58 protein-coding genes (2 of these 58 only partly in view) are annotated in these 54,493 nt (G+C 68.5%); 26 read left to right on the top strand and 32 right to left on the bottom strand.

The features are described from left to right. Positions 1-475 carry the 5' end (the start) of a PQQ-binding-like beta-propeller repeat protein gene (locus tag EI73_RS12635; RefSeq protein ID WP_034387186.1) on the bottom strand. It extends 1,124 nt beyond the left edge of the window, so 475 of the gene's 1,599 nt are visible here — the first part of the coding sequence; the start codon lies at positions 473-475; its stop codon lies off the left edge, out of view. An 87-nt stretch (positions 476-562) separates the two neighbouring features. Here EI73_RS12635 and EI73_RS16550 point away from each other — a divergent pair, with 87 nt between their 5' ends. From EI73_RS16550 to EI73_RS12615, 4 genes are read left to right on the top strand one after another with little or no spacing between them, the layout of a single operon-like run. Then, positions 563-1,150, top strand: a complete 588-nt coding sequence (locus tag EI73_RS16550) for a hypothetical protein (RefSeq protein ID WP_231557336.1) — start codon at positions 563-565, stop codon at positions 1,148-1,150. Between the two features lie 59 nt (positions 1,151-1,209). After that, a complete protein-coding gene (locus tag EI73_RS12625; RefSeq protein ID WP_197050762.1) occupies positions 1,210-1,635 on the top strand; it encodes a metallophosphoesterase family protein in 426 nt (141 codons plus the stop codon). 31 nt (positions 1,636-1,666) lie between these two features. Continuing rightward, on the top strand, positions 1,667-2,650 hold the full coding sequence (locus tag EI73_RS12620; RefSeq protein ID WP_034387183.1) for an MBL fold metallo-hydrolase: 984 nt from the start codon (positions 1,667-1,669) through the stop codon (positions 2,648-2,650). A 58-nt stretch (positions 2,651-2,708) separates the two neighbouring features. After that, complete coding sequence (locus EI73_RS12615; protein ID WP_034387181.1) at positions 2,709-3,167, top strand: hypothetical protein; 459 nt, start codon at positions 2,709-2,711, stop codon at positions 3,165-3,167. A 67-nt stretch (positions 3,168-3,234) separates the two neighbouring features. On the opposite strand, the gene EI73_RS12610 is transcribed toward EI73_RS12615, so the two are convergent. Beyond that, positions 3,235-4,377, bottom strand: a complete 1,143-nt coding sequence (locus EI73_RS12610) for a citrate/2-methylcitrate synthase (protein ID WP_034387179.1) — start codon at positions 4,375-4,377, stop codon at positions 3,235-3,237. Positions 4,378-4,472: 95 nt separating this feature from the next. Between EI73_RS12610 and tsaB the strand changes: the two genes are divergently transcribed. After that, entirely contained in the window at positions 4,473-5,057 is a 585-nt protein-coding gene (gene tsaB, locus EI73_RS12605) for a tRNA (adenosine(37)-N6)-threonylcarbamoyltransferase complex dimerization subunit type 1 TsaB (RefSeq protein ID WP_034387177.1), read from the top strand. Positions 5,058-5,118: 61 nt separating this feature from the next. On the opposite strand, the gene EI73_RS12600 is transcribed toward tsaB, so the two are convergent. From EI73_RS12600 to EI73_RS12575, 6 genes are read right to left on the bottom strand one after another with little or no spacing between them, the layout of a single operon-like run. After that, on the bottom strand, positions 5,119-5,712 hold the full coding sequence (locus EI73_RS12600; RefSeq protein ID WP_231557335.1) for a hypothetical protein: 594 nt from the start codon (positions 5,710-5,712) through the stop codon (positions 5,119-5,121). 39 nt (positions 5,713-5,751) lie between these two features. Beyond that, positions 5,752-7,065, bottom strand: a complete 1,314-nt coding sequence (locus EI73_RS12595) for an ABC transporter permease (protein WP_081909028.1) — start codon at positions 7,063-7,065, stop codon at positions 5,752-5,754. Beyond that, positions 7,062-7,811: an ABC transporter ATP-binding protein gene (locus EI73_RS12590; RefSeq protein WP_051935528.1), complete on the bottom strand. Its 750-nt coding sequence runs from the start codon at positions 7,809-7,811 to the stop codon at positions 7,062-7,064. Before EI73_RS12590 ends, EI73_RS12595 begins: the two co-directional genes overlap by 4 nt. Next, positions 7,808-9,247, bottom strand: a complete 1,440-nt coding sequence (locus EI73_RS12585; protein ID WP_051935527.1) for an efflux RND transporter periplasmic adaptor subunit — start codon at positions 9,245-9,247, stop codon at positions 7,808-7,810. Before EI73_RS12585 ends, EI73_RS12590 begins: the two co-directional genes overlap by 4 nt. Then, the gene (locus EI73_RS12580; protein ID WP_051935526.1) at positions 9,247-10,287 is read right to left on the bottom strand and encodes a TolC family protein; all 1,041 of its coding nucleotides are present in this window, start codon (positions 10,285-10,287) and stop codon (positions 9,247-9,249) included. Before EI73_RS12580 ends, EI73_RS12585 begins: the two co-directional genes overlap by 1 nt. Beyond that, the gene (locus tag EI73_RS12575) at positions 10,284-11,687 is read right to left on the bottom strand and encodes a TolC family protein (protein WP_034387173.1); all 1,404 of its coding nucleotides are present in this window, start codon (positions 11,685-11,687) and stop codon (positions 10,284-10,286) included. Before EI73_RS12575 ends, EI73_RS12580 begins: the two co-directional genes overlap by 4 nt. Positions 11,688-11,858: 171 nt before the next feature. Here EI73_RS12575 and EI73_RS12570 point away from each other — a divergent pair, with 171 nt between their 5' ends. Further along, positions 11,859-12,542 (top strand): response regulator, encoded by a 684-nt coding sequence (locus tag EI73_RS12570; protein WP_034387170.1) that lies wholly within the window; start codon positions 11,859-11,861, stop codon positions 12,540-12,542. Then, positions 12,539-13,822 carry an ATP-binding protein gene (locus EI73_RS12565; RefSeq protein ID WP_034387167.1) on the top strand — a complete coding sequence of 428 codons (1,284 nt, stop codon included), beginning with the start codon at positions 12,539-12,541 and terminating at the stop codon, positions 13,820-13,822. The genes EI73_RS12570 and EI73_RS12565 overlap by 4 nt, the downstream gene beginning before the upstream one ends. Here the strand turns inward: EI73_RS12565 and EI73_RS12560 are convergent. Next, on the bottom strand, positions 13,782-14,129 hold the full coding sequence (locus EI73_RS12560) for an FUN14 domain-containing protein (protein ID WP_034387165.1): 348 nt from the start codon (positions 14,127-14,129) through the stop codon (positions 13,782-13,784). The genes EI73_RS12565 and EI73_RS12560 overlap by 41 nt on opposite strands. 125 nt (positions 14,130-14,254) lie before the next feature. Between EI73_RS12560 and EI73_RS12555 the strand changes: the two genes are divergently transcribed. Continuing rightward, entirely contained in the window at positions 14,255-14,830 is a 576-nt protein-coding gene (locus tag EI73_RS12555) for an RNA polymerase sigma factor (protein WP_034387162.1), read from the top strand. Between the two features lie 64 nt (positions 14,831-14,894). Next, a complete protein-coding gene (locus EI73_RS12550; protein ID WP_231557334.1) occupies positions 14,895-15,905 on the top strand; it encodes a CAP domain-containing protein in 1,011 nt (336 codons plus the stop codon). A 14-nt stretch (positions 15,906-15,919) separates the two neighbouring features. On the opposite strand, the gene EI73_RS12545 is transcribed toward EI73_RS12550, so the two are convergent. Both EI73_RS12545 and EI73_RS12540 read right to left on the bottom strand, forming a co-directional pair. Continuing rightward, the gene (locus tag EI73_RS12545; protein ID WP_231557333.1) at positions 15,920-17,155 is read right to left on the bottom strand and encodes a sensor histidine kinase KdpD; all 1,236 of its coding nucleotides are present in this window, start codon (positions 17,153-17,155) and stop codon (positions 15,920-15,922) included. After that, positions 17,152-17,703 carry a molybdopterin-dependent oxidoreductase gene (locus tag EI73_RS12540; RefSeq protein WP_231557332.1) on the bottom strand — a complete coding sequence of 184 codons (552 nt, stop codon included), beginning with the start codon at positions 17,701-17,703 and terminating at the stop codon, positions 17,152-17,154. Before EI73_RS12540 ends, EI73_RS12545 begins: the two co-directional genes overlap by 4 nt. 129 nt (positions 17,704-17,832) lie before the next feature. Here EI73_RS12540 and EI73_RS12535 point away from each other — a divergent pair, with 129 nt between their 5' ends. After that, positions 17,833-18,723, top strand: coding sequence for a DUF4384 domain-containing protein (locus EI73_RS12535; protein WP_034387159.1), 891 nt, complete (start codon positions 17,833-17,835; stop codon positions 18,721-18,723). A 52-nt stretch (positions 18,724-18,775) separates the two neighbouring features. Here EI73_RS12535 and EI73_RS12530 read toward each other — a convergent pair whose 3' ends face one another. Together EI73_RS12530 and EI73_RS15660 are read right to left on the bottom strand one after the other, a co-directional pair. Continuing rightward, positions 18,776-19,276 carry a hypothetical protein gene (locus EI73_RS12530; protein ID WP_034387156.1) on the bottom strand — a complete coding sequence of 167 codons (501 nt, stop codon included), beginning with the start codon at positions 19,274-19,276 and terminating at the stop codon, positions 18,776-18,778. A 36-nt stretch (positions 19,277-19,312) separates the two neighbouring features. Next, a complete protein-coding gene (locus EI73_RS15660) occupies positions 19,313-20,374 on the bottom strand; it encodes an EAL domain-containing protein (protein WP_051935524.1) in 1,062 nt (353 codons plus the stop codon). Positions 20,375-20,775: 401 nt separating this feature from the next. Between EI73_RS15660 and pdhA the strand changes: the two genes are divergently transcribed. From pdhA to EI73_RS12505, 4 genes are all read left to right on the top strand, one after another. After that, the gene (pdhA, locus tag EI73_RS12520; RefSeq protein ID WP_051935523.1) at positions 20,776-21,873 is read left to right on the top strand and encodes a pyruvate dehydrogenase (acetyl-transferring) E1 component subunit alpha; all 1,098 of its coding nucleotides are present in this window, start codon (positions 20,776-20,778) and stop codon (positions 21,871-21,873) included. After that, positions 21,870-22,874, top strand: coding sequence for an alpha-ketoacid dehydrogenase subunit beta (locus EI73_RS12515; RefSeq protein ID WP_034387154.1), 1,005 nt, complete (start codon positions 21,870-21,872; stop codon positions 22,872-22,874). Before pdhA ends, EI73_RS12515 begins: the two co-directional genes overlap by 4 nt. 144 nt (positions 22,875-23,018) lie before the next feature. Beyond that, the gene (locus EI73_RS12510) at positions 23,019-24,218 is read left to right on the top strand and encodes a C39 family peptidase (protein WP_034387152.1); all 1,200 of its coding nucleotides are present in this window, start codon (positions 23,019-23,021) and stop codon (positions 24,216-24,218) included. A gap of 37 nt (positions 24,219-24,255) precedes the next feature. Further along, a complete protein-coding gene (locus tag EI73_RS12505; RefSeq protein ID WP_034387149.1) occupies positions 24,256-25,200 on the top strand; it encodes a hypothetical protein in 945 nt (314 codons plus the stop codon). A gap of 75 nt (positions 25,201-25,275) precedes the next feature. Here EI73_RS12505 and EI73_RS12500 read toward each other — a convergent pair whose 3' ends face one another. The 4 genes from EI73_RS12500 to rpmH are packed head-to-tail and all read right to left on the bottom strand — an operon-like array spanning position 25,276 to position 27,768. Then, positions 25,276-26,856: a YidC/Oxa1 family membrane protein insertase gene (locus EI73_RS12500; protein ID WP_034387147.1), complete on the bottom strand. Its 1,581-nt coding sequence runs from the start codon at positions 26,854-26,856 to the stop codon at positions 25,276-25,278. Beyond that, on the bottom strand, positions 26,856-27,119 hold the full coding sequence (gene yidD / locus EI73_RS12495; protein WP_034387145.1) for a membrane protein insertion efficiency factor YidD: 264 nt from the start codon (positions 27,117-27,119) through the stop codon (positions 26,856-26,858). Before yidD ends, EI73_RS12500 begins: the two co-directional genes overlap by 1 nt. Next, a complete protein-coding gene (gene rnpA, locus EI73_RS12490) occupies positions 27,116-27,571 on the bottom strand; it encodes a ribonuclease P protein component (protein WP_051935522.1) in 456 nt (151 codons plus the stop codon). Before rnpA ends, yidD begins: the two co-directional genes overlap by 4 nt. A 53-nt stretch (positions 27,572-27,624) precedes the next feature. After that, positions 27,625-27,768, bottom strand: coding sequence for a 50S ribosomal protein L34 (rpmH, locus tag EI73_RS12485; RefSeq protein ID WP_027459398.1), 144 nt, complete (start codon positions 27,766-27,768; stop codon positions 27,625-27,627). A 205-nt stretch (positions 27,769-27,973) separates the two neighbouring features. On the opposite strand from rpmH, the gene EI73_RS12480 reads away from it, so the two are divergent. From EI73_RS12480 to EI73_RS12470, 3 genes are read left to right on the top strand one after another with little or no spacing between them, the layout of a single operon-like run. After that, positions 27,974-29,023: an Mrp/NBP35 family ATP-binding protein gene (locus EI73_RS12480; protein WP_034387142.1), complete on the top strand. Its 1,050-nt coding sequence runs from the start codon at positions 27,974-27,976 to the stop codon at positions 29,021-29,023. Continuing rightward, positions 29,024-29,692 carry a metalloregulator ArsR/SmtB family transcription factor gene (locus EI73_RS12475; protein WP_034387139.1) on the top strand — a complete coding sequence of 223 codons (669 nt, stop codon included), beginning with the start codon at positions 29,024-29,026 and terminating at the stop codon, positions 29,690-29,692. Position 29,693: 1 nt separating this feature from the next. Then, a complete protein-coding gene (locus EI73_RS12470; RefSeq protein WP_034387137.1) occupies positions 29,694-30,302 on the top strand; it encodes a 2'-5' RNA ligase family protein in 609 nt (202 codons plus the stop codon). 7 nt (positions 30,303-30,309) lie between these two features. On the opposite strand, the gene EI73_RS12465 is transcribed toward EI73_RS12470, so the two are convergent. The 3 genes from EI73_RS12465 to EI73_RS12455 all read right to left on the bottom strand — a co-directional run bounded on the left by EI73_RS12465 (position 30,310) and on the right by EI73_RS12455 (position 32,907). Beyond that, complete coding sequence (locus tag EI73_RS12465; RefSeq protein WP_034388253.1) at positions 30,310-31,404, bottom strand: bifunctional 3-deoxy-7-phosphoheptulonate synthase/chorismate mutase; 1,095 nt, start codon at positions 31,402-31,404, stop codon at positions 30,310-30,312. Between the two features lie 72 nt (positions 31,405-31,476). Next, positions 31,477-31,881 (bottom strand): globin, encoded by a 405-nt coding sequence (locus tag EI73_RS12460; RefSeq protein WP_034387135.1) that lies wholly within the window; start codon positions 31,879-31,881, stop codon positions 31,477-31,479. A gap of 60 nt (positions 31,882-31,941) precedes the next feature. After that, on the bottom strand, positions 31,942-32,907 hold the full coding sequence (locus EI73_RS12455; protein ID WP_051935521.1) for an MBL fold metallo-hydrolase: 966 nt from the start codon (positions 32,905-32,907) through the stop codon (positions 31,942-31,944). 197 nt (positions 32,908-33,104) lie between these two features. Between EI73_RS12455 and ychF the strand changes: the two genes are divergently transcribed. After that, positions 33,105-34,202, top strand: a complete 1,098-nt coding sequence (gene ychF, locus EI73_RS12450; protein WP_034387132.1) for a redox-regulated ATPase YchF — start codon at positions 33,105-33,107, stop codon at positions 34,200-34,202. A gap of 70 nt (positions 34,203-34,272) precedes the next feature. On the opposite strand, the gene EI73_RS12445 is transcribed toward ychF, so the two are convergent. The 3 genes from EI73_RS12445 to EI73_RS12435 are packed head-to-tail and all read right to left on the bottom strand — an operon-like array spanning position 34,273 to position 38,754. Then, entirely contained in the window at positions 34,273-35,385 is a 1,113-nt protein-coding gene (locus EI73_RS12445) for an FtsW/RodA/SpoVE family cell cycle protein (protein ID WP_034387130.1), read from the bottom strand. Next, positions 35,382-36,683, bottom strand: coding sequence for a UDP-N-acetylmuramoyl-L-alanine--D-glutamate ligase (gene murD, locus EI73_RS12440; protein ID WP_034387128.1), 1,302 nt, complete (start codon positions 36,681-36,683; stop codon positions 35,382-35,384). The genes EI73_RS12445 and murD overlap by 4 nt, the downstream gene beginning before the upstream one ends. Positions 36,684-36,726: 43 nt before the next feature. After that, on the bottom strand, positions 36,727-38,754 hold the full coding sequence (locus EI73_RS12435; protein ID WP_034387125.1) for an AAA family ATPase: 2,028 nt from the start codon (positions 38,752-38,754) through the stop codon (positions 36,727-36,729). 434 nt (positions 38,755-39,188) lie between these two features. Between EI73_RS12435 and EI73_RS12430 the strand changes: the two genes are divergently transcribed. Both EI73_RS12430 and EI73_RS12425 read left to right on the top strand, forming a co-directional pair. Next, positions 39,189-39,593 carry a DUF4397 domain-containing protein gene (locus EI73_RS12430; RefSeq protein ID WP_051935520.1) on the top strand — a complete coding sequence of 135 codons (405 nt, stop codon included), beginning with the start codon at positions 39,189-39,191 and terminating at the stop codon, positions 39,591-39,593. Between the two features lie 205 nt (positions 39,594-39,798). Continuing rightward, positions 39,799-39,993 carry a hypothetical protein gene (locus EI73_RS12425; protein WP_156103534.1) on the top strand — a complete coding sequence of 65 codons (195 nt, stop codon included), beginning with the start codon at positions 39,799-39,801 and terminating at the stop codon, positions 39,991-39,993. A 13-nt stretch (positions 39,994-40,006) separates the two neighbouring features. On the opposite strand, the gene trmFO is transcribed toward EI73_RS12425, so the two are convergent. Next, positions 40,007-41,392 (bottom strand): methylenetetrahydrofolate--tRNA-(uracil(54)-C(5))-methyltransferase (FADH(2)-oxidizing) TrmFO, encoded by a 1,386-nt coding sequence (gene trmFO / locus EI73_RS12420; protein ID WP_034387121.1) that lies wholly within the window; start codon positions 41,390-41,392, stop codon positions 40,007-40,009. Between the two features lie 76 nt (positions 41,393-41,468). Here trmFO and EI73_RS12415 point away from each other — a divergent pair, with 76 nt between their 5' ends. Then, entirely contained in the window at positions 41,469-42,077 is a 609-nt protein-coding gene (locus EI73_RS12415; protein ID WP_034387120.1) for a DUF305 domain-containing protein, read from the top strand. A gap of 28 nt (positions 42,078-42,105) precedes the next feature. Beyond that, complete coding sequence (locus tag EI73_RS12410) at positions 42,106-42,582, top strand: GNAT family N-acetyltransferase (protein WP_034387117.1); 477 nt, start codon at positions 42,106-42,108, stop codon at positions 42,580-42,582. Between the two features lie 228 nt (positions 42,583-42,810). On the opposite strand, the gene EI73_RS12405 is transcribed toward EI73_RS12410, so the two are convergent. Beyond that, positions 42,811-43,122 (bottom strand): hypothetical protein, encoded by a 312-nt coding sequence (locus EI73_RS12405; protein ID WP_034387115.1) that lies wholly within the window; start codon positions 43,120-43,122, stop codon positions 42,811-42,813. 64 nt (positions 43,123-43,186) lie between these two features. Then, positions 43,187-44,050 carry a GNAT family N-acetyltransferase gene (locus EI73_RS12400; protein WP_034387114.1) on the bottom strand — a complete coding sequence of 288 codons (864 nt, stop codon included), beginning with the start codon at positions 44,048-44,050 and terminating at the stop codon, positions 43,187-43,189. A gap of 266 nt (positions 44,051-44,316) precedes the next feature. On the opposite strand from EI73_RS12400, the gene EI73_RS12395 reads away from it, so the two are divergent. Together EI73_RS12395 and mnmE are read left to right on the top strand one after the other, a co-directional pair. Beyond that, positions 44,317-44,937 carry a DUF4258 domain-containing protein gene (locus EI73_RS12395; RefSeq protein WP_081909025.1) on the top strand — a complete coding sequence of 207 codons (621 nt, stop codon included), beginning with the start codon at positions 44,317-44,319 and terminating at the stop codon, positions 44,935-44,937. Between the two features lie 129 nt (positions 44,938-45,066). Beyond that, positions 45,067-46,386, top strand: coding sequence for a tRNA uridine-5-carboxymethylaminomethyl(34) synthesis GTPase MnmE (mnmE, locus tag EI73_RS12390; RefSeq protein WP_034388245.1), 1,320 nt, complete (start codon positions 45,067-45,069; stop codon positions 46,384-46,386). 25 nt (positions 46,387-46,411) lie between these two features. Here the strand turns inward: mnmE and EI73_RS12385 are convergent, their stop codons facing one another. The 6 genes from EI73_RS12385 to EI73_RS12360 all read right to left on the bottom strand — a co-directional run bounded on the left by EI73_RS12385 (position 46,412) and on the right by EI73_RS12360 (position 53,077). After that, positions 46,412-46,678 carry a hypothetical protein gene (locus EI73_RS12385; RefSeq protein ID WP_034387112.1) on the bottom strand — a complete coding sequence of 89 codons (267 nt, stop codon included), beginning with the start codon at positions 46,676-46,678 and terminating at the stop codon, positions 46,412-46,414. 63 nt (positions 46,679-46,741) lie between these two features. Then, on the bottom strand, positions 46,742-47,770 hold the full coding sequence (locus EI73_RS12380) for a DUF58 domain-containing protein (RefSeq protein ID WP_231557331.1): 1,029 nt from the start codon (positions 47,768-47,770) through the stop codon (positions 46,742-46,744). A gap of 83 nt (positions 47,771-47,853) precedes the next feature. After that, positions 47,854-48,843: a MoxR family ATPase gene (locus tag EI73_RS12375; RefSeq protein ID WP_034387106.1), complete on the bottom strand. Its 990-nt coding sequence runs from the start codon at positions 48,841-48,843 to the stop codon at positions 47,854-47,856. Further along, the gene (locus EI73_RS12370) at positions 48,840-50,306 is read right to left on the bottom strand and encodes a DUF4129 domain-containing protein (protein ID WP_034387105.1); all 1,467 of its coding nucleotides are present in this window, start codon (positions 50,304-50,306) and stop codon (positions 48,840-48,842) included. Before EI73_RS12370 ends, EI73_RS12375 begins: the two co-directional genes overlap by 4 nt. A gap of 315 nt (positions 50,307-50,621) precedes the next feature. After that, a complete protein-coding gene (gene rpoD, locus EI73_RS12365) occupies positions 50,622-52,214 on the bottom strand; it encodes an RNA polymerase sigma factor RpoD (RefSeq protein WP_034387103.1) in 1,593 nt (530 codons plus the stop codon). Positions 52,215-52,399: 185 nt separating this feature from the next. Next, a complete protein-coding gene (locus EI73_RS12360) occupies positions 52,400-53,077 on the bottom strand; it encodes an alpha/beta hydrolase (RefSeq protein ID WP_034387101.1) in 678 nt (225 codons plus the stop codon). Between the two features lie 200 nt (positions 53,078-53,277). On the opposite strand from EI73_RS12360, the gene EI73_RS12355 reads away from it, so the two are divergent. Together EI73_RS12355 and EI73_RS12350 are read left to right on the top strand one after the other, a co-directional pair. Beyond that, positions 53,278-54,093: a nucleotidyltransferase family protein gene (locus EI73_RS12355; RefSeq protein WP_034387099.1), complete on the top strand. Its 816-nt coding sequence runs from the start codon at positions 53,278-53,280 to the stop codon at positions 54,091-54,093. Further along, positions 54,090-54,493, top strand: partial view of a metallophosphoesterase gene (locus EI73_RS12350; protein WP_034387097.1) — the 5' portion only. The gene runs 349 nt beyond the window's last position; the window shows 404 of its 753 coding nt (coding positions 1-404); it begins with the start codon at positions 54,090-54,092; its stop codon lies off the right edge, out of view. The genes EI73_RS12355 and EI73_RS12350 overlap by 4 nt, the downstream gene beginning before the upstream one ends.

The raw sequence follows: 54,493 nt of genomic DNA, 5'->3' as shown, positions 1-54,493 counted from the left end.
GACTGCTGTACACCGGTGAACCCACCCGAAAGGTCCACAGCGCCTGCCCCTGCGGGGAAAGGGCTGTGACGCTCCCACCCGCCGTTCCCACGATCAGGCTGCCGTCGGGGCGTAGGGCGGGGCTGGCAAACACGTCCCCATCAAGCTTGATGTTCCACAGCAGCTTGCCCGCCGTGTCGAGCGCGTACACCTGGTCGTCATAGCTTGCCGCAATCACGGTGCCCTGCGGGGTGATCACCGGGTGCGCGCGCCCGATGTCCCCGGTGGCGTAATTCCACCTCTCGGCCCCCTGTGCGTCGGTGCGGTGAATGCGGGCGTCACTCCCCACGAACACCAGGTCACCCCCATCGGTGATGGCGACGCTGGAGAGCACCTTCAGGTCCTTAGACCAGGCGACCGTTGGAGGAGTGGACGGCTGTGCAAACGCGAGGCCGCCGGCGAGTGTCAATACAGCCAATGCGAGGGATTTCCTCATGTGAAGGTAAGCTCCTTTACAGTCCCTTTAGAGGGTGCGGGGGCGAATGGACGGCCCAAAGGGTAGCGTCCTAAGATGCATTTCGTTATGAAAAAGATTCTCATGTTGACCGCGTTTGCGCTTGCTGGCCTGGCCGCCGCGCAGGACACCACGACGCCCACCACGCCGCCCACCACCGACACGACCACCCAGGACACGACGACGACCCAAGACACAACGACGACGCAGGACGCGACCACGACCACCACCCAGGACACCACCCAGGACGTCGGCACGCCCGCCACCCTCACCGCGGAGCAGAACTTCGCGCGTGCCCAAGAATTCGCTGTGCAGGCGGACGTGGCCTATCCCGTCCCCTTCTACGACCGCACGCTGTGGAAGGCCGCCGTGGACCACGCCTACTACGCCGCGCAGCAGGAGGCGGGCAACCGCAACTATCAGTCGTACCTGGCGCAGCTCTACACCAAGACCCAGTGGTGGATCAACGCCTACAACGCCTGGAACCGCCTCGGTGACCTGAACGACACCGAACGGCAGTGGGCCGCTCTGAGCGCGGCCAAGCTCGCCTACATCGCCCTCCAGCGCGGCGACCGCACCGCCGCCCGCACCTACGTCGAGCAGGGCCTGCGCTGGGCCAACACCCCCAGCCTCCAGGCGATCCAGAGCCGCCTCTGAGGTAGGCCAGCGCTGCGGCGCGCCCTCCATCACAGGGGGCGCGTTTCTTATGGTGGCCTGTGCGCGCCCTGATGATCGCGGACACCCACGGCCTGCTGCGCCCGGAAGTCCTCACGCTGGCGCGAGAAGCAGACGCCGTCCTCCACGCGGGCGACATGGGCAGTCCGGAGGTGCTGGACGCCCTGCGCGCGGCTACTCCTGACCCGGTCTACGCGGTGCGGGGGAACGTGGACCGCACCCCGCCGCTCGCTCATTTGCCAGAAACCCTGCTGTTGACGTTGGAGGGCGTGTGGGTGTACCTGCTGCACAACCTGCAACGCCTTGACCTCTCTCCCCACGCGCCGCGGCTGGAGGAACGGGAGGGCGTCACCCGGCTGAATCCGGGGGCGGCCGGGCCGCGCCGGTTCCGGCTCCCGGTCGCCTGCGCGCAGCTGTACCTCAGCCCGAGCGAGGTGCGCGCGCAGTCACTCACGCTGTTGCCCTGAGGCGTTCGCCGCCGGTGGTAGCCTGCCGGACATGACCGCACCTGACCCCGTTCTTACCCCCGTGCACGGCACGCTGCACGCCCTCCAGGTGCCTATCCCCTACCCCATGAAGACCGTGACGGTCCTGATCGACACCGCCGGTCCCGTCACCCTGATCGACACGGCGCTGGACACGCCCGAGGCCAGAGCGGCCATCGAAGGGGGCCTTGCCGCGCTGGGACTGCACTGGCCGGACGTGGAGCGGGTTATCATCACGCACCATCATCCGGACCACTACGGGCTAGCCGGCGTGGTCGAGGAGCGCAGTGGGGCCAGCGTGCAGATGCTCGACGTGGAGATCGGGCGCGGCGAGCGCTACTGGCACCTGTGGGAGGAATGGCTCCCGGGCCACACCAAACACATGCAGGACCACGGGTTGCCGCCCCAGCTCATCGCGACGCTGGAACACGACAGCCGCCGGGGCCGTGCCCGCGTTCACCCCGCCAGCCGGGTCGCGCCCCTGCGCGAGGGCCAGATGATCACGCTGGCGGGCAGCGAGTGGGAGGTGCTGTGGCTGCCCGGGCACGCGGACGGACACCTGGGCCTCTGGAACGCGGAAGAAAGCCTGCTGATCGCCGGAGACGCGATTTTGCCCAGAATCAGCCCCAACGTGGGCCTGTACGCCTACACCCGGCCTGATCCGCTGGGGGACTACCTTCAGACGCTCGGCAAGTTGGAGGCGCTCAACCCAGCACGGGCGGTGGTCGGGCACCATGGCCCCGTGATGGAGGGGGTGCAGGCCCGCGCCCGCGAGCTGCGTGACCACCACCACGAACGGCTGGACTTTATCCGGGCGGAGGCAACCCGTGAGCCGCGCAGCGCCTACGGCCTCTCGCTCGCCATGTTTCCCCGTGACCTCAACACCGCCGGGCGGCGCTTTGCTCTGGCCGAGACCCTCGCGCACGCCGAGCACCTGCACCTGCTCGGGCAACTCGCGCGGACCTGGCAGGGCAACGAGTGGGTGTATCACGGCTGAAGCGCGAAAAGGGGCGGGCCACCGGTTGGCCCGCAGCCACCGCTCTATACTCCCTCCCATGACGGCCCCCGGAACGGAACTTCAGCGCATCATGCGCGCCCTGGAGGAAAGCGGCATGACCGTCGAGGCGGTGGAAGACGGCGCCCTGGTCCGCAATGGGGAAAGCCGCGTCGCCCTCTTCGCGGAGCCCGATCCGCAGGGCGGCGTGATTGTGAGGCTCCACCTCGACCTTGACCTCTACGTCGAGGAAGACGCTCTGCCGGACATCCTGATGGGCATGAACCTGCTCAACCAGGGCCTCGACTACGGCGCCCTGAACCTTGATCCGGTCGACGATGAGGAGGCGGGCGACGACACCCCCCTCACCTTTGCCGTGCTGGGCCGCAGCGTGCTGTGGCTGCGCGACCTCGGTTCCAGCGAACTGGAGAGGTTGCGCGAGCACCTGCGCCGCTTCGAGGCCGAAGTCACCGAGGCGGTCGAGCGCACCCTGCACGGCAGCAAGGGGATGAGCGCCTAATCCGTGCAGCCCCACGTCCAAAGAACAAGGCCGGAGCGCGTGTGCCCCGGCCCTCTTTGCCTTTCGCTTACTGCCGGTCTTGCAGCGGCACGTAGTGCTGATCCCGCGCGCCGGTGTACAGCGCGTCGGGGCGCAGCAGGCGGTTGTCACGGGTGTACTCGATCACCGAGGCACACCAGCCGCTGATGCGGGCCAGGGCGAAAATGGGCGTGAAGTATTCCTTCTTGATGCCCAGGTCGCTGTAGACGGTGCCGCTGTAGAAGTCCACATTGGGGTAGATGCCCTTGGCGCCCATGCGGTCCACCACGATCTTTTCAATCGTTTCGAGAATCTGGTAATAGTTACTTTTGCCTTCCTTGTTGGCGACGTGCTCGGCGTAGTCGCGCAGGACGCGGGAGCGGGGGTCAAAGTACTTGTAGACGCGGTGCCCGACGCCCATGATCTTTTCCTTGCGGTCGAGCTTGCCGCTGATGTATTCCGCTGCTCGGTCGGGGGTGCCGATCTCATCAAGCATGTCCATCACGGCCTCATTGGCGCCGCCGTGAAGCGGCCCCTTGAGCGCGCCGATGGCGGAGGTGATGCAGGAATACATGTCGCTGAGGGTGCTGGCCGTGGCGATCGCCGTAAAGGTGCTCGCGTTCATGCCGTGGTCGGCGTGCAGCACCAGGGCGATGTCAAAGAGCCGGGCCTGCTCGGCCGTGGGTTCCTTGCCGGTGAGCATGTACAGGAAGTTCCCCGCGTGCGTCAGGTCCAGGCGCGGCGCGATGATCTCCTGCCCCTCCTGCGCGCGGGCAATCGCCGCGATGATGGTGGCAAACTGCGCGATGAGGCGAATGGCGATGGCCCGGCGGCCCGCCTCGCTGGTGTCCTCGGCCTGGGGATCCAACAGGCCCAGGTACGAGGCGGCCGTGCGCAGCGCCTGCATGGGGTGAACGCCGCGCGGCATCGCCTGAATTACGTCCAGGAGCCCCTGCGGCACCGCTCGGTTGGCCCGGAGCTCCGCGTCGAAGCGGGCGAGTTCCTCGGCGGTGGGCAGCTTGCCGTCAAGCAGCGCCAGGGACAGTTCCTCAAAGGTGCTCTTCTCGGCCCACTCCTGAATAGGAATGCCCAGGTGCGTGAGGATGCCTTCTGCGCCGTTGATAAAGGTCAGTTTGGTCTCGGTGAAGAGAACGCCTTCCAGCCCTTTGGCGATGTTGGCGGTGTTGGTCATGGTAGGTTCACCATACCACCGGGCCGCGCTGCCCCGAATCCACCCCCAGTCACGTTCCCACGGCGGTGACAGCGCCGGCACCGAGGCACCCTAGAATGCCGCCCATGCAAGGCCCCACGCCCCGTGTGACTCTCGCCCTGGACACCGCCACCTCCTTTCTGACCCTGGCGCTGGCCTGGGACGGCGCAGAGGCCCAGCTTTCCGAGGAGGTGGGCCGCGCGCACGCCGAACGCCTCCCGGATGCCGCCAAGGCCCTGTTCAAGCGCGCAGGTCTGCCCTTTTTTGCCCAAACCATCGTTCTTGGAACCGGGCCGGGCTCGTACACCGGCGTGCGCGTCGGCGCGAGCTACGCGCTGGGGCTGGGGCGCGTCTGGGGGGCGCCGGTCAGGGGCGTCTCTACCCTGGAAGCCCTCGTGCGCGGGGCGAGCGGAAGCGTCCCCGAAGGCGAGGTGGCCGTCTCGCTTGATGCGCGGCGCGGCAACGTCTACGGCGCGGTCTATGAGGTCCGGGGGGGCGTGGTCACCCGCGTCATTCATGCCCCCGAAAAGCGGCCCCTGGCGGAGTTCGAGGCCCTGGCCGCCGGTCTCCCCCACCACCGGGACACGCCGCCGGACGGCCTGGCGCTGCTGCGGGCGGGGCTGGCACACGGGGCAACGGAATGGGCGCTGGCGTACCTGTAGGGAAACGCCACCTGGGGAAGGACGCCGGATGGCGTTCGGTCGCGAGGAAGGGCGGTTACTTCTACTTCTTCTGCAGCACCGCGATGTACTGCTTCAGGGCGTCGGCGCCCCGGCCCTGGGCGAAGGGGTGAAATGGGCCGCTCTGACCCCGCGCTCCCGCGTTCTGCCCCGTCCCACCAGACGGGCCGCCGAGCCTGCCGGGCACCCCTGGAAGCCGCAGCCCCAGCTGGCCCTGGCCGCCCCCATTTGGTCCGCTTCGCGCCTGTGCCCGCCGCGCCTCGCGCTCCTGCTCGGCCTTGAGCAACAGATCGTCGAGCGCCGTGAGCTGCCGCGCCGTCAGAATCTTGTCTTCGATCTGCGTGAGGTACTTCTGGGCGTCGTTGGGCTGCACCACCTTGGCCTTTTGCAGGGCGGTCAGGATGGGAAGCAGTTGCTTGGCCTGCGCCTTTGTCACCGCCGTCGCCCTGTTCTTTTCCAGCTCGGGCAGCAACCTGACTGTCTGGACCAGGTCCATGACCGGCTGCATCTGCGCCATGCGCGCCCGCATTTCCGGGGTGAGCTGCGGCGTCTGGCCGCTTTGCTGCGCGCCCGCCACGGGCAGGAGAACGAGGCCGAGGGGCAGGAGGAGCTTGAAGGGCTTCTGCATAGGCTTCATAGGGGGCTCCTTGTATGTGTTTGCTGGTGGGCGAAAGCTTCACTCGTACCGCAGGCTGTCTACCGGATCGAGCCGGGCTGCGCGGGCGGCGGGATAGTAGCCAAAGAACAGGCCAACGAGGGCGCTAAAGGCAAAGGCGACGAGGATGGGCGTGGGCGAGAAGACCGGGCTGATCCCGAAGGCGTTCCCGATGTAGGCGGCCCCGATGCCCAGCGCCAGGCCGATCAGGCCGCCACCGACAGAGAGCAGGGCGGCCTCGACCAAAAACTGCGTGAGGATGTCGCGGGGCTTGGCCCCGAGCGCCTTGCGGATCCCGATCTCGCGGGTGCGCTCGGTCACGCTGACAAGCATGATGTTCATGATGCCGATGCCGCCCACCAGGAGGCTGATTCCGGCAATCGCGCCCACCAGCAGGGTGAGCGTGCCCGTCACGCTGTTGAGGCTGGCCAGCGCGTCCGCCTGGTTCTGCACCTGAAAATCGAGGTTCTCAGGGTCGGTCTGCTCGTGGCGGGCGGCGAGCAGCTCGGTCACGTCCGACTGAAGCTGGCTGAGGTCATCCTTGCGGGCAGCCTGGAGGTACACGTTGTTCACTGTGGGCTGGCCTCCGGCGCTGTTCGTGCGGGCAAACCGCTGGGTGTAGGTGCTCAGGGGAATGAGCACCTGGCTGTTGGCGTTGCCAAAGCCGCTGTTGCCCTTGTCGGGCAGCACGCCGACGACCGTAAAGGACACGCCGTTGAGGCGAATTTTCTGCCCGATGGGGTCACTGCCGTCCGTAAAGAGGTCCGCCACCACCTGCGCGCCGATGACGGCAGTCCGCTTGCGACCTTCCACATCGGCCTGGGTAAAGTAGGCTCCGCGCTCCACCGGGCTGTTGCGAACCGTCTCATAGGGGGGCCAGGTGCCCACCACCGTGACCTGCGTGTTGCTGCTCCCCACCTTGGCTTGCACGCTGCTCTGCACCGTGGGGGCTACGCCCACCACCCGGTCCCCAAAGGCCGTCGCAAGCGCTTCTGCATCCTCCACGGTGATGGTCTGACGGGGCCCGCCCCGGACCAGGCTGCCGCCGGGCCGTCCCCGCGCGCTCTGCACGGTGAGGAGGTTGGTGCCCAGCGCTTCGAGATTGCGCGTCACACCCGCCGTGCTGCCCTGTCCGATCGCGGTGAGGGCGACGACCGCCGCCACACCGATAATCACGCCCAGCGCGGTCAGCATGGAGCGCAGGGGCGTCCCCACAATGGCCCGCCAGGCGATGCGAAAGGCCCCGCCCAGCCCCAGGCCGCCGCGCCTGACCACGGCAGCTTCCGCCTCCGGCACGGGGGTGACAAGGGGGGTGGTGTCTGGGTGAACGGTCATGGAGTGCCCTCCGGGCGGCGGGGCGTCTGCCGCTCGTCGCGTTCGATCAGGCCGTCACGCACGCGAATCACCCGTTCGGCATAGGCGCCGATGTCCGGCTCGTGCGTGACGAGGACAACGGTGGTGCCCTCGGCGTGGAGTTCGCTGAAAAGGGCCATCACCTCCTCGCTGGTGCGCGTGTCGAGGTTCCCGGTCGGTTCGTCCGCGAGCAGCAGGCGCGGACGGCCCGCCAGGGCGCGGGCAACGGCCACGCGCTGCTTCTGCCCGCCGCTGATCTGGCTGGGGAGGTTCCCGGCCTTGTTCGCCAGGCCCACGCGCTCCAGCAGTTGCAGCGCCCGCTCGCGCCGTTCCCGCGCCGGAACCCCCGCGTAGGTGAGGGGCACCTCCACATTCTCCAGCAGGGTCTGGCGGGGCAAGAGGTGAAACGCCTGGAACACGAAGCCGATCTCGCGGTTCCGGGCCTCGGCCCGCTCGTTCTCGCTCAGGGTGGTCACGTCACGGCCACCCAGGTGATAGGTCCCCGCGCTGGGACGGTCCAGCAGGCCGATCAGCTGCATCAGGGTGGTTTTGCCGCTGCCGGAAGGCCCCATCAGGGCCACCATCTCGCCTTGCCGGATCTGGAGGCTCACGCCCCGCAGCGCCTCGAACACCACGTCACCCTGGGCGTAGGTCTTGCGAATGTCCCGCAGGTCCACCACAGGAGGAGCCAGTGTGGTCGGCCTGACCTGAAAGGTGGATTCCGTCATGGCATTCCCCCGCCGAACGCGCCGGGAGGCGGGCCGCCAAAGCCACCCCGCTGCTCCTGTCCGCTGCTGCCGGTACTGGAGGTGCCGCGCCGAGTGCTCCCCGGCACCACCACCACCTGCCCAGCGGTCAAGCCACTTTCTACGATGACGTTGGTGCCGTCCGTCGGGCCCAGGGTCACGCGGGTGCGCTCAGGCTCGCCGCCTTCCTCGCCCTGGACCAGCACGTAATGCCGGTCCCGCACGGTCTGCACCGCCCGCTGCGGCACGACCAACCCGGACGCCTCGTTCTGGATGATCTCCGCCTCCGCGGTCATGCCGGGCCGCAGTTTGCCCTCCGGGTTAGGCAGACTCACGGTCGCCGTGAAGACGCTGATGCCGTTTTCCTGGGTGGCTCCCGGCGACACGCGAATCACCCGGCCAGTAAAGGTCTCGCCGTCGTAGGCGTCGAGCGTCACTTCGGCGGTCTGGCCGACGCGCACGCCCGCGATATCGGTCTCGTCCACCTGCACGGGAAGGTTGAGGGTGGTGTCGTCCAGCAGGGTGAGGAGGGTGGTGCTCGTCTCCACAACGGCACCTTCTGAGGCGTTGACAGCGCTGACAACGCCGCTGATGGGCGCGTAGACCTTGAGGTCCGCTTGGGCCTTTTGCGCGGTTGCCAGATTCTCCTCAGCCTGCTGCACGGCGAGCTGCGCGTTGCGCAGGTCCTGGGCGCCACTTTCGGCCTCAGCCTGCGCCTGAACGCGGGCGCTGGCCGCGCTGACGCGAGCAGTGGCCAAGCTGCTCTGCGCCTTTTGCAGGGCCGCTTGCGCGCTCACCACAGCGCTGCGCGCGTCCCCCAGCGCCTGAGCACTCACCGCGCCGATGGCCGCCAGGCGTTCTTGGGCCCTCAGGGTGGTGCGGGCCTGCGCCAGGGTCCGCTCGGCCTCACTGACAGCAGCCTGCGCCTGGGTGACGTTCGCGTCGGCCTGGGTGACGCTGCTCTGCTGCCCCACCCGCGACGACTGCTGCGAGGCGCGCAGGGCGTCCAGGGTGGCCCGCGCCTTTTCGAGGTTCAGCTCGGCGGTGCGGACGTTCGCGGTCACGTCGTCGCTTGTGAGGGTGGTGAGGAGTTGCCCGCGCGTGACCCGTTCGCCCACGGCGGGCAGTGTCCCCACAGTCACGTTGCGGTCCACGCCGATGGTGCGGGTGGCCGCCGCCTCCAGGGTACCGGGGCCACTCACGCTCACACGTACGGTGCCGAGCTGCACCACCTGGGTCTGGGTGGCTGGGGCCTGCGCCTGCGCCTCAGCCGAGTGCGTGCGCGTATACCACACGCCGCCTGCGCCACCAATCAGGAGCAGCCCGGCGAGCACCCAGGGCCAGCGCCTGCGCCGCCGAGCTCGGCGGGAGGGCACAGCCACTCCGGTGGCGGTCTGCTGCGAGGAAGGAAGGGTCATCACGCACCTCCGATGCCGGTCAGGTTCTGTCCGGCCGCGACCGACAGCGCAGCGAGCGCTTCCAGCACGTTGCCCTGCGCCTGCAGACGGCTAAACTGCGCCTGCTTCAGGGCCAGCTGCGTCTGCTGGAGCTCCACGGCGCTGATCGTCCCGCTTCTGAGGCGAGCCGCGTCCTGGTTGTAGCTCTTCAGAGCGGCCGCCTCGCGGCTGAGGGCCACCTCCAACTGCTCGGCGGCGTTCTGGGCGGTTTGATAGGCCGCGGCAAGCGAATTGGCAGCGTTCTTCTGTGCGGCGTCCAGGCTGCGCTGCGCATTGGCAAGGGCAGTGCGGGCGTCACTCAGGGTGCGGGCGGGGGTAAAGTCGTTGTCGGCCAGCCGCACGCTGAGCTGCGCTTCGGCCACCGCCTGCCGGGCCGCGACAACACTGGTGAGGTTGTCGTCCAGACCCGTGCGGAGTTGTGCCAGCGTCGTTTTGAGGGGAGGAAGCGTTCCCAGACCTGAAGCCCGCACGCCGCTGGAGAGGCCGGTGAGGCTGGCGAGCCTGGCGGAGGCGAGGTTCACCTGCGCGCGGGCGTCTTCGAGGGTCTGCGTGCTGCCCGCCAGGGTGTTTTGCGCCTTTTGCACGTCGAGGGCGGTCGCGTTGCCCACACTCTGCTTGACCTGGGCAACCTGCACAGCCTTCCGGTCCACCTGGGTCTGAAGGGTCTGGAGTTCCACGTTCTCCTGCGCCTCCAACAGCGCGATGTAGGCGCTGACCGTGTTTTGGAGGGTCGAAAGCCGCGCCGCGCGGAGCTGCACCGTGGCGAGCGCCTGCTCGTTTTGCGCCGACAATCTGGCTGCCGCGAGGACGCTGGGATCACTCTGCGCGGCCCGGTTCGCGGCGGTCGCCTTTTCGAGGTTGGCCTGTGCCGTCCGCACGTCCGTTCCATTGGTGAGCGCGGCCTGCACGGCCTGGGTGAGTGAGACGGCGGTCTGGGCCGCGGCGGTGGGCAAAAGCAGGGCGAAACTCAGGGCGAGGGTCAGGGTGGGGACGCGCTTCACAGGGAGCCTCCGGCAGCATGGGCAAGTTGAATGAGGGCGATCTGGGCATTCGCGCGGGCCTGAACAAGGGCGCGCCGCGCCTGGGCGAGGTTCAGTTCGGCGGCAGTCACGTCGTCGGCGGTGCCTGTTCCCGCCTGCAAGCGGGCCTGAGCCGCCTGCAGGGCCGCCCGCGCCACCTCGACCTGGGTGCTGCGAGCGGGAAGGGCCGTTAATGCCGACTGGGCGGCGCTGTATCGGGTGCGAACTTCCAGTTCAGCGTTCTGCTGGGTGACATTCAGGGTGAGCTGCGCCTGGGTCACGCTCGCCTCCGCGGCCGACAGCTGTGCACGCAGGGCGGGCGAATACACCACGTAGCCGCCGCTGAGGCTGGCGACCACGCGGCTCGTGCTGCTCTCCGCCGCGCTACTGCCCAGCGGCAGGCTGTACCCCACGCTGGCGCTCCCCTCCTTGAGGTTCAGGCTGGCACTCAGGCCACCGCTTCCCGCTGGGCCGTAACGAACGGTGGTGGTGAGATCAGGAAGCTGCACGTCACGCTGCTGCTCGGCAAGCGTCTCCTGAGCGGCGGCCAGGTTGTTCTGCGCCTCGATCACGGCGCTGGTGCCGCGGCGAGCACGGGCGACAAGGGCACCGAGGTCCGGCAGGGAAAAGCTGCTCGCGGGCAGGCTGCCAAAGACCACACCGGTCAGGTCACGGCCCAGCACCGCAGCGAGGTTGAGACGGGCGGTCTCGAGGCTTTCTTGCGCCTCGAGCACAGAGCTTTGCGCCAGCTGCACGTTCGCCTGAGCGCTCAGCACACTCTCTTGGGTGGCGTTGGCCTGGGCCTGCTGAGAGAGCGCCACCTCCAGTTGCCGCTGGCGCAGGGCCAGGGCCTGCTGAGAGAGCGTCACGTCCTGCTGGGCAAGAACGGCCGCGAAGTACTGCTGGTACACGTTGAGCCGCGCGCTCGCCTGTGCCTCGGCCAGCCGCGCCTGAGCGAGGGCCAGGTTGCGCTGCGCAGCCTGCAACGTCCGCTGCGCGCTCGACCACGGCAGCAGCCCCAAGCTCGCCTGCACGCCCGCGCTGCCGCCCAAGCTGCTCGCAACCGCCGTTGCGGTGCCGTCCGCCGCCGTGGTAGACGGCCCGGTATAGCTCGCGTTTCCTGTCACGCTGATGCTGAGGCCCAGAGCGCTGCGGGCCGCGTCCAGGTTGCGCTGCGCCACCTGCACGCTGAGCTGCGCCTGCGTGACGCTGGGGGCCTGCGCCAGCTGGGCGAGGGCGGCTTCGAGGGTCAGGGTGTTGGCCGCAGTGGCCTGGGCTTGCGGCGCCGTGGTCTGCGCCGTCGTCTGGGCCTGGACGCCGCCCGCCGCGAGGAGCAGCGTCAGCGTCCAGCGAAGGGAAAAGCGGAGGGGAGGGCTGGTCATGTCCCCCACCGTGCCCTGAGGGCGTCAACGCCCTGCGAACTTTTTTTGAAGATTTGTCGAAAATCGCCGGAGCAGGTGGAAGGAGAGCCGCACCCGGACGGCCTGCACCGCCCTTTGCGGCCGGGGACGGGCCTTTGCAGAACCTTCGCCGGACGTCTCTACCATGGGGGGATGAGTGCCCTGATCCTGATCGTGGAGGACGAACCGCAGCTTGCGGAGGTGCTGGACGCCTACGCGCGGCAGGAGGGCTACCGCACCGAACGCGCCGCCGATGGTCACGCCGCCCTCACCCTCTACCGCGCCGCGCAGCCCGACCTGATCCTGCTGGACGTGATGCTGCCCGGCCGCAGCGGATTGGACGTTTTAAGAGCCGTTCGCGCGAGTGGCTCCACACCCATCATCCTGGTGACGGCCCGTGCAGAAGAGACGGACCGCATCGTGGGCCTGGAGCTGGGCGCGGACGACTACGTGGTGAAACCCTTCCGCCCACGCGAGGTGATGGCGCGCGTCAAGGCGGTGTTGCGCCGGGTCAACAGCGCGCTCGAGGACCTCGAGCGCCCGCTGCGTGTGGGGCCGCTCGAGGTGGACCGCAGAGCAGCGCGGGCCCGTGTGAACGGCGAAGTGCTGCACCTGACCCCCACCGAGTTCCGCTTGCTCGCACACCTCGCACAGGCCCCGGGCCGTGCCTTTACCCGCGAAGAACTGCTGACGGCGGCCCTGCCCGACAGTGACGCGATGGCGCGGGTGGTGGACGCGCATCTCGCCAGCATTCGGCGCAAGCTCGACGCGGGGGGAGGCACCGGCCTGCTGCATACGGTACGGGGTGTGGGCTACCGCTTGGAGGCGAACCCTTGACCCTTCCTCCCCGCTGGCAACGGCCCAGCCTCGCGGTGACCCTGCTGCTCTCGATGCTGCTCGTCGTGGGGCTGGCGGTGGGCAGCATGTTCCTGTTCTCGAATCTCGCTGTGCGGCGCGAGGTCGCGCGGCTTCCACCAGAGGTCCAGGCCTACCTGCGTGCTCGTCAGGAGGCGGAGCGGCGGGGCGAGCCTCTTCCTCCCCCGCCCCGACCTCCCACCCCACCCGCCGGAACGGCCAGCGGCAACACGGGCAGTTCGACCACGCCTGCCGACCGGCCGCCCCGTGGCCTGCCCGCCGTCCTGAATCCCCGCACGCGCAGCTTCGTGCGGGACGTGCAGACCAGCCTGGTGCAGGGGGGGCTGCTGGCGGCGGCGGCCGCCGCCTCGCTGAGCCTCTTGCTTGCCCGGCGCATCGCGCGGCCCATCACGGCGGTCTCGCGGGCCGCAGCGCAGCTCGCAGACGGCGACCTGACGTCGCGTGCGCCGGCCTTGCGGGGGGACCGCGAGGTTGCGGAGCTGGCCCGCACCTTTAATGTGATGGCCGGAAACCTGGAGAGCCTGGAGCGCGAGCGCCAGCAGGCCGTGGCCGACATCGCACACGAACTGCGCACCCCCATCGCCATCATGCAGGCGCGGCTAGACGCCCTCGAAGATGGGGTGTATCCCCTCGATACGGGACAGATCGCCCTGCTGAGCGCCCAGACCCAGCTTCTGACTCGTCTGGTGGGTGACCTGCGGACCCTCACGCTGGCCGACGCGGGCCGCCTGGGCCTGCACGACGAGGCCTTGAATCTGGCGGAGGTGGCCGAAGAGGTGGTGCGCGACTTCCGCGACCAGGCGGAGGGGCATGGCCTGCGCCTCACCCTGTGGGCGGACCCCGCACCCATGACCGCTGACCGCGACCGAATCCGGCAGATCACCGCCAATCTGGTCGAGAACGCCTTGCGCTACGCCCGTTTGCAGGTCACCGTGCGTGTTGAGGCGGACGCCGACACGGCGCGCCTCCATGTGGAAGATGACGGCCCCGGTATTCCCGCTGCCCTACGCGACACGGTGTTTACCCGCTTTACTCGCCTCGATGAGAGCCGAACCCGCGATACCGGCGGCAGTGGGCTGGGCCTCGCCATCGTCCGCGCACTGGCGGGAGCCCACGGCGGCGAGGCGTATGCCTGCGCTTCCCCCCTGGGCGGAGCACGCTTCACGGTGGTGCTGCCCCGTCACGGCGGGCGTTCGTCTGCTACCCCCGCGCCCGCACCCCGACCAGTACGCCAGCGGTAAAGGCCCCGGCAAAGGGCAGATTCGCGGTCAGCACGCGGCCTAACCACGCGCCACTCGGGGGGCCGCCCCCCGGCAGGAGCGGGGCCGCCAGAGCCTGCACTCGCGGCCAATTCACGGTGAGCAGGTCAAAGAAGGCGAGAAGCTGCACGGTGATCAACAGCAGACCCAGCGCGAGCAGCGCGAGACGGACGATCCTTTTGAGGGCGAGGCCGGTAGCAAACCCCAGCAGCATCCCTACGCTCAGGTCGGGCAGCAGGAGCCGCAGGGCTTCGGTGATGGGGGCGGCAGAAAGCGTGTCGGGGGCCAAGGCAGGGTCATGCTACGGCCGGGCGTCTTGCGGGTGTCTTGCAGGCGGCCCCGTCACACGTCCCCGAGCGTTCCGCCAAAGGGCTGACGCATGGGGGGCTGGGCAGGCGGTATGGTGAGGCGGACGTGACTGCCGAACCGGAGATCCTCACGCCCGAGCTGCTCGCCCGCCTGAGGGCCGGGGAGGAGGCGGCCTGGTACGACTTCGTAAGCGCGTACGAGGGCCGCATGTACGCCTACCTCTACCGCTTGGAGGGCAATGTCGAGGATGCCCTGGACCTCACGCAGGAGGTTTTCTACCGCGCCTGGCGCAGCATTCACACCTTCCGGGAGGGCGAGCGGGTGCTTCCGTGGCTCTACCAGGTGGCGCGCAACACCCAGATCGAGTCACACCGCCGCAAGCAGCTCCAGCGCTTCAGCCTGGAAGAAGCCCGCGAGGACGTGGGCTTTGAGGTCACCAGCAGCGCCCGCTCCCCGGTGCAGGCCGCCGAGAGCGCCGACGCCCAGGACCGGGTGCAGCGCGCCTTGATGAGCCTGGCCCCCGAGTACCGCGAGGCGGTCGTCCTGCGCTTTGTAGAAGACCTGCCCTACGACGAGATCGCGCGTATCCAGGGGGTGGCGGTCGGCACGGCCAAAAGCCGGGTTTTCCGCGCCAAGGAGCAACTGGCGGAGCTGCTGGCCAACGTGGCGGACGTGCACTGAGAAGAGGTGCTCCCCGTGCCTTCCCTCACGGCAGAGGGCTGCTCCCACCCGCTAGCCTGCTCGGGTGACACACAGAGGGCGGTGGAGAAAGAGGCTGGCACTGCTGGCGACCATGCTGGGAACGGGAGGGCTGGGGTCTTGCGCGGCCCAGCCGGTGCAGTTTCAGGTGGGCTTCACCCTGCGGGAGGACCGGCGGGCGCCCCTGGCCGTAACGTTTACGGCGCGGGCGCCCGCCGAGTACCGCGTGATGTGGGACTTCGGGGACGGCGGTACCGAAAGCGGCCACAGCGTGACCCACACCTACTACCGTCCGGGAACGTACCGCGTTCAGGCGCAGTTGCTGGACGCACGCGGGCAGGTACGCTCCACAGCCAGCGGCACGATTGAGGTGCGCAGCGCGGGCGCCGAGCGCGCCGGACTGGTCGTGCTTCTGGGTCGGGGCGAGGTGCGGCTCAGCGCGGCGGGCAGCGTGGTGTACCGGCCGGGCGAGCCTGACTTCACGCTGGACGGCCGGGCCGTCGGGACGAGCCCCCTTCCGGTCGCGCCGGGTGAACACCGTGCGGTCCTGCACCTGATCGGGGCAAGCGGTCCTCTGGCCGACAGCGTGCGCTTTCAGATGGCCCCCCTGGAAGGCAGCGCGCCCTTCGAGACGGAGGTGCTGCGCCTGACGAACCGGGCGCGCGAACGCGGCTGGAACTGTGAGACGGGGCGCGAGGGCGGTCCGGCCCTTCCCCCGCTGACCCGTGACCCGCGGCTGGAGGTGGCGGCCCTCGCACAGTCGGCGGGCATGGCCCTGCACGGGTACTTCGACCACAACAGTGCCGTGGACGGCAGCACGCCCGCACAACGGGTGGAGGCGGCGGGTCTGCGGGCCGTCGCCTCGGGCGAGAACATCGCCTCAGGACAGCACACGCCGCAGGAGGTCATGCAGGCCTGGCTGCGCAGCCCCGGCCACTGCCGAAACATCATGGGGGACTACACCCGCATCGGCGTGGCCTACGTGAACCGGCCCGGTCATTCGGGCGGGCCCTACTGGACGCAGGTCTTTGCGACCCCGGCAGAAGGGCAGCCCTGAGCGGGAATCAGGTCTCAGCCCCCGCGCGGGAGCGGCGGTTCGTCCACCAGGGGCGGCTCGCCCAGGGTCACGCGGGCGAGGGTGCCGCCGCCCGGCGCGTCTTCCAGCGTGACGTCACCCCCGTGTGCGCGGGCATAGCGGCGCACCAGGGACAGCCCCAGCCCCCGGCCTTCCGTCAGGCCGCGCGGACCGCGCTCGTAGGGGAGAAAGGCCCGTTCGCGCAGCTCGGCCGACATGCCCGGGCCGTGGTCGCGGACCGTGATCTCAGGCTGTCCACCCGGGGTATCCAAGGTCACCTCGACGGGGCCAGCGGTGTACTTCAGGGCGTTTTCGACCAGATTCTCGACGATCTGACGGACCTGCCGCGCGTCGACAGGCCAGACCACCGGCTCGCTGGGCAGATGAACGCTCACGCGCCCCCCAGCCACCCGGCCCACCAGGGTGCGCAGGTCGGGCCGAGTCAGGCGCAGGGTCACGTCAAGGTAGAGGTCTTCGAGCCGGGTCAGGTCGGCGCGGCTGGCCAGCTGCGCAGCGCTGTCTTCGATGAGGGCGAGCAGGTGCTGACGCTGCTCGGGGGTCTCTGCCTGCCGCAGCAGGTCGCTGGCGAGCAGCAGAGCCTGGAGGGGACGGCGCAGCTCGTGGCTGGCCAGGCTCAGGGCTTCGCGTTGGCGCGCCTCGCGCCGAGCACGGCGTTCGCGCTCGGCGCGCCACAGCAGCAGCGCGCGCCCGGTCAGCAGCATGCTCAGGAGGCCCGTCGCCGCGGCCGTAGCGACCAGGGCGCGGCGCATCTCCTCCAGCGCCCGAACGTACTGCACCCGCGTCTCGCCCGCAAAGTCGCCCGCCTGGGCATTGAGCCGTACCGCCTCGCGAGCTGCTTCCGCCACGCTCTGCGGGGTGTTCTCGCGCAGCAGGGCCGCCACGCGGCTCAGGCGGGCCTCGCCCCGCGCCTCCACCGCAGCAAGCTGCGTGAACTGGGTGGGGGTCACGGCGCTTGACAGCGCGATCTCGTACCGCATCTGCCGCTCTTCCTTGCTCACCCTGGGGTCCAGGCGAGCGACCTGGTACGCCTGCACGTCCTGGACTAGGCCCTGATAGGCGTAGGGCGTCCAGCCGCTTCCCCGCCGGATCAGCGTCTCGTAGGCGGGCTGGGTCGCCAGCAGCAGAAGCAGGGCCGTGAGCAGGGCAGGCAGCGCGGCAAGCAGCGCCTCACGCAGGCGCACGCTGGGCGGCACGCGGTGGGCGGGCGTCACGGGGCGGGCGCGATCCGTTCGACGAACCACACCCAAGCCGCCCCGTACAGCCGCTCCGGGAACCGCTGTGGGTCCGGCGGGAGAACCACCGTTAGGGGCCCCTTTTCCAGAACCGGAATGGGCCGCCCGTTCGCCGTATGGGCCAGCAGGATGGGTTCTTCCATGTAGTCTTTGGCCCGAATGGTCGTGACAAAGCCATTCCTCGCATACACGCGCATGTCACGGCCCGCAAAACCGCCCAATACCGCCAGGTCCCGCAGCGGCACGCCCTCATAGGTAAAGGTGCGGTGCAGCTGCGCGTGCCGGGTCGCGTAGCGCACCGTGGGCAGCGCGAGCAGCTGTGTACGCGTCAAGGTCTGCGCGCGGCCCGGCCCCTCCAGGGTCAGCAGCACCCGCTCACCAGGCTGTGCCGCCGGTCGGGGCTGACCCATCCGGATGTAGGGAAAGGGCGTGAACTTCGTCGCCGTCTTCCCAGTGGACGGCGCTCCCAGGGCCAGGCTGGACACGAGGGCCAGCACGGGCAGCAGGACACGGACTCGCGTGGGCACACCACAATCTAGTGCGCCCCGGAAGCGGCCTCAATGTGCGCGCGGCACATTGGAAAGGGATGAGATGGGGATGGCGCCTTCTGAAGCTCAGGTCAGGCCGCCATCACCAAAGGGGGACAAGGTAGAAGCATGAAGCCTACCTTTCTCCTGCCGGCCCTGCTGGTCAGCACGGCCAGCGCCGCACCCGTCATCAGCGCGCAGAGCATCATTGTGAACCCGGCCCCCACCAGCCTCAGCGTCCAGGTCTGGACCGACCGGGGCAGCGGTACCCAGGCCCCGAACTACCTGCCCGGGGAGCGCGTTCAGCTCTTTACCCGCGTCAACCAGGACGCCTACGTGTACCTCTTCAACGTGGATCCGCAGGGACATGTGGACCTGATTCTTCCTAACCGCTACCAGAGCGGCGGCAACTTCCTCAAGGCGAACACCACCCGCGCTTTTCCCTCGGCCAACGACCCCTTCACCTTCACCATCGCCCCCCCCTACGGCCTGAACAAGGTGCTGGCGCTGGCCAGCCTGACGCCGCTCAACCTGGAGCAGATCGCCACCTTTAAGACGCAGCAGAACTCCTTTGCGACCGTGAACGTGCAGGGGCAGGGGCAACTCGCTCAGGCGCTGAGCATCGTGGTGAGCCCTGTTCCGCAACACAGTTGGGTCACCGACACGGCCTTTTACACGGTCGCGGCCCAGGCGAGCACACCTCTTCAGACACCCGCTCCCGTCACGCCCAACCGCGGCACGCCGATTCAGCCCCTTCCGGGCGGCGAACGTGCCCAGGCACTGAGCATCCAACCCCTTCCCCAGGACCAGGAGTGGCGCACGGAGGTCGAGCGCCGCGGCAGCCTGGCAGAGGTGTACGGTGAATACGCGGCCCGCCTGCGTGCCGAGGGCTACACCCAGACCGGGGTCAAGCAGGCCGGCAACCACATCCGCGGCGAGTTTCGGCAGGGGAGCCGGCGCGCCACCCTGGAGGTCAAACAGAAGGGCAAACGCTTCGAGGTCAAGCTCAGCCGCCGCTGACGCTCGCTGCCCGTCGTGCCGCCCCCTCTGAGGAGGCGGCCTTCTGGTGGCCTCACTTCGGGTTGGGATGGGCCGCCTTCCACTCCAGCGCAAAATCCTCGTAGTAGTCGCGAACGCTGCTCATGGCCATATTGACCAGGTCCTTGGGGCTCGCTACCGCGCCGTAGCCGGAAGCAGACCAGAGCTGCAGGTGGCTGGCCGTGAACTGCCGGTTTCCCAGGGTGACGCGCGCGTCCCCCAACAGCTCCAGCTCTAGGTCCACCGCGTACAGCACTCGCCCGTCACGGCTCTGAAAGGCATCCACCGCAAAAATCTGCGCGACCGTGCAGGTCTTGGGGTCCCCAAAGGGAATGCCGTAGAGGGCAGCGTACCGCATCAGCTGCTTGTCGACCTCTACCGCGATCTCCTCTTGTTCCTCGTCGTCGAGGTACACGTAGGAGACGGGCGGGCAGAGGTCGGCCCCCGTCAGAGCCCGCAGGTTTCCCTGCTGGTGATCAGCACGGGCTGTGCCGAGCAGAAGAGTGAGGACCGTCAGCAGCAGCGCGCGTCTCATAGGGGTAGTGTACGCCCGCTGGGCAGAAGGGGGGCCTCAGGCACGCCCGGTAGAGTGGTGCTCGGTGCGGTTGAGCCAGTACTGCGCGGCCTGTGAGCTCAGACCGGACGGCCGCTCGGCGGGACGGCCCAGAAAATAGCCCTGCGCGTAGTCGCTTCCCAACTCAGCCACGAGCCGGAGTTCTTCAGCCGTCTCGATGCCCTCCGCGACCACCCGAACGTCCAGGGCATGGGCATAGCGAATCAGAGCGGCCACCAACGGCAGCCGCGGGTCATCGGCATGCAGACCACGCACCAGGTTGCGGTCAAGCTTCACGATATCAGGGCGCAGCGTGCCCAAAAACGTCAGACTGGTGTGACCCGCCCCCAGGTCGTCGAGCGCCACCTGCGCGCCCTCGGCACGGTAGCGGTCCAGAATGCTGCCCAAGAGGCGCAGGTCCGGGAAAGCCTCACTCTCGGTCACCTCGAACAGCAGCCGCGAGAAGTCAGCTCCAACCTCACGGCAGGTTTCGAAGGTGGTCTGGAGGCAAATGTTGGGGTTGTACACCACCCCCGGCGCGAAGTTGATGAACAGAACCTGCTGCGGGCCGAGCTGCGGGTAGAGCTGCTCAATGGCGCTGCGCCGAGCGCGGGCGTCAAAGCTGCGGCTCTGGCCGTGGGCGGCAGCCGCTTGCAGCAGTGGCCCGGCCCCCAGCACCTGGCCCTCCCACTGCGCACGCACCAGAGCCTCATACCCGTACACCTCGCCACTGCGCAGCGCCACAATGGGCTGGAGATGAAAGCACAGGTGTTCGGCAGCAGCGAAAAACCAGGGCGTGCCTAGCCGCCGGACCCACTGCTCTAGGGGCAGGAGGTGCCAGGGGTCGAGCCGCGTTCCCCTCCAGGGAGCCGCCAACAGGTCCAGCCGCTCGGTCGCTGAGAAGGCTGAAAGCAGGCCGTCCAGAAAGGCAAACGAGGTTGCAGGAAGCACAAAAGCCCCCTCCTGCACGGTCGGCGCCGCAGCGTGGACCTCCAGCAGCAGGGCAAGTTTGCGCCGCAGGTGGGACGAGGCGGCATAGATGGCGAGGCCACTCATCTCCGTCTCCACCAGAGGCGTCATCGCCTGACAATCACAGGGAACCGTAAGCGGCGGTTCATCGGGAGGGGGGAAGGCAGCCATCAGACCCGTTGTACCGCAATCCGTCTCACAAACTTCTTCCTTCTTCACGGGGAGAAGCTTCACGAGCGAAGCGCGCTTCGCACCCAATCTGCTACGCTGGACCCATTCCCTACCCGGGCGGGACCGGAAGGCGCCTGCCTCCTTGTTTCCTATGCCGATGTCCTCGTGCCTGCCCCTGCCCCCGGCCGACCCGGCGCGCCTGCGCGGGAACCGTCCGGCGCGGCTCCTCAACCAGCGCCGCGCGCCCTGAGGCAAGCTCCCCGTGACCGGCGGCCCCGACCGGGCCTGCTCCGCCTGCTCTCCGTTGTGTTGTTCCCCTCTTTGCCGTGGAGGCCCTGCGCATGCCCCAACCCCCTTTCCAGGCCCAGGCCGCGCCCGCCGCTGCCCCTGAGGCCCCAGACGAGACGCTGCAACTCATCGCCCCCGACGGGACGGTGACCCGGCCTGACCGGCTGCCCGACCCCGAGACCCGTGTGAGGCTCTACCGCCACATGCGCCGTGTTCGCCACTTCGATGAGCGCGCCTGGGTGCTCTACCGCACCGGGCGAATGGGTGTGTTTCCGCCCTACGGCGGCATGGAGGCCAGCCAGGTCGGGACCGCCGCCGCGCTGACACCGGATGACTGGCTCTTTCCCACCTACCGCGACACGGGCGCGGCCCTCACCTACGGCCTGCCCCTGGAACAGACGATCGCCTACTGGCGCACCAGCCCCCACGGGTGGGCGATGCCGCAGAACCTCAAGATCCTCCCCTTCTACATTCCGATTGCGACCCAGTACCCGCAGGCGGTGGGCGCGGCGTTGGCCGAGCGCCGCCTAGGCACACGCAACGTCGCGATGGCCTATATCGGCGACGGCGGCAGCTCCGAAGGCGACTTTCACGAGGCGCTGAACTTCGCGGGCGCGCTCAATGCCCCCTGCGTTTTTATCCTCCAGAACAACGGCTGGGCCATCAGTGTACCCACCCACACCCAGACCCGTGCCCGCAACCTTGCGCGCCGTGCCGACGGCTACGGTCTTCCGGGTGTGCGCGTGGACGGCAACGACGTCCTGGCGACCTACCAGGTGACCCGCGAGGCCGTGACCCGCGCCCGCAACGGCGAGGGCCCCACCCTGATCGAGACCGTCACGTACCGCGTCAAGCCACACACCGTCGCCGACGATCCCAGTCGTTACCGCAGCGAGGCCGACACGGCGGGCTGGGACGCGAAAGATCCCCTCACGCGGCTGCGAACGCACCTGCTGCAAGAAGGCCTCCTCACCGAGGAAGAGGACCACGCGTTTGCCCGCGAGATCGAGGCCGAGTTCGAGGCGGCCCTGCGCGTGGCCGACAGCTTTCCCGAGCCGACTCCCGCCGAGATCGTAGACCACGTCTTTGCCGAGCCCACTCCGCAACTCGTTCGCCAGCGCGCGCAGCTTCTCGCCGAGGAACAAGCATGACGGCCACCGCTTCTCAGTCAACCAAAACCATGACGATGGTCGCAGCCATCAACGACGCGCTTGCTCTCGCCCTCGCGCGTGATCCCGCCGTTCATATCTTCGGCGAGGACGTGGGCGTGATGGGCGGCGTGTTTCGCGCTACGGACGGCCTGCAAGCCCGCTTCGGGGTCGAGCGGGTGTTTGATACGCCGCTGGCCGAGGCAGGCATCGTGGGCATGGGGATCGGCATGGGGCTGGCGGGGCTGAAGCCGGTGGCCGAGATTCAGTTCGCGGGCTTCCTGTACCCCGCGCTTGACCAGATTCTCTCGCACCTGGGCCGTTACCGCCACCGCACCCGCAGCCGGTACCACCTGCCCATGGTGGTGCGGGCCCCCTACGGCGGCGGCGTCCACACCCCTGAGCAGCACGCGGACAGCCCAGAGGCGATCTTGGCCCACACGCCCGGCGTCAAGGTCGTGATTCCCGCCACGCCGCACGACGCCAAGGGTCTTCTGCTCGCCGCCATCGAGGATCCCGATCCGGTCTTCTTCCTGGAAGCCATCAAGCTCTACCGCTCGGTCAAGGAGGAGGTGCCGGAGACGTACTACACGACGCCACTGGGCAAGGCCCGCGTGGTGACGGGGGGCGACGACGTGACGGTGATCGCCTACGGCGGCATGGTGGAGGTGGCCCAAAAGGCGGCCGAAGCGGCCCGCTCGCACGGCATCGGCGTCGAGGTCATCGACCTGCGAACACTGGTGCCCCTCGATACCGAGACGATTCTGAGCAGTGTCGTCAAGACGGGCCGGGTGGTGGTCGTGACCGAGGCACCCCGCACGGGCGGCTTTCACAGCGAGATCGCCGCAACCATCGCCGAGGAGGCCATCGAGCACCTGCAAGCCCCCATCGTGCGCGTCACCGGCTTCGACGCGCCGTACCCGCCCTTTACCTCCATCGAGGACGTGTACCGGCCCAACCCGGTGCGCGTTGCCAAGGCGATCCGGCAGGTGCTGAGCTACTGAAGGGAGGAGCGTGCCCCTCCTCCGCCCTGAGACACCCTTCCGCCAAGTCGAAGGCAAAGTCCCACATCACGCCGTTCGCATGGCGTTCCAGTACACCTTCTATCCTCAGCGGCAGATCATGAAGTCCCCTGAGGATAGAGGGTGATGCGTCTGCCCGCCCTGCTCCTGACCGCCAGCCTGCTTGTAGGGGCCGCTGTCTTCGGTGGGAGCCGCCTGCCAGCGCAGGACAGCGCGCCCGTCCCCGCCGCGGTGCCGTCCACGCCGGGTCCGGCTGCGGAGCCGACACCGGTTCAGGTCGAGGAAGCGCCGCCTGCCGTGCCGGAAACCGCTCCGCAGGAGTCCCGTCCCCTCACTCCCCCAGCGGAACCTGAGATAGCCCTGCCCGCCACAGCCAGCATTTCCGGGGTCCGGCACGAGTACCAGCGGCTGAACAACTGCGGCCCGGTGACGGTCGGTATGGCGCTGAGCCGCTGGGGAAGCACGCTGAACCAGTACGACATTGCACCCCGGCTCAAGCCCAACCGGGGCGACGTGAACGTGTCGCCCGAGGAACTGGCGGCCTTTGCGCGGGGGCAGGGAATGAATGTTCACCTGGGCCGCAACGGCAGCCGCCTCCTGCTCAAGCGGCTGCTGGCGGCGGGTTATCCGGTGATCGTAGAAACGTGGTTTGTGACGCAGGAGAGCGGCGGCATGGGACACTACCGGCTGCTGACCGGCTACGACGATGCGGCGGGACAGTTCCGGGCGCTGGACTCGTACCTGGGGCCCCTCACCCTGCCCTATGCCCGCTTTGACGAGCTGTGGCGCGCTTTTGGGCGGACCTATCTGGTGGTGTCACCCCCCGAGCGGGAGGCGGCGGTGCGGGAACTCCTCGGCTTCCGGGCCAACCCGAAGGCAGCGCGGCAGGAGGAACTGCGGGTGGCCCTCGCGGAGGCTGAGCGGCGGAACGACGCGCTGGGCTGGTTGAATCTCGGTCAGGCGAAGCTCGCGGTAGGAGACGCGCGGGGCGCGGCGCGGGCCTTTGATCAGGCCTTTGCGTCCCCGCCTGACCTCAGCCTTGATCCGACGCGCCCAGCCCGCGTTGTCGGGGGTCTGCCCTGGCGAACCCTGTGGTATACCTTCGGGCCGCTAGAAGCGTACCTCCGTACCGGGCGGTACGCAGACGTGCTGCGCCTGACGCAGGCCGTGCTGCGTGACGCTCCCGCCCACGAGGAGGCGCACTACTGGCGCGGCCGAGCCCTTCACGAACTGGGCCGCACCACCGAAGCGCAGGCCGCCTACCGTGAGGCGCTGCGCCTGCGACCGAGCTACTCGGCTGCGCAGGCCGCGCTGGGGAAACTCTGAGCGGGGCCCTCCTCATGGCCCGGTGTACCCTCCTTCCATGACGCCTGCTGACGCCCGCCTGACTCCCGAGGCGTTCGCCCGGGCCCGCGCTTTTCTGCTTGAACGGGGGCGTCCGCTGGAAGCCTCGCGCTTTCGGCAGGTTTTTGAGGACGGGGCACCGCAAGACGTGCTGGCGGCCCTGCGGGCCTACCGCAATCCGGACGGCGGCTTTGGCCGGGCGCTCGCGCCGGATGTCCGCGCGCCCCTCAGCAGCGTCCTGGCGACCGCGTACGCCCTGCGGGTGCTGCATGACCTGGACGTGCCCGCCTCCGAGCCGCTGCTCGCGGATGCCGTCGGGTGGCTGCGGTTACGGCTTCAGGTCGAGGACGGCGGCAGTGTCTGGCCCATCCTGCCCCCAGAGGCCAAGGCCTATCCACACGCCCCCCAGTGGAGTCAGGCGGAACCCGGGGAGCTCGCACGCGCGTTCGGCGGGTTCCGGATCCACCCCCGTGCGGAGATCGTGGCGCGGCTCTGGCACTGGCCGGACCTGCTCCCGGCGGGCCTCCTCTTGCAGCTCACGGTGGAGGTGCGTGACGCCGTGCTGGAGGGCCTTGACCCCGGAGACGTGAACGGGCACCACGTCGCCGCCGTGTTCGCGCAGTCAGAAGACGTGCCCGAAGAACACCGCCGCCCGGTGCTGGAATATCTGCACGACGTGTTGCCCGAGCGGGTCGCCCGCACGCCCGAAGACGTTGCTGGCCCTGCCCTGAGCGCGCTGATGGCCGCGCCTACCCCTGCTTCTCCCCTGGCCCATACCCTCGAGGCGCCCCTAGCAGCCGCCCTCAGCCACCTCCTCACCTCGCAGGACGAGGACGGCGCGTGGGGACCACGCTGGGACTGGGGCGGCACCTTCCCTGAGGTGTGGCCCCAAGCAGAAGCCGACTGGCGCAGCGTGCTCACGCTGGAGGCGCTGCTGACGCTGCGGGCGTGGCGAAGGTTGTAGGTTGGGGGGGTTTTTCTCCACCCACTGAACCCAAAAACCGCCCCACCTTCCCGGCAGGGCGGCTCACTGTTTCGTTTACTTCTTCGGCGCCTCGATGGTCTTGACAGGCTTGCCGGCAGAGCGCGACGGAGCCTTTTGCACCGTCTGGCCCAGGGCCGCCGTCTCCTTTTCCACCTGCTTGTTGATCAGGATCTGCTGGCCGATCCCGATCAGGGTAGAGAGGATGATGTAGATGGTCACGCCTGCCGGGAAGGTCAGGGCAAAATACAGGAAGATGATGTAGATAAAGGCCTGCTGCCGGAACATCTCGGGCGTCTTGCGGGTCATCACATAGAGCTGTCCAATGTTCACGACGAGGTAGATCAGCGCCAGGATATAGAAGGGGTCGGGGATCGCCAGATCCGGCAGCCACAGGAAACCGCTGTCGAACTCGAAGTTGCGGATGGTCGACCACAGCGCGATCAAGACCGGAAAGGGCAGGAAGGTCGAGAAGCAGCCCGCCGGGTTGAAGTTGTAGTCGCGGTAGAGCTGCTGCATCTCCATCTGCATGGCCCGCTGCGACTCGATGTCCCGGCGGTCTTTGTACTTCTCCTGGATTTCCCGAATCCTGGGCTGCATCACCTGCATGCGGGCCGTGGTGCGGCCCTGCGCCTGCATCAGCGGCCACATCACCAGCCGCAGCAGCACCGTGAGGAGTACAATCACCAGCCCCCAATTGCCCACCAGCCGGTACAGCGCCTCCATCAGCTTGACGATCCACAGGCTGATGTCCCCGAACCAGTTGGGGTCAAACAGGCCCGGGAAGTAGGTCGCGTAGCCGCTCTGGTAGAGGTGAATCAGTTCGTTCTTGCCGCCGTAGACTTCCAGGTTGCTCTCGCCGCGAAGTGCAACCCGGATCAGCGCCTGCTGCCCTCCCGTCAGGGTGGCGCTCGCGGTCGTGTCCCCCTGCGGCCGCACAATCAACGCGTGCGCGACCTGGCTGGGGTTTTCTTGAAGAGCCGCGTACTCGATGTTCTGAACATTCAACGTCCCGCTGCCCTGCACGGCGGCGGGCTGCCCACCCACCGGCAGGGCCTGCACGCGCGGGTTCTCGGCGCGGCCCAGACCGGGAAAGAGCATGCTGTACGCCTGCGGGCCGCCCACGACGTTTGTCCGAACGTCCACCTTGAAGTTGCGGGGATGCAGCACGACCGTCTTGGTGACCGTTACTCCATTCTGGGTGTAACGGAACACCGCCTCCTGGCGGTTCTGCTCGAGGTTCTGCGAGAGGCGGGGCGGCGTGACCTCGGCGGGCTGCGCTGGATCTAGGCCCTCACCCTCCACGGCGAAGGCCCGGCGGTCTCCCACCATGTTCACGATGCCGCGCCCACTTTTCAGGGCGCTGAAGTCGTAGGTGCCGTCCGCGCGTTTCTTGATGTAGGGCGTACCCGCGTAGGGCTTGACGTACCAGCCGATCACCTCGCCGCGCGCGTTAAACACCACGTCCTGAAGGTTGCTGGTGGCGATGTACTCGTCACCGGGCTGGCCGTCAAAGTCCGCGCGGATCCACTCGGGCGTGATCGCCTTGCCAAAGGTCGGGAGGGGCCCGGTGGTGCCGCAGCCCGTCAGCAGCAGGGCGCCCAGGGCCGTAAGGGGAAGCAGGGTTCTGGTCTTCATCAGGGTGTCTTTCTGCGTGGAGGGTGCCGCCGGGGAACATGCTCCGGCACGGGGTCAAACCCGCCGGGCACCAGCGGATTGCAGCGCAGAACGCGCCAGGCGGCCAGCCAGCCGCCCCGGAGGGCTCCATGCCGCTCAATCGCCTCTACAGCATACTGAGAGCAGGTCGGCGTGAAGCGGCAGGTCGGCGCGGGTTTGCGCGGCGAGAGGTGCCGCTGGTAGGCCCGCACGATCCGCAGCAGGCCGCGTGCGGCGGCGCTCACGGCTGTTTCTCCCGCTGGCTCATGGTGCCCGGTACGGGAGGAGCGCCGCGGGGGTTCCCGCCCTTCCCCCTGCGCTTCACGCGGCCGGGCACCTGCGCGAGCACCCGTGCGAGGGCGGCTTGCAACTCCGGAAAGGGCACCGTCAGCACCCCGGGATTGGGAAACAGGATGGCGCGGCAGGGGGGCAGGCCGCCGGGCAGCGTTCGCAGCGCCTCTCGCACGCGGCGGCGAGCACGGTTGCGGTCCACCGCTCGCTTGAGGGTCTTTTTGGACACCACGATGCCAATCATCGCCCGTGGGCGCCACGCTTCACCGTGCCGCGGGCGATAGTCGGCCACCCGCAGGGTAAAGAGAGCGTCGCGCAGCGTCACCCCCTGCTGCCGGACCCGCCGGAACTCGCGCTCACCCGTGAGCGAAGCCAGCGCCACCGAACGGCGGGGCCGTTCCTGCATGGCGCTGGTCTGCTCTGGGTTGGTGATAAGCCCGCTCCTGACGGCGAGAGAATTTACTCGTCGCTGACGGTGAGGCGGTGACGGCCCTTGGCGCGGCGGCGCGCGAGGATGTTGCGGCCGGCTTTGGTCTTCATACGGGCGCGGAAGCCGTGGGTCTTGGCCCGCTTGCGAACGTTGGGCTGGTAGGTACGCTTCATGCTGCTCTCCTTCTCGCGGCGGCGCGGCCCTGACCCGGAGTGTTGCGGTCAAAGGGCCTGCCCGGCCGGTGCGCGAAAACCTCGCCCCTCAGGGGGCAAACTCGGGGAGTCTAGCACGGGAATGGGCCGCACGGGAAGAGCCGTCAGCCCACTGTAACCCCGTCGCTTGCCGCTTCCCCCCGGAGCGCGCTACTAATGGCGAGACATGCGTGACGCCCTATGGACTGCCCTCAAGACCGTCAATGACCCGGAGCTGCACCGCGACCTGGTGTCGTTGGGCATGATCGAGCGCGCGGAGGTCGAGGGGAATGTGGCGCACGTGAAGGTCAACCTCACCACGCCGGCCTGTCCCCTCAGAGGGCAAATCGAGGGGGACGTGCGCGCGGCGGTGCTCGCCGTGCCGGGCATCGCGGACGTGGTGGTGACCTTTGGGGCGATGGTGCGCCCGCCCGCTCAGCCCGCGTTGCCGGGCGTCAAGCACGTGCTGCTGGTCGGCAGCGGCAAGGGCGGCGTGGGCAAGAGCAATGTGGCCGTCAACCTGGCGGTGAGCCTGGCCGCCGATGGCGCGCGGGTGGGTCTGCTCGACGCGGACGTGTACGGTCCCAGCGTGGCGCACATGCTGGGCCAAAGCGGAGCGCGCGTCACCGCGAACGCCGAGCGCAAGATGCAGCCCATCGAGGCACACGGCCTGCGCTTCCTGAGCATGGCCAACCTCTCCCCCGCCGGGCAGGCGCTCGTGTGGCGCGGGCCGATGCTGCACTCGGCCATCGGGCAGTTTCTCAAGGACGCGGCCTGGGGCGAACTGGACTACCTCATCGTGGACCTGCCGCCCGGCACCGGAGACGTGCAGCTTTCCCTGACGCAGACGGTGCACGTCACGGGCGCGGTCCTCGTCACCACGCCGCAGGACGTGGCGCTGATCGACGCCGCGCGAGCGCTGGATATGTTCCGCAAGGCCAGCGTGCCCGTGCTGGGCGTGGTGGAGAACATGAGCTACTTTGTGGCCCCCGACACCGGCCTGACCTATGACCTCTTTGGGCGCGGGGGCTCGCGCAAGCTGGGCGGCCTCCCGCTGCTGGGCGAGGTGCCGCTGGACCTCACCGCTCGGCAAGACGCCGACGCGGGGCAACCCGCCGTGCTCGCCCACCCCGAGTCGCCCGCCTCGCAGGCGCTGCGGCAGATTGCCCGCAACGTCGCGGGGCGCGTCAGCGTGCAGGCTCTCGCGCAGCTTCCCGAGCAGCTCCCGGTGGTTTGAATGACGGCCGCGCCGCCTGTCTCTTCCCCGTTGACGCCGCCCCCGCCTGCCCCGGAACGCACCAAACGGCGGCTGCTGGAGCTGCTCAAGCGCCACGGGCCGCAGACGGTGCAGGACCTTGCCGCTCACCTGAGCATGAGTGTGCCGGGCGCGCGGCGGCACCTGACCGACCTGCAGGACCAGGGGCTGATCGAGGCGCGGACCGAGCGGCCCGGCGGGCGCGGACGGCCGCAGCATGTCTTTCTTCTGACCGAGCGGGGCGAGGCTGTCTTTCCCAAGACGTACTCGACCCTGTGTGTAGACGTCCTGCGGCACCTACAGGCGCTGTACGGCACAGGAGCTGTTCTCCAGGTGCTCGACGCCCGCAGCGCAGAGCTGGCGGTGGGACTTCAGGCCGAGATCCCCCTCAGCCTCCCACTGGCCGAGCGGGTAGAGCGCCTCAGCGCGTGGCTGACCCAAGCGGGCTTCGATACGGTGGTCGAGCTGGACGAGAACGGCACACCCTACGTCGTGAAGCGCAACTGCCCCAATCTCACCGTCGCTCGCCAGTACCCGGAACTGTGCCTGAGCGAACTGCATCTGTTTTCGCAGGTGCTGGGCGTCTCGGTGACGCGCGAGACGCGCATCGCCTGCGGGCAGAGCAGTTGCCGTTACCGGATCGGTTCTTAAGATGCCGGAGCTCTCGCTCACGGAACGGGGCAGCGTGCTCGGCCCGCTCTACAGCCTGGTCGCCTGGCCGCCCGAGGCGCTGGATACCTGGCTGCGGCGCACACAGGAGCGTCTCAACGTACGCGGCTTCGGCGCGCCGCACCTCAACCTGCGCGCCCCCTTTCAGACGGCGCTGAGTTCGTCCCAACTCGTCGCGGCCTTTCGCGAGACGCTGCGGGGCGCCGAACCGTTCGAGGTGCGGGTGAAGGGCTGGAAACGCCTGACCAGCGTGATTTTCCTGGAGTGCGAAGCCAGCCCCGCCCTGCTGGACCTCCACGCCCGGGCGCTCAGGGTGGGGCCCTCCAGCCACGGTCCCCACGACGGCCCCGGGTATACCCCTCACCTCACCCTGGCGCTGGGCATCCTTCCCTGGGCGGCGGACACGCTGTGGGCTGCGGTCGAGCCCCTGCGGCCACCCCTTGACCGCTTCACGGTGAGCGTTCTGAGCCTCACCCGCGAGGAACGGGGCGAGGTCCAGGAGGTGCACACCTTTCCGCTGGAGGGCGCGGCCAGCCTCAGCGTGCCGCGGCCCAGTCAGGAAGCCGAACCAGACCTGTCGTTGGGGTCGTAGGGGGCGCTTAGACCGTCGCGGGAACTTTGAGCAGCGGGGCAAGCGCGGCGCTGAAGCGGTCGAAGCCCGCGAAGTCAAGCTGCTGCTCGTTGTCAGAAAGGGCGGTCGCGGGGCTGGGGTGAACTTCCACGTGGATGCCGTCGGCACCAACCGCCAAGGCCGCCTTGGCGAGGGGAATCAGCAGGTCGCGGCGACCGGCGGCGTGGGTCACGTCCACGATGACCGGGAGGTGCGTCTCCTGCTTGGCGAGGGCCACCGCAGAGAGGTCGAGGGTGTTGCGGGTCCACTTCTCGAAGGTGCGGATGCCGCGCTCGCAGAGAATCACTTCTGGGTTGCCCTCGGAGAGGATGTACTCGGCGGCATAGAGCCATTCCTCGATGGTGGCGGAAAGCCCCCGCTTGAGCAGCACCGGACGGCGCGCGCGGCCCACCTCGCGCAGCAGGGAGAAGTTGTGCATGTTGCGCGCTCCCACCTGGAGGATGTCGGCGTGCTCGGCCACGACCTCCACGTCGCGGGTATCCATCACTTCGGTGACAAAGAGCATGCCGTTTTCGCGGGCCGCGCGGCCACCGATAATCAGGCCGTCCACACCCATGCCCTGGAAGCCGTAGGGGCTGGTGCGCGGTTTGTAGGCCCCGCCGCGCAGGATCTTCACGCCCCGCGAGGCCAGAAAGCGGGCCGTCTCCTCCATCTGCTCTTCGGATTCGATGGAGCAGGGTCCAGCGACGATCACGGGCGGCGCCCCCCCACCGATGCGGATGCCGTCGATGTCAAGCTGGGTGTCCTCGGCCTTGACCTTGCGCGACACCAGCAGCTGCTTCTTGTCGTTGCTCTCTTCGAGGTCCAGGCTGGCCTTGAAGATCTCTTTAAAGATCGCCTTGATGGCAGCGGTCGAGAAGGGGCCAGCATTCAAGCGCTCGAGCTCGCGCAGCTGCTGTTCCTCACGGCCGGGGTCGTAGTGGCGGGGGCGGCCTTCCAGTGTCTTGGCCCGGCCGATCTGCGCGACCACCTCGCCGCGGCGGGAAAGGAGGGTCAGCAGGTCACGATTGATCGCATCGACTTCGGCGCGAAGGTCGTCGATGCTGCGTGGCGGTTGAGTCATGGCGTTAGTGTAGAAAAAGAGGGTCTGAAACTGCCCTGACACCACTAGTCAATTGGAAAAACCTGTCCAGGTTCAGCCCTGCCCCGGCGTATTCACCATGTGCACCGCCACCCGCGAGAGAGCCGCGTACAGCTCGCGCGCGTCGGTCTCCGCGATCTCGGGGGTCTCGTGCAGGGCGGCCTGCATGCAGGCGAGCCAGGCACGGGCGCGCGCGGGCGTGATGGGAAAGGGCAGGTGCCGCGCCCGCAACCGGGGATGCCCGAAACGTTCGTGGTAGAGGGGCGGCCCACCCAGAAAGCCGGTCAGGAACGCGAGCTGCTTCTCGGCGGTCAGGGTGAGGTCAGCGGGAAACAGCGGGGCGAGGTCCGGGTCAGCGGCAACGCGCGCGTAGAAGCGCTGGACAAGCCGCGCCAGCGCCTGCGGTCCGATGCGGTCATACAGGCTGCCGCCCTCGCGAAGTGGGAGAGGGGCCGTCATGGGCGTAGGCTAGCGTGTTCCTGCCACAGAACAAGGGCGGAGGTGCCATGACGACCACATTCAACTCCACTGCCACACCGTCGGCTCGTACTCGTAGGCTCCGCCAATCACGCGGCGCAGGTGGCCGATGGCGGGGAAGGGGAAGTGGTAGCCGGTGACCCATAGCCCCTCATCCACCGCCTGCGCGAAGAGGCGCTGGCGAGTGCGCGCGGCAAGGGGACCGTCCGCGTCAAAGGAAACGTACGCTCCGCGGTGCTTCAGGCTGAGCAGAAAGTGCCCGGCGGCGTCCCCGAAGACGAGGAGCCCGGGCCCGCCCCGCTGGGCGCGGACGCTGAGGTGTCCGGCCGTGTGCCCCGGTGAGGCGACGGCGGTGAGGCCCGGCACAATCTCGGCTCCCGGCTCCAGCAGGGTCAAGCGGTCGCGCAGGCCGATCAGGTTCGCCTGAACGGCCGCATTGGGATTGGGCTGCGCTGTCCAGAACGAAAACTCGGCGGCCCCCATCACGTGCCGCGCCGCTGGAAAGGTGGGCTGCCCTTGTGTGGTCAGCCCGCCGATATGGTCGCCGTGCCCGTGGGTGATAAACACCGTGTCGATGCTCGCGGGGTCAATGCCCGCACGGCGCAGGTGGGTGAGCAGTTGTCCGTTGGCACCCCCCCTTCCGGTGTCGATGAGGACACGGTGAGTGTCCGTCTCGATCACCACCGGGTTGAAGTGGTTGACGGTGTTTGTGGTGGGCACGTGGTATTCCGCGAGGGTCGCGGCGAATTCGGCCTGCCGGTCGGGGTTGGCGCCCCAGGTCGGCAGCACGGCGGCCAGCGGCGCGGTGCCGTCACTCACCACCGTCACCGTCAGGTCACCGATGCGCTGCCGGTAGAAGCCGTTCCCGTTCAGCGGCACCTCCGGCGTGGGGGTGGCCTGCGCACGCGCGAGGGGCGCGGCGGCGGTGAGCAGCCCGGCGGTTCCCAGCAGGCGCAGCGCGCTGCGGCGGTTGATGGAGCGGGCGGACGGAACGCGGTCGTCACTCATAGGGCCCTCCTGAAGACCGATGTCTTTTGACGTTAAGGGATCAGCGCGTGGCCATGTGACGCCCACCTTCGGGATTCGTTCAGACCCGCAGGGGCCAGGGGGAAGGAGGCTCTCTGCCCTCCCCTATACTTATTCGGTTGCCTTAAGGCTGCAGCAAACAGCGTCTGCACCCACAGGACTGCCGGAGGACACAGGAAATGGGATTGTCAATTGGAATCGTCGGCCTCCCCAACGTCGGAAAAAGCACCCTCTTTAACGCGATCACCCGCGCGGGGGCGCTGGCCGCGAATTACCCCTTCGCCACCATCGAGCCCAACATGGGCCGCGTGACGGTGCCCGACGAGCGGCTCAAGGCCCTCAGCCGGGTCTTTACCCGAGGCGAGCGCGTGCCGCCCATCATTCCCACGTACGTGGAGTTTGTGGACATCGCCGGGCTGGTGAAGGGAGCCTCACAAGGCGAGGGTCTGGGAAACCAGTTCCTGGCGAATATCCGCGAGGTGGACGCCATCGCCCACGTGGTGCGCTGCTTCGAGGACCCCAACGTGGTGCACGTCGCGGGCCGAGTAGACCCGATTGACGACATCGAGACGATCAACACCGAGCTGATCCTGGCCGACATGGCCGGGCTCGAAAAGCGCCTGGCCAACCTCCAGAAAAAGGCCAAGAGCGGCGACAAAGACGCCCGGGAGCAGGCAGAACTCGCCGAGCAGATTCTGGCTGTGCTGGGGGAGGGCAAACCCGCGCGCACGGGCACCTACGAGGGGAAGATTCCCAAAGACTTCGGCCTGATCACCACCAAGCCGGTGATCTACGTGGCGAACGTGGGCGAGAACGAGCTGACGGAAGACAACGACTATGTCCGCCAGGTCCGCGAGTACGCTGCCCGCGAGGGCGCCCCGGTGGTGAAGATCAGCGCCCAGATCGAGGGCGAACTCGCCGAGATGCCCGAGGAGGAGGCCCGCGAGTTCCTGAGGGAACTGGGCGTGGCCGAAAGCGGCCTAGATCAGCTCGTCAAGGTCGGCTACGAGACGCTGGGACTGATCACCTTTATCACCTCGGGCGAGAAGGAGGTGCGGGCCTGGACCATCCGCCGCGGCCAAAAGGCTCCCGAAGCTGCCGGGGAAATCCACTCTGACCTGGAGCGCGGCTTTATCCGCGCCGAGGTGATCGAGTGGAACAAGATGGTGGAGGCGGGGGGCTGGGCGAACGCCAAGGCCAAGGGCTGGGTTCGCACGGAAGGCAAAGATTACGTGATGCAGGACGGCGACATCATGAACGTGCTTCACAGCAGCTAAGGCGTGGGGCACCGAGCGCAGCGGGTCCGGAGAAACGGCTTCTGCTTGCTGCGCTCGGCGCTGTTCCCACTCAGTCGGCGGGCACAGCGGCCAGGTCCGGCGGTACCTCGCTTTGCGGCAGGTGGCGCCGGACCTCGCGCATGGCGCTGTGAATGACGCCCAGGGCGATACTCATGGTGAGCATGGAGGAAAAGCCGTAGCTCACCAGGGGCAGGGGGACGCCGGTCACCGGAAAGATGCCCGCCGCGACGGCGAGGTTCACGAAGGCCTGGCCGACGATCATAAACATCGCCCCGGTCGCCAGAATGGTCGCCCCGTGAATCTCGGGCGTCATCGGGCGGACCCGGGTAGCGAGCTGCGAAACCTGTAGGGCGGTAGACACGACCAGCCAGTAGGAAAAGAGCAGCATGGTGACGCCCAGCAGGCCCGCTGAGTAGCCCACCGAGGCGACGATCATGTCGGTGTGCGCGGCGAAATACGACCAGCGCTCGCCGTCCGGCCCTCGGCCCCACAGCCCCCCGAACTTCAGATCGCGGTGCGCCATCCCGATCTGATCGAGGCCGACTTCGAGCGTCTTGTCCCGCTCCACGTGGCCGAAAAAGCGTTCGAGAATGTAGGGGTGGGTCTCCAGGTACCGGCTGAGAAAAGGAATCGCCAGCAGGCCCAGGGCCAGCACAAAGCCGGTGATGTTGGTGATGCGGACCCCAGCGGCGTACATCAGGATGATGCCCAGCCCGAACGTCAGCACCGAAGTTCCCAAGTCGGGTTCCAGGATGACGAGCAGCGTCGTGAGGACGATCATCACCGTGGCGCTGATCAGCTTGTTCTGCACGCCCCGGCGGGAGAAAAACGACGCCAGTTGCAGGACCAGCCCCAGCTTGGCGAGCTCCGAGGGCTGAAAGCGAAGCGGGCCGATCTCCAGCCAGCGCTTCACCCCCTCGCTGCCCGCTGCTCCCTGCCCGATAAAGAGCGTGAGCAGGAGTAACAGCAGTGTGAAACCCCAGAAATAGGGGGCCAGCCTCAGGAAGAAGCGGGGCCGCAACCGCGCCACCAGAAAGGTCGCGGCGAGGGCCAGCAGCGCCTTGCTGCCGTGATCGAGAATCTTTTCAGGCGAGGCGGTCGCGACCCCCATCAGGCCCAGCGTCAGCAGCAGCACCTGCGCAAGCACGAGTTGCAGGCTCATGCGCGCTCCTCCCCGGCGGCCAGGGCGCAGGCAGCCCGCCGGAAGCTCTCGCCGCGCGCCCGGTAGTCGCGGAACAGGTCAAAGCTGGTGCCGATGGGCGCGAGGAGCACCGTCCCCGTCCCGCCGGGGCCACCCAGTGCTGCCAGCCCAGCGCGCGCGGCGGCTGCCATCACGGCGTCCCCGTCTGCGCCCGTGACCGTCTCGAAGGGAAGACCCAATCCACGGGCCAGTTTCTCTCCGTCTTCTCCAAAGGCGATGACCCGCTGGACCCGGCCCCGCGCCGCCTCCCGCAGCGGTCCGAGGTCCGCGCCCTTGTCTCGCCCGCCGACCAGCCAGGCGATCGGGGCAGGAGCGCGCGTCAGTGCCGCTTCTACCGCCAGCGTTCGGGTCGCGATGCTGTCCTCGATAAAGCGCACGTTCCCAACGCGGGCAACCGTCTCAAAGCGGCCGGCAACCGGGCGAGCAGAGCGGAGGCCAGCGGCGAACACGGCTGGAACGACTGGGCGGCCTAGCCGCGTGAGGAGGGCCTCTGCGGCAAGAACGGCGGCGGCGGCATTGGCGGGGTGAATGCCCTCGGGAAGGTCAGCGGGGCAGAGGACCTCGTGGCCGCCTGCCAGAGCGATGCGGTCAGGCCGGAAGGACCGCACCTGCGCGCGCGTAGCCACCGCCAGCCCCGCCGGGATGACGAGGACATCCCCCGCCTCCTGCCCCGCCGTGATGTTGAGCTTGGCCGCGTGGTACGCCTCTACAGTGCGGTGACGGTCGAGGTGGTCTACGCCCAGGTTGGTGATGACGGCCACCGGCAGCCGCAGCCCCGGCACCCGCTCCAGCTGGAAACTCGACAGTTCTGCCACCGCCACCTCCGCCTCGTCCACCACGTCGAGCAGGGGGGGATCGATGTTGCCCCCCTCGCGGGCCCGCACACCGTTTTCTCTGAGCAGGTGCGCGATCAACACCGTCGTGCCGCCCTTGCCCGCCGTGCCAGTCACACCGACGAGCGGCAGCTGCGGACGTAGGCGAGCGGCCAGGGCCACCTCTCCGATGATCTCCGCCCCACGCGCCGCGAGGGCCAGCAGGTCCGGGTGGTCGATGGGCACGCCGGGCGCGGCCACCACCGTGCGGTAGCTCTCCTCCACATGCCCGCGGACAAAGCCCAGCTCGGCCATCAGCGCCTCATCCTCCACCCCTGGGCGCGCGTCGTGCCACTCGGCGCGCAGCCCCTCACGGGCCAGGAAGCGGGCCACGCCGCGCCCACTTCTGCCTAGCCCGTAGATCAGTACCCTCTCCCCCACATTCACGCCCCCAACGATACGGGAAAGGCGCCCGGGAAGGTGAAACGGTTCAGGCGGTGCCTCCGGTTCGCGGCAACAGCGCGAGCTGAGCAGCGGGCACCTCCTCCTCGCGTAGAGGACCGCCATGCGTGCGCAGCAGCCGCCGGGCCTGGTCCTCGAAGGCGGCGGCCTCCGTGAGGGCCAGGACAGCGCGCGCCTCGTTCGCCGCGCGCAGGAACAGCGCAAAAGCCTCCGACCAACGCCGGGCCTCGCGGGCATGCTGGGCCAACACGGCCACCGGGGTGTGACCGCCGGACAGAGCGTCCAGCACCCGACTGTGCAGCACCGTCCGCACCGGCGCACTCAGCGCGTCGTAGAGGCAAGCTCGCCAGAGGTCGTGCGTCCACCGCTCGCCCCGCAGCACGCCCGCTGCCTCCAACTCCTCATAGGCCGCAGCCAACCGCAGGTCGTCGGCAGCCAGCACACGACGGGCGAGGTCAAACGAAAAGGCTTCGCCCGCCACCGCTGCTGCCTGCACCACGCGCCGCGCTTCCTCGGATACCCGCTGAAGACGGCGCAGCAGTACCGCACTCACGTTCGGGGAGCGGGGCAGTTCGCGCAGGTCCGAGCCCACCAGGCCGCCGCACTCCTGAAGCAGCCGAGCTGTCTCGAAGACAAAAAGCGGGTTGCCACCGGTGAAGCGGTGCAGCCGGGCCGCCAGTGTGTCCGAAACGCGAGGATCGAGGCTGTGGAGCAGAGCGTGAACCTCCGCGACCGTCAGCGGCGACACCTCGATGATGGTAGCGTGTCCCAAGGCCACGACCGGCAGGATCAGGTCGAGCATCTCCCGGCGCAGCTCGTCCGAGCGGTATGTCACCACACAGGGCACCACCGCCCCCTGCTCGGTCCCGTGCGTTGCGCCGTAGGCGCCGGCCCGGTGGCTTTCGAGGTCCCAGAAATGCAGGTCCTCATACAGCGCGGCAGTGTCCAGTGGCCACGCCAAGGCGATGAAGCGGACGAAGGCCTCGTAGAAGCGCAGCCGGTCCTCTGGGACGCGCAGGGGTGGCAGCGGTTCGGGCCAGAACTCGGGGACTATTCGCGAGAGTTCGCGCCGCACCTCGTCGGGCACGTCCCTGAGATTGATGCGCGGTAGCACAGCCCTAAAGACGCGTTGCCCGACTGCAAAGGGCACGTCCGCGTCCGCGTGCCGGGCCTCCAGGACGAAGTACTTCTGCTTTCGTAGGGCGAAAAACTCCCGTGCCAGCCGTGACTTGCCGCTGCCTGCTTCCCCCGCCAGGAACACCACCGGGCTCCTCGCCCAGGCTTCTTCCATTTGGCGCAACTCGCGTTCACGGCCCACGAAGGGAACCGGCGCAGGCGTGTCCCCAAGCGGCGCGGGCGACGAAGCTGCCTGGTCCGCCACAGACCAGCGCAGACCGTCGAGCCGGAACGAAGGTTCGACCCCCAGTTCTTCCCGTAGGATGCGGCGGCAGGTCACGAAGGTGGCGTAGGCCTCGGCGCGTTGACCCGCCGCGAGCTGCGCCCGGATTAGGCCGAGGTAGGCCGCCTCGCTGAGGAGGTTGACCTCTACGCGACGACGAGCCAGGAGCAGGGCTGTCCCCACGATGCTGCGGGCCAGCGCCGCCTCGCTGGCCCGCCCCAGCGCGGTATCGTAGCGGTCTTGCAGTTCCAACCCCCGCCGCACCACCCAGTCATCCCATCGGGGCGCGTGCCAAACAGACAGCCCGGCCAGGAAAGGACCACGCCATACCCCCAACAGGGCGTCGGGGGCCGCTGCGTCGAGCACGTGGAGGTCGAGGACAGCTTCCTCCAGGTCCAGCCATAGGGCGTGAACGCTCGTTTTCAGGCGCTCTGCCTCGTTCCCCAGTGCGGTCCGCAGGTGGTGCAGGGTGCCACGCAACTCGGCGCGGGGGTCTTGGGTCTGTTCGTCCCAAAGCAGATCCGAGAGTGCCTCACGCGGCTGACGGCCCTCTACTGCCAGGTAGGCGAGCAGCGCCAGAGCTTTGCTGGTGCGAAACCGCACCTCATGCCCCTCCACCCGCACAAGCGGGGGGCCCAGCAGCAAAAGTTCCAGCATGGTCAGCCTCGCAGAGGAAACGAGGAGCGTTGTCGACGTATTGTCCACGCTGGCAGGCGCACGCCGCGAGTAGGTGCAGTGACATTCCTCCCCTTGGAGGGCAGCGATGAAGCAACTCCTAAGGCCTACTAAGGCTGAGGCAACAACCCACTGTTGTTTCTGCAGCCCGCATCCGCCTCGCCCAGAAGACCGCTCAGCCGCCATCTCCCGCCCAGGTTCACCAAGCACCGGGCGGTCTGCCTTAACGTCCCGTATTCCGGCACAACGCGCTGTCCACGGCCTGTCCACGCCTCAAAGAGCACGCTGGGAAGCAGGAGCGGTCACCATGCTCACCGCTCCAAAGGAGGCTGAGGCGCTCGACTCCAGGTTTCCCCGCTGTTTCCGCTTCCCCGCGTCTCGCCCGGTCTTCTGGGCCTCAGGAAAGGAACGACACCATGCGCGCTTTCGCGTTCTGGCACGCCCTGCTGCTCTCCACCCTGGTCACCGCTTCCAGCACGGTTGCCTCGGGTACGGTCTACTTTGAGAACACGTTCGGCGCGGGAGGAGCCCTTGACGTCTACGTGAATGGTCAACTGGCCCTAGAGAACGTCGCAGTCGGCTCATTCATGCAGATGCCCGCCATGGAGCCCGGTTCGTATCAGCTTGTCTTGACGCCCAACCGCATGACCCTAGGCCAGCAGGACGTGCTGCGCACCACCTTCACTCTCCCCGACAGCAACGTCTATCGGCTTTTCCTGCGGCCCGACGGCTATAACACCCAAGCCAAGTTCACGACTGCCATCCTCAAGCTGAAACCCGGTTATGCAGACGGAGAGTGGCTCAACAGCGCGGGGCGGTAATGGGGAAGCGGCGCAGGTAAGTGGAAGGACTCGAGCTGGCAGCCCGGCTCTCCATCCAGTGCCCACGCCATTGGGATTGACTTCAATGACAACAGCACGCCGAGCCTGCTGATGGACAGCGACGTGGACGGCCCATCGGTGCTTGGCCACCTCTTGGGCCAGCGCGTCCCCTCCACCGAACTCCCGCAAGGAGCACACCATGGATATGAAGGGCACAACTTGGGCTGCTCAGCAACACTATGAGCGCGCCGTAGCCCACCACGAGCAACTGCTCCGCGAGGCGCAGGTGGCCCGCCTGCTCGCCTCCGGGAAAGAGGCATCTGGCCTCCGGTGGCCAGCGGCACTGCAACGTAGGTGGACCGGCCTGCTGGTCCGGCTGCACCTGCGCCCCGCCCTCTAGCGTCTACGCCCCCTTAATCCGTCGCCACCGCGGCCGCCTGCGCTTCCAGCACAGCAGGCGGCGTCACATTCAGCCCTGCCTCCTCCCCCGCCCAGGCCAGAAAGGCGGCGAGGCCCCGCCGGAACAGCAACGGACGTTTCTCACGCTTGCCGAGCTTGCGGCGGCCTTCCGGCACAGGGAGGTCGGGCACCAGCGCCCAGTTCACATTCATGGGCTGAAAGCCTTTGGGATTGGCCGAGGCGAGGTAGCGCACCAGCCCCCCCAGCATGGACTCGGCGGGCGGGACGAGGGGTGAGCGGCCCAGAGCCAGGCGCGCGGCATTCGTTCCGGCCAGCCAGCCCGTCGCCGCAGACTCCAGGTACCCCTCGGTGCCCGCCAGGACACCCGCCACGAATCTGGTTCGGTCCGCGCGGAGCTGCAAGGTCGCGTCCAGCACCTCCGGCGCGTTGAGGTAGGTGTTGCGGTGCATCACGCCGTAGCGGACGATTTCGGCGTTCTCCAGCCCTGGAATCCGTTGAACAACCGCCTTTTGGTCCCCCCATTTCAGCCCGGTCTGGAAGCCAACCAGGGACCACATCCGGCCTTCTTTGTCCTCCTGACGAAGTTGGGCGACCGCGTAGGGCCACCGTCCCGTTCGGGGATCATCCAGGCCTTTGGGGGACATGGGACCGAAGCGGGGCGTGTCCACACCACGGCGAGCGAGCTCCTCGATGGGCATGCAGCCCTCAAAGAATTCCAGCTTCTCCCAGTCGTGGGGGGTGTGAGAACGGGCTTGCTCGAGCGCCTCGAAAAACCGCTCATATTCTTGCTTGGTGAAGGGGCAGTTGATGTAATCGGCGCTCTGGTCGTAGCGCCCCGCTCGCCAAGCCACGTCCAGGTTGATGCTCTCGAAGGCGATCACGGGCGCGGCGGCGTCGTAGAAGCTCAGGCGCTCGCTGCCGGTGAGACGCGCGAGGTCGGCGGCCAGCGCGTCCGCGGTGAGGGGGCCGGTGGCGATCACCGTGATGCCGTCCGGCACCGCCTCCACCTCGCCTTCTATAACCTCGATCCGCGGGTGTTCGCGCACCGCCCGGGTCACGCGGGCGCTGAACTCGTCACGGTCCACCGCCAGCGCGTTGCCCGCCGGAACGCGGCTCTGATCGGCGGCCCCCACAACCGCGCTGCCCACGCTGCGCAGCTCGGCTTGAAGCAGACCCTTGGCCTGCATCTCGCCCTCACCCCCCAGAGAAGTCGAGCACACCAGCTCCGCAAAGTTCCCGGTTCGGTGGGCGGGCGTCATCTTGTGCGGGCGCATCTCGTGAAGGCGCACCCGTACGCCCGCCCGCGCCGCCGCGAGGGCCGCTTCCGAGCCCGCCAGGCCCGCGCCGATGACCGTGATAGCTGCCTCAGGGATGCTCATCGGGGGCAGTGTAGGGGACGGGCGGCCCACGGTTTGTGGTGAAAGCGGCCTCATTCCCGCTGCCTATACTCCCCGCATGGCCCGCCGCCCTGTCTTTCTCGCCGCTGCCGCCCTGCTTGTCGCCGCCCTGACTGCCGTGGCCCTCGCCCCCTGGTCACGCACGGGCTTTCCACGAGAAGGCAGCCCCGAGGTGCGCTTCGTGCGGGAGATGACCCAACACCACGCCCAGGCGGTGGATATGGCGACCCGCATCCGCGACCGCAGCCGGGACCAGACCCTGCGGGCGCTGGCCCTCGACATCATGCTCTCACAACAGGAGCAGATCGGGCAGATGCGTGGCTGGCTGACCCTCTGGGGCCAGCCGTGGGGCGGCCCGGGCATGACCGCCGAGCACGCCCGCATGATGGGGATGGCGACCCCCGCAGAGCTGGAGCAACTCAGCACCTTGCCCGTGCCGGAGGCCGAACGCCTGTTCCTGCAGCTGATGATCCGCCACCACCAGGGCGCGCTGGCGATGGTGGAACCTGCCCTTGCGCCCGGTATCCGCCCCGAGGTGCAGACCCTCGCCCGGCAGATCCAAGCGACCCAAGGGGGCGAGATCAACCTGATGACTCGCCTGCTCGCGGCGCGAAACGCCCAGCCGCTCCCCGCCCCCCCAGCCGCCGGCGACACGCACGAGCACTGAGGCCGGAAGAGGCGTGTTAGCGTGCCTCATGGCTGTCTTGCTCGATGTTCCTCCCACGGATCCACGCGCCATCCGGCTGATGAAGGCCCAGCAGCGCGAGTTGCGGGCCCTCTACCAAGACACGGACGAGCGCACCGAGCCCTTTAACCCCGCCGTCCTCTCCGGGGAGGGAGGCGTGCTGCTCGCCATCGAGGAGGATGGAGCGCTGTTGGCCTGCGGCGCCTTGAAACGCATCGCCGCGGACACCGCCGAGGTCAAGCGCATGTACACCGTGCCGGAAGCCCGTGGCCGCGGGCTGGGCCGCCAAATTCTCCTCGCGCTGATCGAGCGGGGGCGGGCCCTGGGCTTCCGGCGGCTGGTGCTGGAAACCGGGGATCTCCAGCCCGCGGCCATCCACCTGTACGAGGCGACGGGCTTTCTCCGCATTCCGCCGTACGGGTACTACGTCGGCATGCCGAACAGCCTGTGCTACGAGCTGCCGCTGGGCAGGGTAGCCCCCCTGTAGGTCGCTTTGGCTTCTTGCTCCGCTCGGGGGTTTAACCCTGGGATGGAGAGTTCCAGCTCAGGCCGAAGCCCGACTACACTCGGACACCGAAGGAAGAGCCAGAGCCCAAACGCCGCCTTCCCATAGCGAGACGAGGTGTCCAGCTCGCGGGCGGAACGCCCATCAGGACAAAACGTAGTGGAACGTAGTGGGTTGCCGTAGGCGTGTCCTGAGAAGCCAACGGGGACATCACCCCTCCTCGCCCTCCCAGTCGCTGACCTTGCCCGCGCGGCGTTCCCGGCGGCGCTCCTGCCTGATGCTGTTCTTCTTCTTCGGACGGGGCGGAAGCGTCAGGTCGTAGGTGCGCCCCGGTTCACAGGGAGCGGGTTGCTCGCCCAAGCGCTCACCGGGGTCGGCGGTGCGGAGATTTCCAGCGGGATGGACGTGCTGGCCGCCGCAGTACGGGCAGTGTTCCACCACCCAGAACATGACCCGCGTGCCCGGCAGATCACGCAGGGTCACGAACGCAGGCCGGAGGCCACGCCGGTCACGTTTCCCCATGTCAGAAGGCTACTCCAGGGGAGAGGAGGGATTGTGACGAGGGACCGCCCTCCACCTCCTCTCCCTACACTTCGCCTTCGGTATCGTCACGCAGGTACGTCACCACCGAGCGGCAGTGCGTCATCCCCGCGTGGGTGTAGAGGGCTCGAGCAGCGCGGGCATGGTCGTGGGCGCGGGCGCGCAGGTCGCGGATTTCGGGGTGGGCAGCGGCCTCGGCGGCGGCCAGGGCCAACAAAACGCGCCCGAGGCCCTGACCGCGCTCGGCCGGGTGCACGGCGAGGTAGGTGAGGTCAGCGCGGGCGGCTTCGGGGTTCAGCTCCAGTTCGGCAAAGCCGACGGGCTTTTCGCCGCGCAAAAGGGCAACCAGGCGCACGTCATCGCGCGCGAAATGGGCCCCGATCTCGGCATCGGTCCATTCCAGCCGTCCTGCCCAGCCGTCCTCGCTGGCGCGGTAGAGGGCGCGGTAGGCGTCCGGCAAAAGAGCCTCCACACTGGTGTAGCCCTCCGGAACGCGGGCAAAGCGGGCCAGGGCAGGCACGCGCGCTGTGTAGAAGTCGGTGGTGTGCATGGGCGTGAAGCCCGCCTCCTCCAGCACCTCGCGTACCGCCAGGTTGTCCCGCGCGCTAAAGGCATAGATGGGCAGCCCATCCGAGCGCTCGACGGCGCGGGCGAGCAGCGCACGCAGTTCACCGGTGCCCAGCGGGCCTTCCAGCACCAGGCCATCACGAAAGGGCGCCAGGCCGCAGTAGGCGCGCACCTCGCCGTCTTCCCCCTCGGCCACCAGGCACACCCGGTCCTCGCACTCGACCCGCAGCTCATCTGCCTCACGGGCATCGGGGGCAAACACCTCGCGCTCCGGCGCGTCGTCCATCCAGCTCAGGAGGGCGAGAACGTCGGGAGCGTCGGCCTGTCGCATCGGACGAATCATGGGGAGCACCTCCTGGAGAGGGAGCGGGGGAGTCACCGGTTCTCTCAGCCTAGAAAGCCGCACGTCGCGGCGTCTGCCCGTCCGGTCACCCCGCGCCCTCCCCCGCTCGTGCTATAGTTTGCCTATGCCCTGAAGCAGGGTACGTGACCTTCTCCCCCACGAACACGCTGCCGTGTTTGAGGGGCTTTTTCTTTTGGAGAAGGTGCGCGTGCTCCCCCTTCTCCACAGAAGAGGTCCGGGGAAGGTCCACCGCTGGGAGGTCCGCCGTGACGAAAATCAACGGGTCTAGCACCACCGCTGCGCCGCGCTGCCACGCCGGGCAGGCCGACCTGCTCGCCTTGCGCGCGCAGCTTGCCCGCGCCGAAAAGGCCGCTCGCCGCGTCCCCACGCCGCCCCCCACCCGTCCCGCCGCCAAGCCCGTCGCGCCGCAGCGCGAGGCGGACCTGGCGGGCATCGACACGAGTGACCATTCGCTCGCCCGCGCCCACGCCCGCTTGCGCGAGGCGGTGTATGAGGGCCGATATCACCTTTGCCCCCATGCGATTGGCCACGCGCGCGCCGAGGGCTTTTTGGAACACGACATCATCGACGTGCTGGTCGCTGGCCGGGTGCGGGCGGTGTACCCCATCGAGCGCCGCTGGCTGGTGTGCGGCTACTTCGAGGCGTGTGGCGTTCGGCTCCCGCTGCATGTGGTTGTCGAGCATCAGCGGGACGGCTTTCTCGACGTGGTCACCGCGTTTGTGCCCAAGCAGCCGCACCACATCATCAGCCGCGCTCGCCTGGCCGTTATGCTCCGCTACGACGACGAAAAGATCAGGACACGCACGGCGCCGGTGGGCAACAAGCCGGGCAACCGCAGCAAGGGGAAGTGGAAGAAGGGAGGGTAGCGCCGCCCGAATCCGCTCTGATCACTTCAGAGCCCCGTGGGCGCCTCCCTGTGCGGCGTCCCCCGCGACGCCCTCCAAGGGAAAGCGCCTTCCTATTGGCTGACCTTGTGTCCTGCTACCCTGCTCGCCGTGACGCGCACCGGCCTTTCAGACACCATCGCCGCCATCGCCACCGCCCCGGGAAGCGCGGGGGTAGGTATCGTGCGGATCAGTGGGCCAGAGGCCCTGACGGTCGCGGACGGGGTCTTTCGGGCACGGCGCAGACCAAGCGAAACACGGGGAGGCCGGTTCCTGTTTGGCCGATTGGTGGGCGAGGACGGCGAGGTCCTTGACGAGGGGCTGTGCCTGGTGTTCCGCGCGCCGCGCAGCTACACCGGTGAGGACGTGGCCGAGCTGCAAACACACGGCAGCCCGGCGGTCCTCGCCCGGGTCCTTGCCCGAGTTCTGGAACTGGGGGCGCGTCCGGCTCGGCCCGGCGAGTTCACGTTGCGGGCCTACCTGGCGGGCAGGCTTGACCTCGCGCAGGCGGAGGCGGTGCTGGAACTGGTGAATGCGGGCACCGAGACCGCTCGGCGCCAAGCGGCCCTAGGCCTCTGCGGCGCACTGGGTGAGCGGGTGGAACGGGTGGCCACCCAGGTGACGCGCACCCTGGCAGCGCTGCAGGCGATGCTGGACTACCCCGAAGAGGGGGTCCCGGAAGAAGACCGCACCGTTCCCCTGGCGGCGGCAGAAGCCGAACTCACGGCGCTGGTGGGGACAGCGCGGGCCGGGCAGGTCGCGACCCGGGGCGCGCGCCTCGCCCTGATCGGACGGCCGAACGCCGGCAAAAGCAGCCTGCTCAACGCCCTGTTGGGCTATGAGCGCTCCATTGTCACCCCTCTGCCCGGCACCACGCGTGACTACCTCGAAGCGCAGCTCTCGCTTGCGGGTGTGCCGGTGACGCTGGTGGACACAGCCGGTCTACGCGAAACAGAAGACGTCGTCGAGGCGGCAGGTGTGCGGCAAGCCGTCAACCTCGCGTCACAGGCGGATCTCGTGCTGGTGCTCGAGGATGGCAGCCAGGCGCGCGAGGCACTCCCCCTGCTCCTCTCCCCAGGCGGAACAGTGTTGCGGGTGCGCACCAAAGCTGACCTGCCCGCCGCCTGGGAGGACCCCGCCGCCCTGCCGGTCAGCGCCGTGACGGGTGAGGGCCTTCCCGAGCTGCGCGCCGCGATTCAGGCTGCGCTGTTGGGGGACGCCGCGCGTGGTGAAGCCTGGCTCACCACCGAGCGGCAGGCCGACGCGGCCCGGCGAGCCCTGGCCCACGTTCAGGCCGCACGCACCCTTCCCGACGACCTCGCGGGCTACGAACTGGAAGAGGCGCTGCGAGCCCTTGCAGAGCTCACCGGCCGGGACGTGCAGGAGGACGTGGTAGACGCAGTGTTTCGCAATTTCTGCGTCGGGAAGTGACTGGCCCCACCGGGCCAAGGCTTCTCTAGCGCTCGTCGGCGCGGGTATCCAGCGAAGTTTCTTCGCCGGGCGTGGTACTCGCCGGATCGCTTGTGATCATGCTGCCCTGTGAGGCCACATCCTGCTTGTCAAGTCCGCGGTCCTCGAACTCGTCGGCAAGGCGGGCCTCGGCGCGGGCGTCCTTGAGAGCGTCGCGGTGTTCGTCGGTGCGGCCCATAAACTGAAGGTCCACGTTGGTGATCTCGTCTTCTGTCTTGACGGTCTCGTTGCGAGCATCATCGGGTTTGGTCATGGTCCTACGCTAACAGGGCAGCTCTGGAACTGGCGTGAGCGTCCCTTTAACGTTGTCTCCGCCTCAGCCCCCCAGCCGCAGCACACTCTGATTGCCGCGCAACACCAGGACGAGAACGCCGGCCTCAGCCAGAATTCCGGCGCGGCGTTCCAGGTCCCGGACCGTGTCGGGCGCGCCGACCCACTGGCGACGGGGGGTTTCGCCGGGCTCGAGGTAGAAGCCTTCCGGAATGGCGACGATCACCACCCGGCTCGCGGTGGCGCGGGCGCGCAGGGCCTCGGCGACCAGGGCTGCTCCCGCCCGCTGCGTCAGCACGATGAGGTTTCCTCCGGCGCGAGGGGGAGGAATCACCGGCGGAGCCGAGTCCGGCTGGACCTGCGCGAGCCGGCGCAGGGCGGCCCGCAGCGCTTCGGGCGTGCGCCCGCTGGGGGTAGCCCCCGCATTCGTCGCCAGGCTGACGGGCAGCGCCAACGCGAGGGCCTCCTGAATCAGGCTGCTGGCCAGCCGCACCGCGCTCTCGAGAAACACGTCCGTCCCGTTCTGGTCGAGAAAGACAGTCACACTGCTCGCGGCGGTACGCTCGAGTTCGCGCACCGTCAACGCGCCCACGCGGGCAGAAAGCCGCCAGTGAAGGCGGCCCGGTGGGTCACCCGGCACGTAGGGTCTCGCCCCCCGCAGGCTGATGGGGTCTTCCAGGCCGAGCGTGCGCGAAAGCGTGCCTTCACTGAGCAGGGGCCGCAGCAGGTCGGGGAGAAGCACCCCGTGCGTACCGGGATACACCTCCAGTTGGCCCGCCACCTTCAGGGGAACCGAGCGCCAGAAGAGCCCCAAGGGATCGGCCCAGCGCAGGGTCCCCCCCGGCCACTCGAACACGCCGCGGCGGTTGAGGGTGAGGGTCGTGGCCTGCTCGGTCACGCTGCGGCCCACCGTCAGGCCGCCGACCGCGATCTGCTCGCCGGGCACGACGGTCAGGGGCGTGGGGTCTTCGATCAGTACCCGGCGCGGCCAGCGCGACTCGACCTCGATGCGCACGCGGTAGGGCAGGCGGTCTCCCTCGAACCCCTGCGCCGGAAAGGCGCGCACAAGGGTCACGCGCGGAGGACGGCACGCGAGCAGGAACGCGGCGAGCAGCGCGAGCAGCAGCGCCGCCAGAACGAGGAGGAGCGCAGGAAGATTCAGAGGGTGACTCCTGCCGTGACGGGTTCGGCGGGCACCGGCTCCTGCCGCAGCACGTCCGCGATGACCTCTTCTGGGCGCATTCCGGCAAGCCGGGCCTCGACCCGCAGGACCAGGCGGTGCGCGAGGACGCCGGGCGCAGCGGCCTTCACGTCGTCGGGCAACACAAAGTTGCGCCCAGCCAGAGCCGCGAGCGCCTGGGCTACCCCCTGAAGCGCAAGGCTGGCACGCGGCCCACCCCCCAGCGCCACCTGGGCATGCCCGCGCGTTCGGGCGCTCAGGCCCGCGATGTAGTGCCGCAGGTCATCCGAAACACACACGGTCCGCACCACTTTGCGCGCGGCGAGCAGGTCCTGGGGCGTCGCGACCGCCCCCAAGGTGCCGATGGGATGTGACTCCTGCAGGCGTCCCAGCATCCGCACCTCTTCCTCCCGCGTGGGGTAACCCACCGAGAGCCGCAGCAGGAAGCGGTCAAGCTGCGCTTCCGGCAGGCGGTAGGTCCCCTCGTGCTCCAGCGGGTTCTGGGTGGCAATCACCACAAAGGGCGGTGGGAGAACGTGCGTTACCCCCGACTCGGTCACCTGCCCCTCCCCCATCGCCTCCAGCAGCGCCGACTGGGTCTTGGGCGTGGCGCGGTTGATCTCGTCGGCGAGCAGCAGGCCGGTAAAGATCGGCCCCGGCACGAACTCGAATTCGCCGGTGGCGGGACGGTACACGCTCACCCCGGTCACGTCGCTCGGCAGGAGGTCAGGCGTGAACTGCACGCGGCGGAACGTGAGCCCCAGGCTGGCGGCCAGCGCGCGGGCCAGCATCGTTTTGCCGGTCCCAGGTGCGTCCTCCAGCAGCAGGTGACCACCCGCCAGAAGGCCCGCCAGGGCGAGGCGGGTCACGTCCTCCTTGCCCACAAGCACGCGGGCCACGTTCTCCTGCACCCGCGCCGCGTAGGCTTGTACCTGCTCCACATCCGCTCTTGGCCTCTCCTTGGTCATGGTGTCTCTCTTTCCGGTGCCGCGACTGCCGAGCGGGCCGCGAGCTGCGCCACCTCCCGCGCGGCCCGCTCGGCGGTCACGGCCTCCTCCTCTGTCACGCGCCCCCCGTACCGCACGGGGGCGTAGACGGCGACCAGCGTACTCAGCGGTCCATGCAGGGCGGGCCGCTCAGCGGCAACGCGGCTGGCGTGTTCGGCGGGTGTCTCCGCCGGACCGCGCCCCAGGCCTGCCCCCGCCAGCGAGGCGAGGGCCGCTCGGTAGGCGAGCCGGACGCGGTGCAGGGCCTCGGGTTGGGTGGCGGAGGTCGGCCCGTCGTCACCTTCCTTGCCGCCCTCCTCCGCCGTGGAGCGGCGCAGCTTCCAGGCCAGGATGACCAGCGCGGCGCAGAAGAGGAGAACAGCCACAAAGGCGATGAGATTGAACCCGTGGGCAAGCGGGGCGAGCCAGCTGGGAGGCTTTCCCACCGTCACGACCAGCTCCCCTTGCGCGGCACCGCTCGGCGCAGCAGCCCCCGTCGCAGCGGGCAGCGCCCCTGATAAGCGAGCAGAAATTCCGTACGCCACCAGGAGGAGGGCCGTCAGGATCATCCCAGCGACCGCCGCGATTTCCCACCAGTGGAATCGGGTGGTCATGGATCTGGCGCGGCCGCTGCCCAGACGCCAGAGGACAAAGACTCCAGCGAGCAGGAACAGGGCCATACCCAGGAAGATCAGGTCCGCTCCGGGCAATGCCCGTCCGCCCGCCGAGCGCCAGACAGTGACCCCGGTTGGGCGGACTGCAATAGCCTCCTGGGCCTCACCCTCCGGGGCGGCTGATCCCTGCTCCGTCCCCACGGTAGCGGCAGCGGGCGGCGGTGTGGCTTCCCCGGTCTGCGGCGGCAGCGCCAGCGTGCCCAGCGCGAGTGCCCCGGCGAGAAGCGCGCCCGCCAGAGCACTCTGCCCCACTCCACGGCCCGAACCCGCCAGGCGGTGGGCGGGCCGCTCCTCCCGCCCGATGGAGCCCAGGCCGCACAGCAGCAGCGCGAGCAGGCCAACTCCCAGTCCCGCTGGGAGACCGAAGACTGGGCTGGGGGACAGGCCCAGCACGCCCGGGAGGAGGAGCAGCGCGAGCCAGGCGATCCCAACAGGGCGACCAAGCTCCAGAAAACTCAGGCCGATATGCAGCAGCGCTGCCGTGCCCAACACGGGCAGAACGAGGGCGGCGTAGGCTAGCAGCGCCGGGAGCCCTTCGCTGAGAACATCCAGCAGCAGGGGCAGCACGGTGAGACCTGCGGCCAGCAGCAGCAGCGGAACCCGGGCGATCTGTGCCGCCGGGTCAAGGTGGGTGAGGAGCAGCACCAGCACAAAAGCCAGCACCCCCCACCACGGCAGCCAGGAAGCCGCCACAAGGGGTGCGGCGAGCAGCAGCCACGAGCGGTCGAGGCGCAGGGGCCGCCGGGCGGGGGGAGCGGGAAGGGTCGTCATAGAGGTGGTGGGACCAGCCTAGCGCAGCGTGGTGCCCGCCGGGGACGAGGATGCCCGCAGAGCCACACTCCCTCTCCCTCCCTACCCGCCTCCATGCGTCCCCAAACCGAAGCCCACACCACGGGGACGGGGGCAGCATCTGAGAGGACAGCGGGAACCGCTGACTCTGGAGCACGGCTCCTGATTCAGCGGTCGGGTGTGGACCCCCATGAGGGTCTTGATCCACCACCATCTACCCAAGCTATGACCTCGGCCCCAACCCGTCCAGCAAAAATGGGCGGCCCCCGCAGGAACCACCCACCCTCAACTCCCTGCTTAGTCCAGGAAGTCGCGCAGCTTGCGCGTGCGGCTCTCGTGATACTTCAGCTTACGCAGCGCCTTGTTCTCGATCTGGCGGATGCGCTCGCGGGTCACGTTAAAGCGCTGGCCGACCTCCTCCAGGGTGTGTTCGCGGCCGTCGACCAACCCCTTGCGGAACTTCAGGACCATCGCTTCCCGCTCGGTAAGCTTAGAAAGGGCCTTTTCTAGCTCCTCGGAAAGGAGGGTCTTGGCGGCGTTATCCACCGGGGAGTCAAGGTTCTCGTCGGGGATGAAGTCGCCGTAAAAGGAGTCCTTTTCGTCGCCGATGGGCGTTTCGAGCGAGACGGGTTCTTGAGAAACCTTCTGCACCTCCTCGACTTTGGCGGCGTCCCAACCCGGCCCCATCGCTTCCGCAATCTCCTCGTAGGTGGGTTCGCGGCTGAGTTCCTGCTGAAGCTGACGGGCGGTGCGCGTCAGTTTGTTGATCGTCTCGACCATGTGCACCGGGATACGAATGGTGCGGGCCTGGTCGGCAATCGCGCGGTTGATCGCCTGCCGGATCCACCACGTCGCGTAGGTCGAGAACTTGTAGCGGCGGCGGTACTCGAACTTCTCCACCGCGCGAATCAGGCCCTGGTTTCCTTCCTGAATCAGGTCGAGGAAGCCTAGGCCACGTCCGGTGTACTTCTTGGCGATGGAGACAACCAGGCGCAAGTTGGCCTCAATCAGGCCCTGGCGGGCGGCGGCCCCGTCCTCTACTCGGCGCTGGAGCTGACGGCGAGCGCGGTCATCAAGCTCGTCGCCCCGTTCCTCCAGCTCCTTGCGGGCCTCCTCACCCTCCTCGATGCGCCGGGCAAGCGCGATCTCCTCTTCGAGGGTGAGAAGGGGCACCCGGCCGATCTCGTGGAGGTACTGCCGCACCGGGTCGTTGGACACGGCACGCGGCATGTCGTCGAAGTAGCGTTCCTCGTCGTCGTCCGCAGCGACCACGCCCGCGACACCTTCGACGTCGTCTCCCTCCAGGTCGTCGTCCTCGTCCTCCTCGTCAAGGTCCTGCACTTCGATGTTCTGCCCGGCAAGGTAAAGCTGCATGTCCTCGAACGCCTCGGCGCTCTCGGGGTCCATGCCCGCCGCTTCCAGCGCGACCGACAGGGCGGCAGCCACCTCCTCGCTGGAGAGAACGCCCGCCGCGCGGCCCACCTTCAGCAGTTCCTGAATGCTGGGGTGCGCGTAGTAGGGCTTATCGGCAGGACCGGCAGCCACGGCGCTCCTCGCGGGTGCAGCGGCCTTGGCCGCGGCCTTTTTGGGCGCCGCCTTGGCGGGGGCAGCCTCCTCGGCCGGGCTGTCCTCCTCAGGGGTGGGCTTGGCCGTGGCCTTTTTGGGCGCCGCCTTCTTCGGAGGAGCCTTTTTCGGCGCCGCTTCGGGAGCGGTGTCCTCTGCTGCGGGGGGCTTGGCGGCCTTCGCGGTCTTCGCGGTACGGGTACGGGGCTGGGCGGGGGTCTTGATGGGGGTTTCTTCAGAAGCGTCCGCGGTCACGGGGGCACCCGTCACCGGGGTGCCGGTCGCGGGGACCTTGCTGCGGGCGCGTGCTCGAGTGGGTTCTGCCATGCGTCCTCCTGTGGCGCGGGGCGACTTGAGACCAGTGTGGCCAGGAAGCCGGTGCCGTAGCGCGTTAGTCTAGCAAACCCCCCGCCGATATTCGGGCACCTGTCACCATCTCCTGCGGGCGGGTCCCTGGCCCGGGGAGAATATGAGGTACGCGGCCAGCACAGCAAAGGTTCCCTTCTGCCCCCTCACGCGGCGGGCAGGGCCAGGGTGCGGCGCAGCCACTCCAGCAGGTCGCGGTCTACGTCCTCGCGGCACTCGTCGAGCCCGTGGCGGCACCCCGGGTAGAGACGCAGTTCTTTGGGCTCGCGGGCCTGCTTATACAGAAGGCGCGAACAGGTGTCGGGCAACACCTCATCGGCCATGCCGTGCAACAGCAGCAGGGCGCGGGGGCTAAGGTTACCCACCGCGTCCGCCCCGTACGTCTGGCTGCTGAGGGCCGCCACCCCCACCACCACGGCACTGCTTCCCCCCGCCGCGATCACGACCGCCCCACCGAACGAGTGGCCGACCAGCACCAGGCGAGCCACGCCCAGCGCTTCCAGGAAGGCCGCTCCCAGCAGCACGTCCAGCACACACTCCGCCAATTCGCCGGGCCGGCGGTAATCAAGTCGCAACGACGTGACGCCCTGGGGTGCCAGCTGCGTGGCGAGCCGGGTGTACATTCCCCCAGCCGGACCACCCAGGCCACCACCCGCGCCGAACACCCACACGATGCCCGCCGTACCTGTCCCCCCCGGCGGTTCGTGCAGCCGGCTATCAATGGCCCCCCGGCTGGTGTGAAGTGTCAGGCCCTGCGCCCCGTCCTCTTGAGCGGTTCGCTCGACGCCGAGCAGTTGAAGGTGGAAGGCGTGTTCTCGCGTCATCCCGGACCTCCCCTCTGGAACAAAGGCCATTCTGCCGCCTGCAGCCGGGGCGGAATGAGCAGAGGGTCAAGACCGTCCCGCCCGAAGCTGAAGACCTCTTGCCTAGGGTCAAATCTGAGGCTCCTGGGGAGCGGCCAGCCTAAGCGCACGCCTGCTGTGCGTGTGCCGTGCGGGTGAAATGGCGAAAGGACTGGACTCACGTGACGCGATCCCCTTCAGGAACTCCGGCGCTTGCCCCAGAGACCCGGGACTTCTACATCCGCACCCTCGGCCTCCTCAACGCTTCCGGCGTACCGTTCCTGCTAGGAGGCGCGTACGCCTTTGCACGCTACACCGCCATCGAGCGGCACACCAAGGACCTCGACGTGTTTACCCGTCCGGAGGACGCCCCACGCCTTCTCGCCGTCCTGCGGGACGCGGGGTACGAGACCGAGGTGCCCTTTGCGCACTGGCTGGGCAAGGCGCACCACGGAGAGGACTTCGTGGACGTGATCTATAGCAGCGCGAACGGTGTTGGAAGGGTGGACGACTCGTGGTTCGAGCACGCGCCTGAAGACGAGGTGTTGGGCGTCCCGGTGCGGCTGGTGCCGGTCGAGGAGATGTTGTGGCACAAGGCCTACGTGTGTGAGCGCGAACGTTTCGACGGGGCGGACGTAGCGCACCTGATCCGCGCCAAAGCTGAGGAGATCGACTGGGGCCGCCTGGTGCAGCGCTTCGGGCCGCACTGGCAACTGCTGCTCGCCCACGTGCTGCTGTTCGGCTTCGTGTACCCCGGCGAACGCGGACGGATTCCCGCGAGCTTTCGCCAGGGAATGCTTGACCGCTTTCTGGTTCAAGACGACCTGAACCCGCCACAGGAGCGGGTTTGTCAGGGCACCCTGATCTCGCGCGAGCAGTACCTGCCCGATCTGCGGGTGTGGGGGTACGCGGACGCGCGAATCACGCAGGGCTACATGACACCCGCGAACGTAGCGCACTGGACGGCTGCCATCGAACCCACAGAGGAGAACCCATGACACGAACTGTACGCATCGCCGCCGTGAGCGACGTTCACTGCACCCGGACCTCACAGGGCACCCTGGCTCCCCTGTTCGCCCAGGCTGCCCGCGAGGCGGACGTGCTGCTGCTGCCCGGCGACCTCACCGACTACGGCACCGCGGACGAGGCGCATGTTCTGGCAAAGGAACTCGCCGGGGTGCGGGTGCCGGTGATCGCCGTGCTGGGCAACCACGACTTCGAGAGCGGCAGCCCCGAGGACGTGCGCGGCGTTCTGGCGGAAACGGGCGTCACCGTCCTCGATGGGGAAGCGTGCGAGGTGCAGGGCGTGGGCTTTGCGGGCGTGAAGGGTTTTGCGGGAGGCTTCGGGCGTTTTACCCTCGGGGCATGGGGCGAGGCGGCCATCAAGACCTTTGTCAG

It is taken from the genome of Deinococcus sp. YIM 77859 (genome assembly GCF_000745175.1).
Lineage (GTDB): Bacteria > Deinococcota > Deinococci > Deinococcales > Deinococcaceae > Deinococcus.
Note: the sequence above shows the minus strand (reverse complement) of the source record. Positions and strands in the feature narration are given on the sequence as shown.

Coding starts and splice junctions, on each gene's coding strand:
- EI73_RS12385 (WP_034387112.1), bottom strand. CDS start 46,678: ATGACCAAACCCGATGATGCTCGCAACGAGACCGTCAAGACAGAAGAC.
- EI73_RS15660 (WP_051935524.1), bottom strand. CDS start 20,374: ATGACGCCTCTGGTGGAGACGGAGATGAGTGGCCTCGCCATCTATGCC.
- EI73_RS12500 (WP_034387147.1), bottom strand. CDS start 26,856: ATGAAGACCAGAACCCTGCTTCCCCTTACGGCCCTGGGCGCCCTGCTG.
- EI73_RS12505 (WP_034387149.1), top strand. CDS start 24,256: ATGACGCCTGCTGACGCCCGCCTGACTCCCGAGGCGTTCGCCCGGGCC.
- pdhA (WP_051935523.1), top strand. CDS start 20,776: ATGCCCCAACCCCCTTTCCAGGCCCAGGCCGCGCCCGCCGCTGCCCCT.
- EI73_RS12615 (WP_034387181.1), top strand. CDS start 2,709: ATGACGGCCCCCGGAACGGAACTTCAGCGCATCATGCGCGCCCTGGAG.
- EI73_RS12570 (WP_034387170.1), top strand. CDS start 11,859: ATGAGTGCCCTGATCCTGATCGTGGAGGACGAACCGCAGCTTGCGGAG.
- EI73_RS12515 (WP_034387154.1), top strand. CDS start 21,870: ATGACGGCCACCGCTTCTCAGTCAACCAAAACCATGACGATGGTCGCA.
- EI73_RS12575 (WP_034387173.1), bottom strand. CDS start 11,687: ATGACCAGCCCTCCCCTCCGCTTTTCCCTTCGCTGGACGCTGACGCTG.
- EI73_RS12435 (WP_034387125.1), bottom strand. CDS start 38,754: ATGCTGGAACTTTTGCTGCTGGGCCCCCCGCTTGTGCGGGTGGAGGGG.
- EI73_RS12535 (WP_034387159.1), top strand. CDS start 17,833: ATGAAGCCTACCTTTCTCCTGCCGGCCCTGCTGGTCAGCACGGCCAGC.
- EI73_RS12470 (WP_034387137.1), top strand. CDS start 29,694: ATGCCGGAGCTCTCGCTCACGGAACGGGGCAGCGTGCTCGGCCCGCTC.
- trmFO (WP_034387121.1), bottom strand. CDS start 41,392: ATGAGCATCCCTGAGGCAGCTATCACGGTCATCGGCGCGGGCCTGGCG.
- EI73_RS12465 (WP_034388253.1), bottom strand. CDS start 31,404: ATGACTCAACCGCCACGCAGCATCGACGACCTTCGCGCCGAAGTCGAT.
- EI73_RS12610 (WP_034387179.1), bottom strand. CDS start 4,377: ATGACCAACACCGCCAACATCGCCAAAGGGCTGGAAGGCGTTCTCTTC.
- EI73_RS12510 (WP_034387152.1), top strand. CDS start 23,019: ATGCGTCTGCCCGCCCTGCTCCTGACCGCCAGCCTGCTTGTAGGGGCC.
- EI73_RS12455 (WP_051935521.1), bottom strand. CDS start 32,907: ATGAGTGACGACCGCGTTCCGTCCGCCCGCTCCATCAACCGCCGCAGC.
- EI73_RS12425 (WP_156103534.1), top strand. CDS start 39,799: ATGAAGGGCACAACTTGGGCTGCTCAGCAACACTATGAGCGCGCCGTA.
- EI73_RS12620 (WP_034387183.1), top strand. CDS start 1,667: ATGACCGCACCTGACCCCGTTCTTACCCCCGTGCACGGCACGCTGCAC.
- rnpA (WP_051935522.1), bottom strand. CDS start 27,571: ATGCAGGAACGGCCCCGCCGTTCGGTGGCGCTGGCTTCGCTCACGGGT.
- ychF (WP_034387132.1), top strand. CDS start 33,105: ATGGGATTGTCAATTGGAATCGTCGGCCTCCCCAACGTCGGAAAAAGC.
- EI73_RS12530 (WP_034387156.1), bottom strand. CDS start 19,276: ATGAGACGCGCGCTGCTGCTGACGGTCCTCACTCTTCTGCTCGGCACA.
- EI73_RS12445 (WP_034387130.1), bottom strand. CDS start 35,385: ATGAGCCTGCAACTCGTGCTTGCGCAGGTGCTGCTGCTGACGCTGGGC.
- EI73_RS12595 (WP_081909028.1), bottom strand. CDS start 7,065: ATGACCGTTCACCCAGACACCACCCCCCTTGTCACCCCCGTGCCGGAG.
- EI73_RS12415 (WP_034387120.1), top strand. CDS start 41,469: ATGGCCCGCCGCCCTGTCTTTCTCGCCGCTGCCGCCCTGCTTGTCGCC.
- EI73_RS12590 (WP_051935528.1), bottom strand. CDS start 7,811: ATGACGGAATCCACCTTTCAGGTCAGGCCGACCACACTGGCTCCTCCT.
- EI73_RS12600 (WP_231557335.1), bottom strand. CDS start 5,712: ATGAAGCCTATGCAGAAGCCCTTCAAGCTCCTCCTGCCCCTCGGCCTC.
- rpoD (WP_034387103.1), bottom strand. CDS start 52,214: ATGGCAGAACCCACTCGAGCACGCGCCCGCAGCAAGGTCCCCGCGACC.
- EI73_RS12430 (WP_051935520.1), top strand. CDS start 39,189: ATGCGCGCTTTCGCGTTCTGGCACGCCCTGCTGCTCTCCACCCTGGTC.
- EI73_RS12405 (WP_034387115.1), bottom strand. CDS start 43,122: ATGGGGAAACGTGACCGGCGTGGCCTCCGGCCTGCGTTCGTGACCCTG.
- EI73_RS12460 (WP_034387135.1), bottom strand. CDS start 31,881: ATGACGGCCCCTCTCCCACTTCGCGAGGGCGGCAGCCTGTATGACCGC.
- EI73_RS12400 (WP_034387114.1), bottom strand. CDS start 44,050: ATGATTCGTCCGATGCGACAGGCCGACGCTCCCGACGTTCTCGCCCTC.
- tsaB (WP_034387177.1), top strand. CDS start 4,473: ATGCCGCCCATGCAAGGCCCCACGCCCCGTGTGACTCTCGCCCTGGAC.
- EI73_RS12475 (WP_034387139.1), top strand. CDS start 29,024: ATGACGGCCGCGCCGCCTGTCTCTTCCCCGTTGACGCCGCCCCCGCCT.
- EI73_RS12370 (WP_034387105.1), bottom strand. CDS start 50,306: ATGACGACCCTTCCCGCTCCCCCCGCCCGGCGGCCCCTGCGCCTCGAC.
- rpmH (WP_027459398.1), bottom strand. CDS start 27,768: ATGAAGCGTACCTACCAGCCCAACGTTCGCAAGCGGGCCAAGACCCAC.
- EI73_RS12480 (WP_034387142.1), top strand. CDS start 27,974: ATGCGTGACGCCCTATGGACTGCCCTCAAGACCGTCAATGACCCGGAG.
- EI73_RS12410 (WP_034387117.1), top strand. CDS start 42,106: ATGGCTGTCTTGCTCGATGTTCCTCCCACGGATCCACGCGCCATCCGG.
- EI73_RS12375 (WP_034387106.1), bottom strand. CDS start 48,843: ATGACCAAGGAGAGGCCAAGAGCGGATGTGGAGCAGGTACAAGCCTAC.
- EI73_RS12360 (WP_034387101.1), bottom strand. CDS start 53,077: ATGACGCGAGAACACGCCTTCCACCTTCAACTGCTCGGCGTCGAGCGA.
- EI73_RS12585 (WP_051935527.1), bottom strand. CDS start 9,247: ATGACCCTTCCTTCCTCGCAGCAGACCGCCACCGGAGTGGCTGTGCCC.
- EI73_RS16550 (WP_231557336.1), top strand. CDS start 563: ATGAAAAAGATTCTCATGTTGACCGCGTTTGCGCTTGCTGGCCTGGCC.